Source organism: Pseudoalteromonas sp. L1 (assembly GCF_021728095.1).
GTDB lineage: Bacteria > Pseudomonadota > Gammaproteobacteria > Enterobacterales > Alteromonadaceae > Pseudoalteromonas.
The window spans coordinates 115,344-173,014 of the sequence record NZ_JAKKCT010000005.1; the positions used below are offsets into that span (position 1 = coordinate 115,344).

At 41.5% G+C, this 57,671-nt stretch carries 50 protein-coding genes (2 of these 50 cut by a window edge); 27 read left to right on the forward strand and 23 right to left on the reverse strand.

Annotation, left to right across the window (positions count from 1 at the left end; all coding sequences use genetic code 11):
• On the reverse strand, window positions 1–1,194 hold the start of the coding sequence (purL, locus tag L3V38_RS15640) for a phosphoribosylformylglycinamidine synthase (RefSeq protein ID WP_237119958.1). 2,691 nt of this gene lie to the left of the window's left edge; only the first 1,194 of its 3,885 coding nucleotides appear in the window; the start codon lies at window positions 1,192–1,194; the stop codon falls past the left edge of the window.
• A gap of 310 nt (window positions 1,195–1,504) precedes the next feature.
• Here purL and mltF point away from each other — a divergent pair, with 310 nt between their 5' ends.
• Together mltF and L3V38_RS15650 are read left to right on the forward strand one after the other, a co-directional pair.
• The gene (gene mltF / locus L3V38_RS15645) at window positions 1,505–2,983 is read left to right on the forward strand and encodes a membrane-bound lytic murein transglycosylase MltF (protein WP_237119959.1); all 1,479 of its coding nucleotides are present in this window, start codon (window positions 1,505–1,507) and stop codon (window positions 2,981–2,983) included.
• A gap of 100 nt (window positions 2,984–3,083) precedes the next feature.
• Window positions 3,084–3,257: a hypothetical protein gene (locus tag L3V38_RS15650; protein WP_162898022.1), complete on the forward strand. Its 174-nt coding sequence runs from the start codon at window positions 3,084–3,086 to the stop codon at window positions 3,255–3,257.
• Here L3V38_RS15650 and tadA read toward each other — a convergent pair whose 3' ends face one another.
• A complete protein-coding gene (gene tadA / locus L3V38_RS15655; protein ID WP_237119960.1) occupies window positions 3,258–3,755 on the reverse strand; it encodes a tRNA adenosine(34) deaminase TadA in 498 nt (165 codons plus the stop codon).
• 231 nt (window positions 3,756–3,986) lie between these two features.
• Between tadA and L3V38_RS15660 the strand changes: the two genes are divergently transcribed.
• Window positions 3,987–5,291 carry an inosine/guanosine kinase gene (locus L3V38_RS15660; RefSeq protein ID WP_237119961.1) on the forward strand — a complete coding sequence of 435 codons (1,305 nt, stop codon included), beginning with the start codon at window positions 3,987–3,989 and terminating at the stop codon, window positions 5,289–5,291.
• A 6-nt stretch (window positions 5,292–5,297) separates the two neighbouring features.
• Here L3V38_RS15660 and glsB read toward each other — a convergent pair whose 3' ends face one another.
• From glsB to ftsY, 5 genes are all read right to left on the reverse strand, one after another.
• Window positions 5,298–6,218 carry a glutaminase B gene (gene glsB, locus L3V38_RS15665; RefSeq protein WP_237119962.1) on the reverse strand — a complete coding sequence of 307 codons (921 nt, stop codon included), beginning with the start codon at window positions 6,216–6,218 and terminating at the stop codon, window positions 5,298–5,300.
• Between the two features lie 78 nt (window positions 6,219–6,296).
• The gene (gene rpoH, locus L3V38_RS15670) at window positions 6,297–7,160 is read right to left on the reverse strand and encodes an RNA polymerase sigma factor RpoH (protein ID WP_130149461.1); all 864 of its coding nucleotides are present in this window, start codon (window positions 7,158–7,160) and stop codon (window positions 6,297–6,299) included.
• Between the two features lie 239 nt (window positions 7,161–7,399).
• Complete coding sequence (ftsX, locus tag L3V38_RS15675) at window positions 7,400–8,386, reverse strand: permease-like cell division protein FtsX (RefSeq protein ID WP_237119963.1); 987 nt, start codon at window positions 8,384–8,386, stop codon at window positions 7,400–7,402.
• Window positions 8,383–9,060, reverse strand: coding sequence for a cell division ATP-binding protein FtsE (gene ftsE, locus L3V38_RS15680; protein ID WP_062568697.1), 678 nt, complete (start codon window positions 9,058–9,060; stop codon window positions 8,383–8,385). The genes ftsX and ftsE overlap by 4 nt, the downstream gene beginning before the upstream one ends.
• A gap of 55 nt (window positions 9,061–9,115) precedes the next feature.
• Window positions 9,116–10,927 carry a signal recognition particle-docking protein FtsY gene (gene ftsY / locus L3V38_RS15685; RefSeq protein ID WP_237119964.1) on the reverse strand — a complete coding sequence of 604 codons (1,812 nt, stop codon included), beginning with the start codon at window positions 10,925–10,927 and terminating at the stop codon, window positions 9,116–9,118.
• A 211-nt stretch (window positions 10,928–11,138) separates the two neighbouring features.
• Between ftsY and rsmD the strand changes: the two genes are divergently transcribed.
• The 13 genes from rsmD to L3V38_RS15750 all read left to right on the forward strand — a co-directional run bounded on the left by rsmD (window position 11,139) and on the right by L3V38_RS15750 (window position 26,433).
• A complete protein-coding gene (gene rsmD, locus L3V38_RS15690) occupies window positions 11,139–11,756 on the forward strand; it encodes a 16S rRNA (guanine(966)-N(2))-methyltransferase RsmD (protein WP_237119965.1) in 618 nt (205 codons plus the stop codon).
• A 145-nt stretch (window positions 11,757–11,901) separates the two neighbouring features.
• A complete protein-coding gene (gene rpsU, locus L3V38_RS15695; protein ID WP_002957797.1) occupies window positions 11,902–12,117 on the forward strand; it encodes a 30S ribosomal protein S21 in 216 nt (71 codons plus the stop codon).
• Window positions 12,118–12,138: 21 nt separating this feature from the next.
• Window positions 12,139–12,585 (forward strand): GatB/YqeY domain-containing protein, encoded by a 447-nt coding sequence (locus L3V38_RS15700; protein ID WP_062568695.1) that lies wholly within the window; start codon window positions 12,139–12,141, stop codon window positions 12,583–12,585.
• A 135-nt stretch (window positions 12,586–12,720) separates the two neighbouring features.
• A complete protein-coding gene (gene dnaG / locus L3V38_RS15705; protein ID WP_237120081.1) occupies window positions 12,721–14,472 on the forward strand; it encodes a DNA primase in 1,752 nt (583 codons plus the stop codon).
• 119 nt (window positions 14,473–14,591) lie between these two features.
• A complete protein-coding gene (rpoD, locus tag L3V38_RS15710) occupies window positions 14,592–16,451 on the forward strand; it encodes an RNA polymerase sigma factor RpoD (RefSeq protein ID WP_130149456.1) in 1,860 nt (619 codons plus the stop codon).
• Between the two features lie 65 nt (window positions 16,452–16,516).
• On the forward strand, window positions 16,517–17,398 hold the full coding sequence (gene prmA / locus L3V38_RS15715; protein ID WP_237119966.1) for a 50S ribosomal protein L11 methyltransferase: 882 nt from the start codon (window positions 16,517–16,519) through the stop codon (window positions 17,396–17,398).
• A 271-nt stretch (window positions 17,399–17,669) separates the two neighbouring features.
• Window positions 17,670–18,641 (forward strand): tRNA dihydrouridine synthase DusB, encoded by a 972-nt coding sequence (gene dusB / locus L3V38_RS15720; RefSeq protein ID WP_062568691.1) that lies wholly within the window; start codon window positions 17,670–17,672, stop codon window positions 18,639–18,641.
• Between the two features lie 21 nt (window positions 18,642–18,662).
• Window positions 18,663–18,953, forward strand: coding sequence for a DNA-binding transcriptional regulator Fis (fis, locus tag L3V38_RS15725; RefSeq protein ID WP_002957804.1), 291 nt, complete (start codon window positions 18,663–18,665; stop codon window positions 18,951–18,953).
• A 228-nt stretch (window positions 18,954–19,181) separates the two neighbouring features.
• Window positions 19,182–20,768 (forward strand): bifunctional phosphoribosylaminoimidazolecarboxamide formyltransferase/IMP cyclohydrolase, encoded by a 1,587-nt coding sequence (gene purH, locus L3V38_RS15730; protein WP_237119967.1) that lies wholly within the window; start codon window positions 19,182–19,184, stop codon window positions 20,766–20,768.
• Between the two features lie 96 nt (window positions 20,769–20,864).
• Window positions 20,865–21,683 (forward strand): class I SAM-dependent methyltransferase, encoded by an 819-nt coding sequence (locus tag L3V38_RS15735; RefSeq protein ID WP_130149453.1) that lies wholly within the window; start codon window positions 20,865–20,867, stop codon window positions 21,681–21,683.
• A 16-nt stretch (window positions 21,684–21,699) separates the two neighbouring features.
• On the forward strand, window positions 21,700–22,986 hold the full coding sequence (purD, locus tag L3V38_RS15740) for a phosphoribosylamine--glycine ligase (protein ID WP_237119968.1): 1,287 nt from the start codon (window positions 21,700–21,702) through the stop codon (window positions 22,984–22,986).
• 93 nt (window positions 22,987–23,079) lie between these two features.
• On the forward strand, window positions 23,080–25,578 hold the full coding sequence (locus L3V38_RS15745; RefSeq protein ID WP_237119969.1) for an EAL domain-containing protein: 2,499 nt from the start codon (window positions 23,080–23,082) through the stop codon (window positions 25,576–25,578).
• A gap of 45 nt (window positions 25,579–25,623) precedes the next feature.
• Complete coding sequence (locus tag L3V38_RS15750) at window positions 25,624–26,433, forward strand: DUF2797 domain-containing protein (RefSeq protein WP_237119970.1); 810 nt, start codon at window positions 25,624–25,626, stop codon at window positions 26,431–26,433.
• 1 nt (window position 26,434) lies between these two features.
• Here the strand turns inward: L3V38_RS15750 and L3V38_RS15755 are convergent, their stop codons facing one another.
• Window positions 26,435–28,933 carry an EAL domain-containing protein gene (locus L3V38_RS15755; RefSeq protein ID WP_237119971.1) on the reverse strand — a complete coding sequence of 833 codons (2,499 nt, stop codon included), beginning with the start codon at window positions 28,931–28,933 and terminating at the stop codon, window positions 26,435–26,437.
• 78 nt (window positions 28,934–29,011) lie between these two features.
• On the opposite strand from L3V38_RS15755, the gene L3V38_RS15760 reads away from it, so the two are divergent.
• Window positions 29,012–29,305 (forward strand): DUF4144 domain-containing protein, encoded by a 294-nt coding sequence (locus tag L3V38_RS15760; protein WP_237119972.1) that lies wholly within the window; start codon window positions 29,012–29,014, stop codon window positions 29,303–29,305.
• On the opposite strand, the gene L3V38_RS15765 is transcribed toward L3V38_RS15760, so the two are convergent.
• The 6 genes from L3V38_RS15765 to L3V38_RS15790 all read right to left on the reverse strand — a co-directional run bounded on the left by L3V38_RS15765 (window position 29,302) and on the right by L3V38_RS15790 (window position 34,244).
• Entirely contained in the window at window positions 29,302–30,222 is a 921-nt protein-coding gene (locus L3V38_RS15765; RefSeq protein WP_237119973.1) for a histone deacetylase family protein, read from the reverse strand. The genes L3V38_RS15760 and L3V38_RS15765 overlap by 4 nt on opposite strands.
• A gap of 70 nt (window positions 30,223–30,292) precedes the next feature.
• The gene (locus L3V38_RS15770; RefSeq protein ID WP_237119974.1) at window positions 30,293–31,840 is read right to left on the reverse strand and encodes a serine hydrolase; all 1,548 of its coding nucleotides are present in this window, start codon (window positions 31,838–31,840) and stop codon (window positions 30,293–30,295) included.
• On the reverse strand, window positions 31,837–32,352 hold the full coding sequence (locus tag L3V38_RS15775) for a gamma-glutamylcyclotransferase family protein (protein WP_237119975.1): 516 nt from the start codon (window positions 32,350–32,352) through the stop codon (window positions 31,837–31,839). The genes L3V38_RS15770 and L3V38_RS15775 overlap by 4 nt, the downstream gene beginning before the upstream one ends.
• Window positions 32,353–32,360: 8 nt before the next feature.
• A complete protein-coding gene (locus L3V38_RS15780) occupies window positions 32,361–32,981 on the reverse strand; it encodes a LysE family transporter (protein ID WP_237119976.1) in 621 nt (206 codons plus the stop codon).
• A 7-nt stretch (window positions 32,982–32,988) separates the two neighbouring features.
• Window positions 32,989–33,771, reverse strand: coding sequence for a hypothetical protein (locus tag L3V38_RS15785; RefSeq protein WP_237119977.1), 783 nt, complete (start codon window positions 33,769–33,771; stop codon window positions 32,989–32,991).
• A gap of 2 nt (window positions 33,772–33,773) precedes the next feature.
• A complete protein-coding gene (locus L3V38_RS15790; protein ID WP_130149442.1) occupies window positions 33,774–34,244 on the reverse strand; it encodes a CreA family protein in 471 nt (156 codons plus the stop codon).
• Between the two features lie 103 nt (window positions 34,245–34,347).
• On the opposite strand from L3V38_RS15790, the gene L3V38_RS15795 reads away from it, so the two are divergent.
• Window positions 34,348–34,935 (forward strand): hypothetical protein, encoded by a 588-nt coding sequence (locus tag L3V38_RS15795; RefSeq protein ID WP_237119978.1) that lies wholly within the window; start codon window positions 34,348–34,350, stop codon window positions 34,933–34,935.
• 11 nt (window positions 34,936–34,946) lie between these two features.
• On the forward strand, window positions 34,947–35,276 hold the full coding sequence (locus L3V38_RS15800; protein WP_130149440.1) for a 5-carboxymethyl-2-hydroxymuconate Delta-isomerase: 330 nt from the start codon (window positions 34,947–34,949) through the stop codon (window positions 35,274–35,276).
• A 2-nt stretch (window positions 35,277–35,278) separates the two neighbouring features.
• Here L3V38_RS15800 and L3V38_RS15805 read toward each other — a convergent pair whose 3' ends face one another.
• Window positions 35,279–37,408: a winged helix-turn-helix domain-containing protein gene (locus L3V38_RS15805; RefSeq protein ID WP_237119979.1), complete on the reverse strand. Its 2,130-nt coding sequence runs from the start codon at window positions 37,406–37,408 to the stop codon at window positions 35,279–35,281.
• A 336-nt stretch (window positions 37,409–37,744) separates the two neighbouring features.
• Between L3V38_RS15805 and L3V38_RS15810 the strand changes: the two genes are divergently transcribed.
• On the forward strand, window positions 37,745–40,765 hold the full coding sequence (locus L3V38_RS15810; protein WP_130149438.1) for a TonB-dependent receptor: 3,021 nt from the start codon (window positions 37,745–37,747) through the stop codon (window positions 40,763–40,765).
• A 58-nt stretch (window positions 40,766–40,823) separates the two neighbouring features.
• Here L3V38_RS15810 and zapE read toward each other — a convergent pair whose 3' ends face one another.
• A complete protein-coding gene (gene zapE, locus L3V38_RS15815; protein ID WP_237119980.1) occupies window positions 40,824–41,936 on the reverse strand; it encodes a cell division protein ZapE in 1,113 nt (370 codons plus the stop codon).
• 58 nt (window positions 41,937–41,994) lie between these two features.
• Here zapE and rsuA point away from each other — a divergent pair, with 58 nt between their 5' ends.
• Together rsuA and L3V38_RS15825 are read left to right on the forward strand one after the other, a co-directional pair.
• Window positions 41,995–42,693 (forward strand): 16S rRNA pseudouridine(516) synthase RsuA, encoded by a 699-nt coding sequence (gene rsuA, locus L3V38_RS15820; protein WP_130149436.1) that lies wholly within the window; start codon window positions 41,995–41,997, stop codon window positions 42,691–42,693.
• A 115-nt stretch (window positions 42,694–42,808) separates the two neighbouring features.
• Complete coding sequence (locus tag L3V38_RS15825; RefSeq protein WP_130149435.1) at window positions 42,809–44,434, forward strand: methyl-accepting chemotaxis protein; 1,626 nt, start codon at window positions 42,809–42,811, stop codon at window positions 44,432–44,434.
• A gap of 55 nt (window positions 44,435–44,489) precedes the next feature.
• On the opposite strand, the gene L3V38_RS15830 is transcribed toward L3V38_RS15825, so the two are convergent.
• Entirely contained in the window at window positions 44,490–45,272 is a 783-nt protein-coding gene (locus L3V38_RS15830) for a YggN family protein (RefSeq protein WP_062568663.1), read from the reverse strand.
• Window positions 45,273–45,376: 104 nt separating this feature from the next.
• Window positions 45,377–47,806, reverse strand: a complete 2,430-nt coding sequence (locus L3V38_RS15835; RefSeq protein WP_237119981.1) for a zinc-dependent metalloprotease — start codon at window positions 47,804–47,806, stop codon at window positions 45,377–45,379.
• Window positions 47,807–47,967: 161 nt separating this feature from the next.
• On the opposite strand from L3V38_RS15835, the gene L3V38_RS15840 reads away from it, so the two are divergent.
• Window positions 47,968–48,936, forward strand: a complete 969-nt coding sequence (locus L3V38_RS15840; RefSeq protein ID WP_062568661.1) for a class 1 fructose-bisphosphatase — start codon at window positions 47,968–47,970, stop codon at window positions 48,934–48,936.
• A 40-nt stretch (window positions 48,937–48,976) separates the two neighbouring features.
• Here L3V38_RS15840 and L3V38_RS15845 read toward each other — a convergent pair whose 3' ends face one another.
• Window positions 48,977–49,300, reverse strand: a complete 324-nt coding sequence (locus tag L3V38_RS15845; RefSeq protein WP_237119982.1) for a hypothetical protein — start codon at window positions 49,298–49,300, stop codon at window positions 48,977–48,979.
• A gap of 43 nt (window positions 49,301–49,343) precedes the next feature.
• Between L3V38_RS15845 and L3V38_RS15850 the strand changes: the two genes are divergently transcribed.
• From L3V38_RS15850 to L3V38_RS15860, 3 genes are all read left to right on the forward strand, one after another.
• Complete coding sequence (locus L3V38_RS15850) at window positions 49,344–49,700, forward strand: DUF5522 domain-containing protein (protein ID WP_237119983.1); 357 nt, start codon at window positions 49,344–49,346, stop codon at window positions 49,698–49,700.
• Window positions 49,701–49,880: 180 nt separating this feature from the next.
• Window positions 49,881–52,313: a TonB-dependent receptor gene (locus L3V38_RS15855; protein ID WP_237119984.1), complete on the forward strand. Its 2,433-nt coding sequence runs from the start codon at window positions 49,881–49,883 to the stop codon at window positions 52,311–52,313.
• A gap of 46 nt (window positions 52,314–52,359) precedes the next feature.
• The gene (locus tag L3V38_RS15860; protein ID WP_237119985.1) at window positions 52,360–53,922 is read left to right on the forward strand and encodes a sulfotransferase; all 1,563 of its coding nucleotides are present in this window, start codon (window positions 52,360–52,362) and stop codon (window positions 53,920–53,922) included.
• Here the strand turns inward: L3V38_RS15860 and L3V38_RS15865 are convergent.
• Window positions 53,897–54,736 (reverse strand): sulfurtransferase, encoded by an 840-nt coding sequence (locus tag L3V38_RS15865; protein ID WP_237119986.1) that lies wholly within the window; start codon window positions 54,734–54,736, stop codon window positions 53,897–53,899. The two genes, L3V38_RS15860 and L3V38_RS15865, sit on opposite strands and share 26 nt — an antisense overlap.
• A 490-nt stretch (window positions 54,737–55,226) precedes the next feature.
• Here L3V38_RS15865 and L3V38_RS15870 point away from each other — a divergent pair, with 490 nt between their 5' ends.
• Window positions 55,227–56,126: a glycosyltransferase family 9 protein gene (locus L3V38_RS15870; protein WP_237119987.1), complete on the forward strand. Its 900-nt coding sequence runs from the start codon at window positions 55,227–55,229 to the stop codon at window positions 56,124–56,126.
• Here L3V38_RS15870 and L3V38_RS15875 read toward each other — a convergent pair.
• The 3 genes in view from L3V38_RS15875 to L3V38_RS15885 are tightly spaced (each overlapping or abutting the next) and all read right to left on the reverse strand, a layout consistent with a single transcriptional unit that may run on beyond the window.
• Entirely contained in the window at window positions 56,123–56,542 is a 420-nt protein-coding gene (locus tag L3V38_RS15875; RefSeq protein ID WP_237119988.1) for a group 1 truncated hemoglobin, read from the reverse strand. The genes L3V38_RS15870 and L3V38_RS15875 overlap by 4 nt on opposite strands.
• Window positions 56,542–57,375, reverse strand: coding sequence for a DUF3034 family protein (locus L3V38_RS15880; protein ID WP_237119989.1), 834 nt, complete (start codon window positions 57,373–57,375; stop codon window positions 56,542–56,544). Before L3V38_RS15880 ends, L3V38_RS15875 begins: the two co-directional genes overlap by 1 nt.
• Window positions 57,362–57,671, reverse strand: partial view of an EAL domain-containing protein gene (locus L3V38_RS15885; RefSeq protein ID WP_237119990.1) — the end only. 2,006 nt of this gene lie beyond the right edge of the window; only the last 310 of its 2,316 coding nucleotides appear in the window; its start codon lies off the right edge, out of view; its stop codon occupies window positions 57,362–57,364. The genes L3V38_RS15880 and L3V38_RS15885 overlap by 14 nt, the downstream gene beginning before the upstream one ends.

Sequence of the window (57,671 nt, forward strand, 5' to 3'; positions counted from 1 at the left end):
ACCATTATGGCTTGATACTTTTTCTTCGTATGTACGGAAGTAACCAAGTAAGTTAGGACGACCAAATTCGTTATTGAATGCCGCGCCACCTAATGGACCTTCAGTCATAATATCCAGTGCATTAACGATACGACCAGGTTTGCCGAAGTCTGTTTCCCATGGCTGCTCGTAACCAGGAATACGTAGGTTAGATACAGTGAAGCCAACTAAACCCGCTTTAGGCTTAGAACCACGGCCTGTAGCACCTTCATCACGAATCTCACCACCCGAACCTGTCGATGCACCTGAGAATGGCGCAATCGCTGTTGGGTGATTGTGCGTTTCAACTTTCATCAAGATTTCGATGTTTTCTTGATGGTATGCATACTCGCCTTCATTGTTTGGGAAGAAACGACCCGCTACTGAACCCTTCATTACCGCTGCATTATCTTTATAGGCAGATAACACGTTTTCAGGATTTTGCTCGTAGGTGTTTTTGATCATTTTGAACAATGATTTTGGCTGTTCGATGCCATCAATTGTCCAATCAGCGTTAAAGATTTTGTGACGACAATGCTCAGAGTTTGCTTGTGCAAACATGAATAATTCGATGTCGTTCGGGTTACGCCCTAACTTTTGGAAGTTTTCTACCAAGTAATCAATTTCGTCATCTGCAAGCGCAAAACCTTGCTCAACGTTTGCTTTAGCAAGTGCTTCACGGCCACCACCTAAAATGTCAACTGATGACATTGGACGCGGCTCATCATGGCGGAATAATTTAGCTGCATCAGCCATATCCGCGTGCGTAGCTTCAGTCATACGGTCATGTAATAACGCTGCAACTTCAGCTGTTTGCTCAGCTGACAGCTGACCTTCAACGTAGTATGCAATACCACGCTCAACACGGTGAACTTGGCTTAAGCCACAGTTATGTGCGATATCAGTTGCTTTTGATGCCCAAGGCGAGATAGTACCAGGGCGCGGCGTTACAAGAATTAACGTGCCAGCAGGGGTATGCTCGGCAATCGTTGGACCATAAGTAAGCAGCTTTTCTAGCTTTGTTTGCTCATCGGCTGAAAGTTCAGCAGTAAGATCAGCAAAATGCATAAACTCGGCATAAACGTCAGTGACTGGAAGTTGTGCCTGTTGGCAACGCGCTAAAATTTTCTGAACTCTAAAATCGGAAAGTGCTGGTGCACCACGAAGGATCAACATAGGTATTTTCATCCGGGGTTAGGGATTGAACGATATTTTAGGCGCGTATTATAGTGCAAATAACGCCTAGATTTAACTCAAAATTGCGCTTTTATTTAAATAATCTTCATAACCGCTTTTATGTTTGCAACAATCAAGTACCTTAATACGCGTTATTTTTTCGCAGGTTCTTGTTCTGTATGACTTATCTATTTGCAACCTTGATGCCTTTATTAATTTAAAATAGATATATAAAACTATTCGCCAAGTGACGCAGCTTTGAAGTTTTGCTATAACGGTAAGGTAATGGTTTAAGGGGCATTTATAATCTATGCAAAAGTTACTCGCTATTTTTAGTTTAGTGCTCATGTTATGTGCATGCGATATGCAACAACCGCCTTCGCAACTAGCTCATATTAAAACGCAGAATAAAATCAGAGTTGGCACTTTAGCTGGCGCGAGTAATTACTATCAAGCACCACAAGGTGTGCAAGGCTTCGAGTATGAGCTTGCTCAAGAGTTTGCTGACTATGTTGGTGTTGAGCTTGAAATGGTGCCCTTTTTTAACTTATCAGATATGTTCTCCCGCTTAGAAAATGGCGACTTAGACGTAATAGCTTCAGGACTTACGTACAATACGATTCGCGCTAAGCATTATCGCTTCGGTCCAACTTATCGTACCATTAGTCAGAAACTAGTTTACAAACAAGGTCGTGTTCGCCCCCGCGAATTCGACGATTTAACTGGCAACTTAACCGTGCTTGCAAAAAGCAGTCACTCACTTGCTTTACAGCAATTAAAACAACTTCACCCAACTTTGAGCTGGAATGAAACAGAGGACATGGATGAAGAAGAGTTATTGCAAGCTGTGATTGATGGTGAGATTGACTACACCCTCGCTGACTCGCATACATTGTCATTGTTTCGCCGTTACCATCCTAATTTAAGCATTGGCTTTTCGGTCACCCGAAACGATCCAATTGCATGGGTTTTAAGAAAAGATGGTGATGACTCTTTATATGCTTTAATGGTGCCTTTTTTCGGCAATATAAAACAAACGAACCAGCTTTACGTGCTTGAAGAAAAGTACTTTGGCCATGTGCGCCAATTTAACTATGTAAATACCCTTGCCTATATCGAAGCGATTAAAGAAACATTACCTAAATATCAGCCTTGGTTTGAACAATACGCTGGAAATATTGACTGGCGCTTACTTGCTGCACTGAGCTATCAAGAATCAATGTGGAATCCCAAGGCTAAATCGCCTACTGGGGTTCGTGGTATCATGATGTTAACTCAAGCTACAGCCAAACAAGTTGGCGTAACCAACCGTTTAGCACCGGAACAAAATATCAAAGGTGGCGCTGAATATTTAGCCCAACTAATCTCTTGGATCCCTGAGCGAATTCCACAACCTGACCGTACATGGTTTGCACTCGCTTCATATAATGTAGGTTGGGGGCATGTAAATGATGCGCGTATTATTACCGAGCAAGAAGGTGCCAGCCCTGATAAATGGGCTGATGTGAAAAAACGTTTACCGCTTTTAATTAAAAAACGCTATTACCGTAAAACTAAATATGGCTATGCCCGGGGCGATGTTGCAGTGAAATATGTTGATAATATTCGTCGTTACTATGACGCTTTGGTTTGGCTTGATGAAAACGACGCTATTTCAAACCCGAGTGATGAAGAAGCTATAACGCAACAAGAAGCCCCTAACTTACCAGATAATAACAATAAACAGGCTAAACCTGATAATGAGCAACAAGCAGCTAATACTGAACAAAACAAGTTAAACAATAACTAACCGATACTGCAGAAATCAGTTTACTTGTCATCAAATGATCATTATCTTCTAGGACAATGTCATAATTCATGCCATGCTTTCTCTCACTTTAGGAGCTCACATGTTAAAAAGAAGACGTACCACACATAAATTTAAGCGTAATGTGATTTACTCTACAGCAACACGCCGTCGAATCATGCTACGTAATACACACAAAAAAGTTATTTGGCGCCGCCGTTTATTTGCAATGCAATTAATGGAAGCACAAGAAACCCCAGCAACGCCGGTTGTTTAACTAGGCGTTGCGAGCAGCAAGCTTTGCCGCTTTTTTCTCTTCTCTACGGCGTTTAAAAAACGCTGAAATTACCGCCCCACACTGTTCACTCATTACATCACTGGTTACTTCAACTTGATGATTTAGTCTTGGTTCTTGTAATAGGTTCATAATTGACCCTGCAGATCCTGTTTTTGCATCTTTAGCACCAAATACTAAACGTTTGATACGGCTATGCACCAATAATCCTGCACACATAGAGCAAGGTTCTAAGGTCACGTATAAAGTACAATCAACCAAACGATAGTTATTAAGTACTTTACCCCCTTCACGTATAGCTATCATTTCAGCATGAGCTGAAGGGTCATTATCAGTAATTGAGCGGTTATAACCATAAGCTATGAGTTGATTATCTTTTACCAGAACTGCACCAACAGGAATTTCATCAATCGCTTCTGCTTTACTTGCAAAAGTGAGGGCTTTTTCCATCCAATACTCATCATTATATTGTTCGCTCATAAATCACACAAAACTTGTAAAACTGTGAGTAATTATACCTAGTTAGTCAATAAAAAGGGCAATAAATACTGCTACACTAAAAAATTAACGCAAATTTTAGTGGCTTTTTCATGGCTCAATGGACCCATATTGCGCTATAATCTCGCGCTTTTTTTATTTCGCTAATAGCAATTCAACTAGGTAAATTTGTTGATTTACAATTTGCAATTGATATCAATACACGGGTAGCAAATGAAATTTCCTGGACGCCGCAGGCATAAACATTATTTTCCAGTGGAAGCTAAAGATCCACTTACTAATCAACTCAACTCAACGGAACGACTACAACGTAGTTACATAACCGGTATCGACCAAATTGTGGTCGACATTGAAGCTAAAGTTGATCAAGCTTTCCTTGATGAATTTCAATTGCGCCGCGGTATGTCGCAAGTCATTGATAACGATATAACCAATGCCTTATACGACCGTTTAAAGCTCAATAACATGGTCGATTATGAGTTTGCTGGTGGCACTATTGGCAACACAATGCACAATTATTCGACGCTTGCTGATGACCGCTCAGTATTGCTGGGTGTTATGAGTGAGAATATCAAAATTGGTAGTTATGCATACCGCTTTTTATGTAATACCTCTAGCCGCGTAGATCTTGATTATTTGCAACCTGTTGATGGGCCTATTGGGCGCTGCTTTACCTTGATTGACGAAACGGGTGAGCGTACTTTTGCCATCAGTGCAGGTCTTATGAACCACCTTCGCCCTGAATCAATTGATAAAGAACTCATAGAGAACTCATCAGCATTGGTGATCAGCGCCTACTTAATGCGTACACAGGGCGATGAAACCATGACTGACGCAACAATGCAGGCTGTGAAGTATGCTAATGATGCAGGTGTCCCCGTGGTATTAACACTCGGTACTAAGTTCTTAATTGAACAAGACCCTACTTGGTGGGCTGAATTTGTTAAGGAACATGTTGATATTCTTGCGATGAACGAGGAAGAAGGTCTAGCCATTACAGGTTTTGAAGATCCGCTTCTTGCAGCAGATAAAGCGCTTGATTGGACTGACTTAGTGATATGCACAGCCGGCGAAAAAGGCTTATTTATGGCCGGTTATGTCGATGATTCATTCAAGCGTGAAACAGAATACCCACTTCTACCAGGTGCAATCGCAGATTTTAACCGTTACGAGTTTTCGCGCGCAATGCGTAAAGAGGACTGCCAAAAACCAATTCGTGCATATAGCCACACTGCGCCATTTATGGGTGGTCCTGATAGCATTAAAAATACCAATGGCGCAGGTGATTGCGCGTTGGCTGCGGTATTACATGATTTATCAGCGAATGTGTACCACAAACTCAATGTGGCAAACTCAGCGAAGCATCAGCAACCTGCTATGACTTACTCATCGCTTGCACAAATTAGTAAATACGCGAACCGTGCAAGTTATGAAGTACTTGTTCAGCATTCACCACGTTTATCGCGTGGTTTACCTGAACGCGAAGATTGTTTAGAGCAAGTTTACTGGGATCAGTAACCACGACTAAAAAATCGAAATATCCAGTTTCTGGGATAAGCGCTCAAGAGCCGCTATCCCAGCCACTGAGTTTCCATATGAATTTAAGCGTGGTGCCCATACCGCAATCGTAAACTGATTAGGTAGCACTGCTAAGATTGTTCCGGATACCCCTGATTTTCCGGGCATGCCTACACGGTAGCCGAAATCCCCCGCTGCATCGTATAAACCACTGGTAAACAGTAACGAATTAAGTTGTTTATTTTGCCTTGCACTCAGTACTTTATTGCCATTGGCATCCTTGCCCTGATTAGCGAGATAATTGTAAGCTTTTGCTAATTCAACGCAGTTCAATTCGATGGCACAGAAATTAAAATAGGCCCATAAGACATCATCTACTTCGTTATTAAAATTACCAAATGATTTCATTAAATGTGCCATGGCCGCATTGCGATGACGAAATTCATATTCAGAGTTAGCCACTTTTTTGTCGATTATGACGCTTGGATTCCCTGATAACTGCCGAAATGATTCAAGCATAGAATGCATCGGTGCAGACAGTCGACTGTAAAGCGCATCACATGTCACAATGGCACCAGCATTAATAAATGGGTTACGTGGGATGCCGTGTTCAAACTCAAGTTGGGTCAGTGAGTTAAACGCTGTACCAGAAGGCTCTTTACCTACTCGCTGCCACAGCTCATCCCCATAACGCTGAAGCGCCAAAGTCAGGGTCATTACTTTAGAAACTGATTGAATAGTAAAACGCGCACTACAGTCACCACCGCAGTAAGTTTGACCATCTACGGTATGAATCGCTATAGCGAACTGATTTGGCTCAACCTCTGCTAGCGCAGGAATATAGTCAGCAACCTTACCTTGGTTCAGTAATGGCTGAACTTCTTTGGTTATTTCATCTAATACATGTTGATAATCAATCTGTGACATACCGCGTCCTTAAAACAAAAAGCCCCGCATTTGCGAGGCTCTGTAGTCTACTAGAGATGGTTCAGTTTTACTCTTAAATTAACTCATTGCTGTTTGCAATTTTTTCATCGCTGTTTTCTCTAGCTGACGAACACGCTCTGCTGAAACATTGTATTTTTCAGCAAGCTCTTGCAGTGTTGCTTTATCATCTGCTAACCAGCGCGCACTAACGATATCTTGCGAGCGCTCATCAAGGGTTTTTAATGCGCTGAATAAACGTGCATGAGATTGCTCTTGCCATTGCTGCTCTTCAATATCATCAGCAAGGTCAGCGCTGCCATCTGTTAAATACTGTACTGGCGAATATGTGCTTGTCGGTGCGTCATCATTATCGTCGCCCGTTAAATCAAAGCCCATATCTTGGCCGCTCATACGTGATTCCATCTCACGTACTTCTTTTTCACTAACACCCAGCTCGTTAGCAACGGTACTAACCTCAGCTTGGTTGAACCAACCTAAACGTTTTTTGTTTTTACGTAGATTGAAGAATAATTTGCGTTGCGCTTTTGTTGTTGCAACTTTCACGATACGCCAGTTTTTTAATACGTATTCGTGAATTTCTGCTTTGATCCAGTGTACTGCGAATGAGACCAAACGAACACCGACACTTGGGTCAAAGCGTTTTACCGCTTTCATCAGACCGATGTTACCTTCTTGAATCAAATCAGCTTGCGGTAGACCATAGCCCGAATAGCTTTTTGCAATGTGAGCAACAAAGCGAAGATGTGACATAATGAGTTGCTTTGCAGCATCAAGATCACCTTCTTCCTGAAGACGTGTCGCTAACTGTTTTTCTTTCTCAGCATCAAGCATAGGAATCGTGCTAACAGCTTGAAGATAGCCATCCATACTTGCGCTTTGTTGACCTACAGTAAGTGCCATTGCGTATAAATCTTTACTCATTTTTCACCTCAGTGATAAACATTTTAAAACCATCTTAGCACTCTTTAAGCGAGAGTGCTAATTTCAATTAAAAACTTTTTTGAACCTCAGATCAAGTGGTTTTTTTATCTATTTTTAGTCTACGCTAACACGCTGAATATGCGGTGAATTCTAGCTTTGATTGAAAGAGCGATAAATTTATTACTGCTTTTATTTAGTGCTAATAGAGCAGTGTAACAACGAATTGTTACACTTTATTGTTATACTTTATCGGGTTCTATTTCTTTTATATAGCGGCTAACTGATAAGTAAGACCCGACAAAGCCGAGTGCTGTTGCAAGTGCAACTAAAACGCCGAATTCCGACATTGTCAGACCGATTAAATCAAAGCTGGTTTCATAGACGCCCGCCACTTCACTAACCGCACTGCCTAGCCACCACATCATTAGAGCAACACAAATAAAAGAGAACAAACCACCAATAATACCGTACCAAACTCCTGTCCATAAAAATGGCGCATGAATAAAGGTGTTTGTCGCACCGACTAGCTTCATCACTTGAATTTCTTCTTTTTTGTCCATTATCGATAAGCGGATAGTATTACCAATGATTAAAGTAACAGAGGTTAATAATAGTAGGGCAATAGTGATTACGCTCTCTTTTAATAAGCTTAATAGCGCATTCAAACGCTCGAGCCACGCGATATCAAGCTTACCAAAATCAACCTCACGCTCAGCCTCTAGTTTTTTAAGTAATTGCTCTGCTGCATTGGGTTGACGGTGACGAATGGTAGGCGTAACGATAACAACATCAGGCAGTGGATTTGCATCAAGGTATTCCAGTGCTTGGCCAAAACCAGATACCTGTTTAAACTCAGTAAGTGCATCCCCTTTTGAAATAAACTCCACTTTATCGATCTCAGGATAAAGAGCTAAACGTTTCACTAGGGTCTGCGTTTGTTGCTGAGTCATACTTTCTTTAACAAACAACGAAATTTCTGCCGCTTCTTCAAAGCCACTACTCACTTGAGATACATTTTTAACCACTAAATACAAAGTGGCAGGTAAAGTTAAACTCAAGCCTAAAACAGCAATCGTCATCAGTGATGCAAGAGGTGTTCGCCACATTTCACCTAAACTATGCACACCTTGTCGAATAAGGTTCATTATAAAAAAGTAAGGCGAAGCAAAAAATGATTTTTGTTGTCCCTCTGTTTGGCTTGAGCGACTTTTGAATAATAAACTCATAATGTTTCCTCCGCTAACGGATCTTGAATCATTCGACCATCCTTTAACGTGAGGCTGCGGTAGCGCATACGCGCAATCAAGCCAATATCATGAGTTGCAATTAATACCGTTGTACCATGGTGGTTAAAATCCTCGAATAAGCGCAGGATATCCATTGAAAGCTCAGGATCTAAATTACCTGTTGGTTCATCAGCTAATAAAATTGGTGGCGAATTAACAATCGCTCTGGCGATCCCTACACGCTGTTGCTCACCACCAGATAAAGTAGCAGGACTACATTTAGCCTTATCGAGCAAGCCAACCTTATCCAGTGCACCATGAACACGTTTAGCAATTTGCTTGTGATGCGTTCCTTCAATCACAAGCGGTAAGGCAACGTTATCAAATACAGAATAACGCTCTAAAAGGCGATGGTTCTGAAAAATAATACCAATATCACGACGAATATACGGGACCTGGCGTGATTTAACGGCATTTAAATCCACACCATTTATTAGTACCTGCCCTGCTGATGGGCGCTCCATGAGGCTAATGAGCTTTAACAAAGTACTTTTACCAGCACCACTATGGCCTGTTAAAAAAGCAAGCTCGCCGGGCTTAATATGAAAGCTGACTTTTTCAAGGGCACGATGGCCCCCCGGATAGGTTTTACTGACTTGCTGAAAATTTATCATTTTAATTATCAATCATCTTACAGCTAAAAAGGGAGTTAACTCCCTTTTTAATTAGTTATGCATCGTCCTCATCTTGGCTAAACAGCGCATCAATGAAGTCATTACTGTTAAAGGTCCGAAGGTCGTCAATTCCTTCACCAACACCTATGTAACGAATTGGAATATTAAACTTATCTGCTACAGCAAAGATGACTCCACCTTTTGCCGTACCATCTAACTTAGATAATGTGATACCGGTTAAACCAACGCATTCATTAAAAAGTTTTACTTGGCTAATCGCATTCTGGCCCGTACCCGCATCAATTGTTAACATTACTTCATGCGGTGCATCAGGGTCTATTTTTTTCATTACGCGAGCTATTTTTTCAAGCTCTTGCATAAGGTTATCTTTATTTTGCAAACGCCCTGCTGTATCAGCGATTAACACATCAACATTACGTGCTTTTGCCGCTTGAAAAGCATCAAATACAACAGAGGCACTGTCTGCGCCAGTGTGCTGAGCAATGACCGGGATGCTGTTACGCTCACCCCATACTTGTAGCTGCTCAACAGCTGCAGCACGGAAGGTATCACCTGCGGCTAACATGACCGACTTACCTTCATTTTGGAATTGCTTCGCAAGTTTACCGATAGTCGTTGTTTTACCAACGCCATTGACACCCACCATTAAGATCACAAATGGCTTTTTATCACCTGATACAACCAACGGTTGCTCAGCAGTTTTAAGCATATCAGCCATTTCTTGCTTCATTAACTCATAAAGAGCATCACCATCTTTTAACTGCTTACGATCCGCTGCATCAGTTAGGTTATCAATCAACTTCATTGTTGTATCAACACCTAAATCTGCTGTTAATAGCTGTGTTTCTAGTTCTTCGAATAACTCATCGTCTATTTTCTTACCGCTAAAGATAGAGGCAAAGCCAGAGCCAATATTAACGCGAGTTTTTAATAGACCTTTTTTAAGGCGTGCGAAGAAACCTTCTTTCTTTGGTTTTTCAGCTGCGGCTTGTGCAGCTTTCTCTTGCTCTACACGCTCAGCCTCATCTGCTGCGATCCGTTCTTGATCTAAACGTTCAGCTTCAGCCTTTTCTGCAGCAATGCGCTCTTGTTCTAAACGCTCAGCTTCTGCCTTTTCTGCAGCAATACGCTCTTGCTCTAAACGCTCAGCCTCTGCCTTTTCTGCCGCAATGCGCTCTTGTTCTAAACGCTCAGCTTCTGCCCTTTCTGCAGCAATGCGTTCTTGCTCTAAACGTTCCGCTTCTGCCTTTTCTGCAGCAATACGCTCTTGCTCTAAACGCTCAGCCTCTAGCTTTTCTGCTGCAATACGCTCTTGTTCTAAACGCTCTGCTTCTGCCTTTTCTGCAGCAGCTTGCTCAGCTTCACGCTGCGCCTTTTCAGCAGCAACGCGTTCTTGCTCTAATTTCATTGCGGCTTCTTGCTCAGCAAGGCGAGCTTGTTGTTCACGGCGCTCTTGCTCTGCCGCTTGCTGCTCTTGCTCTAAACGTTCAGCTTCCGCTTTTTCTGCTGCGATACGCTCTTGTTCTAAACGTTCAGTTTCTGCCTTTTCTGCAGCAGCTTGCTCTGCTTCACGCTCTGCTTTTTCAGCAGCAACGCGTTCTTGCTCTAAACGCTCAGCTTCGGCCTTTTCGGCTGCAATACGCTCTTGCTCTAAACGTTCAGCTTCCGCTTTTTCTGCTGCGATACGTTCTTGTTCTAAACGTTCAGCTTCCGCTTTTTCGGCTTCAATACGCTGTTGTTCTTCTAATTGCTTCTGGTTATCAGCCTCTTTTGCTGCTTGCTCTGTTTGTTGTTTTTCTGATTTGCCAAAACCAAACCAAGACAAGAATTTATTTTTTTTTGCCATACTTGCTAATAACCACTTATAAAAATCTGATAAACTTACATGAATAATAGGTTGGTGATAGTTCAGCTACTTTCAGCCAAACCAAAACGGGTACCATCTATCGCTAAGACACTAATAGTAACACTTTTAGTGCAGTAGAAAAATGACACACTAGCTATAAAGCACAATATTATCTGAGCTAGGTATCAGTTACCATTTATTAGTGAGTTAAATGAGAAAAAAATCAACACCTAATCGCCAAATTAAAGCGACAAGCAATAAGTCAAGCAATGGCTTTATTCGCATCATTAGCGGTCAATTTCGCGGTAGAAAACTTCCGGTCAAAGATGTACAAGGCTTACGCCCAACAACGGATCGAATAAAAGAAACCGTGTTTAATTGGTTAATGCAAGATACCCGAGGTGCAAACGTACTCGATTGCTATGCAGGATCTGGAGGGCTTGGTTTTGAAGCGCTTTCTCGGTTTGCGGCACATACTGTCTTTTTTGAGCTTGATAAAAGCGCAGCAGCACAGCTAAACAACAACATAGCCACTTTGCAACTTGATAATGCCACTGTAAAACAGGGCAATAGCCTAGCGCTTTTAGATAATAATGATAAAAATAAAAAGTTTGATCTAGTTTTTGTTGACCCACCTTTTCGTCAAAACTTGGCCGAAAAAAGTTGTGTATTACTCGAATCAAATCAATGGTTAACTGAGCAAGCGTTAATTTATGTAGAAGTTGAGAGCGAACTAAAAAGCCTAGAGACTCCTAGTAACTGGTTGCTATTAAAAGAAAAATCAGCAGGACAAGTAATTTGTCGTTTGTATCAACGCGCGGCAAATTAACGCTGTTTTGCCATCCTAGTTTCTGTTAATATTATCCTTTACATGTGGTGTTGCTTCGGATTACAATACCGCACCATTTTTGAACCACTTGATCGTTATTCGATCAACTTGAGCAACGCTCATTATTTAGGTAGGTGAATTTTTAATGCCAGTAATTAAAGTAAGAGAGAACGAACCGTTTGACGTAGCACTTCGTCGCTTCAAGCGTTCATGTGAAAAAGCAGGTATCCTTTCAGAAGTTCGTCGTCGCGAGCACTATGAAAAACCAACAGCTGAGCGTAAGCGTAAAAAAGCTGCTGCAGTAAAGCGTCACATGAAGAAGCTTTCTCGCGATAACGCACGTCGCGTTAAATTATACTAATCAGTATTTGGTCTTGTATAAATGAGCCTTTTATTAACGCTAAAAGATGCGCAAAAAGATGCGATGAAGGCAAAAGATAAAGAACGTCTTAAGCCTATCCGCATGGTACTTGCTGCTATCAAGCAACGTGAAATTGACGAGCAAATCACGCTAGACGACGACGGTATTACCGCTGTTTTAGTGAAGCTTGTAAAACAGCGTCGCGACTCTTACACCCAGTATATTGATGCGGGTCGTGAAGATTTAGCTGAAATTGAAGCCAATGAGATTAAAGCTCTTGAAGAATTCTTACCTCAACAATTGAGTGAAGAAGAAATCATAGCACTTATTGACTCGGCTATTGCTGATACAAATGCAGCGGGTATGCAAGACATGGGTAAGGTAATGGGAGTGATCAAAAGCAAAGCTGAAGGTCGTGCCGATTTAGGTAAGATTTCTGGCTTAATCAAGCAACGATTAACTGCCTAACCCCCACATACAGATGTATGATTCAAGTAAACCGAGCCTAGTGCTCGGTTTCTTGCTTTTGAGCTTTTATATAATCACCTTTTGTGTTCAAATCTTACTTTAAATGCAAAAATAGTGCAGGAAAAAACAACAGCCATGGCCGGAAAAATCCCTCGACAGTTTATTGATGATTTACTCGCTCGTACCGATATTGTTGAGTTAATTGATTCAAAAGTTGGCCTAAAAAAAGCGGGAAAAGACTACCAAGCTTGTTGTCCTTTTCATAACGAAAAAACCCCCTCTTTTACCGTCTCCCAAGATAAACAGTTTTATCATTGCTTTGGTTGTGGTGCCAATGGTAATGCCATTTCATTTGTCATGGAATATGACAAACTAGAATTTGTTGATGCTATTGAAGAATTAGCAAGTATGCTTAATTTAGACGTACCTCGCGAGCAAGGCACAAGTTCAGGCCCGCAACGTACCGCTGAACAAAAGCGCTCTGATTACGATCTAATGCTCCATGCTGCACGCTTTTATCAACATCAATTAAAGCATCATGCTAATTCTAAAACCGTGATTGATTATATTAAAGGTCGTGGTTTAAGTGGCGAAACGGCAAAAAAATTCATGATTGGCTATGCGCCGAGTGAGTGGGAAGCACTGTGTCAGCAACTAGGTCGCAATAAAGAGCAAAAAGAACAGCTAGTAGAGTTAAAACTCGCATCTGAAAAGTCACCAGGTCGCCAATTTGACTTCTTCCGTGACCGACTTATGTTCCCTATTCGCGATAAACGCGGTCGGGTAATCGCGTTTGGTGGCCGTGTTATGCAAGCGGATCAAGGACCTAAATACCTGAACTCGCCGGAAACGCGTATTTTCCATAAAGGTTTTGAACTTTATGGCTTGTACGAAGCTAAGCAAGCTCATAAAAAACTGGACCATATTTTAATTGTCGAAGGTTATATGGACGTGGTTGCTTTAGCTGAGCAAGGTATCGAATATGCCGTTGCAGCCCTTGGTACAGCAACCACCGCAGAACATATGCACACTTTATTTAGAACCACAGATAAAGTGATTTGCTGCTACGACGGTGACCGTGCAGGTCGCGATGCTGCTTGGCGTGCCCTTGAGAATGCACTTCCTTATCTTGCCGATGGGAAGTCATTACAATTTGTATTTTTACCTGACGGTGAAGATCCAGACTCGCTGGTACAAAAAGAAGGCAAAGACGCTTTTGAAGCACGATTAAATGACGCGGATGATTTTAGTAAAGTGCTCTTTAATAAGCTCAGCCAAGAGGTTGACCTAACCCAAGATGCAGGTAAAGCAAAATTACTGAGTGATGCCCTGCCGCTGATTGAAAAAATCCCCAGTGATTTTTATCAAGAGAATATTTTAGAACACCTTGGCCGCTTAATTGGTCGAACGCGAGAACAGTTAAATAACCGCGTAAAATCACCAAAGCAGCAACATGCAATTGAACGTAAATTTAAAATCACGCCAATGCGCCAAGCTATTGGTATTTTATTGCAACATCCAAACTTAGCGAGCAGCATTGCTTATATGCCAGAATTGGCAGAAATGAAAATTGCCGGTATTGAACTTTTTTTACATATCCAACACTTAGCACTAGAGCGACAAGGAATAACCACGGCACAAATTCTTGAGTCATTTCGTGATAGTGCGCAGTATGATGCTCTTGTTAAATTAGCAACTTGGCAACATCAAATAAATGACGATCGTTTAGAAACTGTTTTTAAAAATACTTTTAAATTTATTGAAGACCAGTGTTTAAATTATCGACTAGAGACCCTATTAATAAAAGACAAGACCCAAGGGTTAACAAGCGAAGAACGTCTTGAGTGTCACTTACTGACACAAGCGTTAAAAGGCAGCAACAGCTAGTCAGATTTGAATTATGCTGTTATACTGTGCTATTCACTGCGTCTAGTTAGTTTTCGTTTCGCTTATAAAGCGAGCTGGCGCCTGTTGTATCAACTTTCAGAGTGGAAGAATAAATCTCTATGGATCCAACTCCTCAGTCACAATTAAAGCTTCTGATTCAAAAAGGTAAAGAGCAAGGTTATTTAACTTTTGCAGAAGTTAATGATCACCTTCCACAAGACATTATCGACTCAGATCAGGTAGAAGATATCATTAGCATGATTAATGATATGGGTATCAAGGTAAGTGAAAACGCACCTGATGCCGATGAATTAATGATGCAAGAAACAACGACAGACGAAGACGCAGCAGAAGCCGCGGCCGCTGCACTTGCGACTGTAGAAAAAGAGATCGGTCGAACAACTGACCCTGTCCGCATGTACATGCGTGAAATGGGTACTGTTGAACTACTTACGCGTGAAGGCGAAATTGTAATCGCTAAGCGTATCGAAGAAGGTATCAACCAAGTTCAGATTTCAGTTGCTGAATACCCAGAAGCAATTACTTACCTACTCGAGCAGTGGGATAAATTTGAAGCTGAAGAAATGCGCTTAAGCGACATTATTTCAGGCTTTTTCGATCCTAATAATGAAGACGAATCACAAATTTCAGCAACGCATATCGGTTCTGAGTTAAACGAAGAACAGTTAGACGAAGAAGACGATGATAGTGATGATGAAGACAGTGATGATGATGACGACGGTGATGATGATGAAGCTGATACAGGACCAGATCCTGAAGAAGCACGTATTCACTTCGAAAATCTACGTGATCTTTATAATAAAGCGCGTGATACATTTGAAGAAAAAGGTCGCTCTCATCCTGACTCATTAGCTGCTATTACCGAAATTGGCGAGTTATTTAAAACATTTAAGCTAGTTCCAAAACAGTTTGACCGCATGGTAAACAACATGCGCGAAATGATGGACAGAGTGCGTGTTCAAGAACGTCTTATCATGAAGCAAGCGGTTCAAATTGCTAAGCTTCCTAAGAAAACGTTCGTTAAGCACTTTGCTAATAATGAAACAGATACTAGCTGGATCGACCTTGAAATTGCGGCTAACGAAAAGCACTCAGTTAAGCTTGAAGAAGTAAAACCTGAGATCATTCGCTGTATCCAAAAATTAAGCGCAATCGAAGAAAGTACTGGTTTAAGTATTGAACGTATTAAAGACATCAACCGCCGTATGAGCATTGGTGAAGCGAAAGCCCGCCGTGCGAAAAAGGAAATGGTAGAAGCTAACTTACGTCTTGTAATTTCGATTGCGAAAAAATATACCAACCGTGGACTACAATTCTTAGACCTTATTCAAGAAGGTAATATTGGTCTAATGAAGGCGGTTGATAAGTTCGAGTATCGTCGTGGTTATAAGTTCTCAACTTATGCAACATGGTGGATCCGTCAAGCAATTACACGCTCAATTGCTGACCAAGCACGTACTATCCGTATTCCTGTGCACATGATAGAAACGATTAACAAGCTAAATCGTATTTCTCGTCAAATGTTACAAGAAATGGGCCGCGAACCTAATCCAGAAGAATTAGCTGAGCGTATGTTAATGCCTGAAGATAAAATTCGTAAGGTATTGAAAATCGCGAAAGAGCCTATTTCAATGGAAACGCCAATCGGTGATGATGAAGATTCGCACTTAGGTGACTTCATTGAAGATACGACCATTGATTCGCCAATTGATTCTGCAACGATGGAATCGCTACGTGGTGCAACCAATGACGTATTAGCTGGCTTAACAGCGCGTGAAGCGAAAGTACTTCGTATGCGTTTTGGTATCGATATGAACACAGACCATACATTAGAAGAAGTAGGTAAACAATTTGACGTAACGCGTGAACGTATTCGTCAAATCGAAGCGAAAGCGTTACGTAAATTACGTCACCCTTCTCGCTCAGACTTACTGAAAAGCTTCTTAGACGCTAAGTAATTACACTGCACTATTAATAACTAAAAGGCCGCTGTTGCGGCCTTTTTTCTATTCGAGAGATTATCATGGCTTGGATCCAAATTCGAATTAATGCAAACGCTGATAATGCTGACATGATCAGTGATTTACTGATGGACACAGGTAGTGCATCAGTGACTTATGTTGATGCAAAAGACACCCCGATTTACGAACCAAAACTGGGGACCGTTCAACTATGGGCTGATACTACAGTGATTGGCCTGTATGACGCTAACCATGATATGGACAGTGTAGTGTCGACATTAAAAGCTGAAGCGACACTCGCTGACAAGCTTGTATATAAAATTGAACAACTTGAAGACAAAGACTGGGAACGTGAGTGGATGGACAACTTCCACCCGATTCAATTTGGTGAGCGCTTATGGATCTGTCCGAGTTGGCGAGATATTCCTGATCCTAGCGCTGTTAACGTATTACTTGACCCAGGCCTTGCATTTGGTACAGGTACACACGCAACGACTGCACTATGTTTGAAGTGGCTGGAAAGCCAGGATCTAACAGGTAAAACTGTGGTCGACTTTGGTTGCGGCTCGGGTATTTTAGGCATAGCGGCCATAAAACTAGGTGCTGAGCGTATGATCGGTATCGATATTGACCCACAAGCCATTGAAGCGAGCCGCGATAATGCCGAGCGTAATGGCGTGGCCGACAAACTTGAAGTCTACTTGCCAGAAGATCAGCCTGAATTTAGCGCTGACATCGTCGTTGCAAACATTCTTGCGCAACCATTAAGAGAGCTTCATGAGGTCATTTTAGGATTGTTGAAACCCAATGGTAAAATTGCCATGTCAGGTATTTTAGAAGAGCAAGCTCAATCTGTTGCCGACGTTTATGCCCCATTTTTAGCCCTTGATGATATCGCCATTGAAGGTGAATGGACACGCGTGAGCGGCACAAAAAAGGCATAAAACAGATAATACTTTTAATCCATAACACGCAAGGTAAAGCCACTATTTAACAGGCTTTACCTTATTTTTACATGCGTAAATTTTACCATTTTAAAACGGCTAAATTTTTTTTGTTTAAATAACAAACAAATCGACCCGCTCGTCAAACTGTTATCAAAAGTCAATACAAAAAGGGCAAAAAAAAGTCACTTTTGTTCAATTTATAGCCTTTGATTTTTGGAAAAAAAACCGTAAACTTAGCGCCCCTTGAAAAGAGGCCTATTGAATAACAGTGCGTATCGGTTCATACCAACTTGAGAACAATGTAATTGTCGCGCCTATGGCAGGCATTACAGACAGACCATTTCGACAACTTTGCCGACGCTTAGGTGCGGGGCTTGCTGTATCTGAAATGCTCTCGTCGAACCCGAAAGTGTGGAAAACCGAAAAGTCGATGAACCGTATGGATCACAGCGGTGAATCGGGTATTCGCTCGGTGCAAATTGCCGGAGCCGATCCTGAGCTTATGGCACAGGCAGCACAATTCAATGTCAGCAATGGTGCACAAATCATAGATATCAATATGGGGTGCCCTGCTAAAAAAGTGAATAAGAAACTCGCAGGCTCTGCCTTATTACAGTTTCCTGAATTAGTAGAAGAGATACTCGATGCGGTTGTTAATGCAGTCGATGTCCCAGTAACACTGAAAATCCGAACTGGATGGGATCAGGATAACCGTAATGGTGTCGAGATTGCGAGCATAGCTGAACGCTATGGCATTGCTTCACTGGCTGTACATGGACGCACGCGCGCATGTATGTATAAAGGTGAAGCGGAGTACGCCACAATTAGGGATATTAAACGTTCAGTATCTATACCTGTTGTCGCCAATGGTGATATTACATCACCAGAAAAAGCAAAACAGGTTTTAGATTATACGGGTGCAGATGCCATTATGATTGGTCGAGCCGCCCAAGGTCGCCCTTGGATTTTTAGGGAGATAGACCACTATTTGCGAACTGGAGAACATTTGCCAGCACCTGAAATTGCAGAGGTGCGAAGCATTTTGATGGAGCATTTAGACAATCTTCATCAGTTTTACGGGGAGCCAATGGGAGCGCGTATCGCTCGAAAGCATGTATCTTGGTATTTGCAAACCCATGACAGTGACGGTCAGTTTAGGCGAGTATTTAATGCGTTAGATAACCCACAGGCACAAATCGACGCATTAGAAGAATACTTTAAAACACTAGCAGCTAACTAAGAAAGAAAGAGACATATAACGATGTTCGAACAAAACGTGACTTCTCCATTTATCACAAACCCTCATGTACAGTCACACGAGAAACCACAGCCGTTGCGTGATGCAGTGAAAAAAGCGGTTCATCACTACTTAAAGCAACTTAATGGTCAAGACGTACAAGACGTATACGACCTTGTTCTTTCTGAGCTAGAAGCACCATTACTTGAAGAAGTAATGACGTATACGCGTGGTAACCAAACTCGTGCAGCAATCTTACTAGGTATCAACCGTGGTACTTTACGTAAGAAGCTTAAAAAATACGGCATGAACTAATACCCGTTATATTGAATCTGTAATCACTCTAACGAGCTATCGTTTTAATTGCTTACAGCTTCATAGTAACTGGTAATAAGTTATTGAAAAAAGCACCTTAGGGTGCTTTTTTTATAACGACAAAAACTATGCAAAATCCTCATCCTTTAAACATCGTCTTTTGAGCCATATTCAGTTAAAATACCGCCTTTCTAAGCTAGCTCAAACATTGAGGTAATCAAAACTACAATGGATACACATCGTCCAATTCGTCGCGCACTATTAAGTGTGTCAGATAAAACCGGTATCGTTGAATTTGCTCGCGCTCTTGAAGCACAAGGCGTGGATATTTTATCAACGGGCGGTACTTGCAAATTACTTGCTGATAACGGCATCAAAGTCACTGAAGTATCTGACCATACTGGTCACCCTGAGATCATGGATGGTCGCGTAAAAACACTTCATCCAAAAATTCACGGCGGCATCTTAGCACGTCGCGGTCAAGATGAAGACGTAATGGAGGATCACAACATCTCTGCTATCGATATCGTTGTAGTTAACTTATACCCCTTCGCAAACACTGTTGCGAAAGAAGACTGCAGCCTAGAAGATGCGATTGAAAACATTGATATCGGTGGTCCAACGATGGTTCGCGCAGCGGCGAAAAACCATAAAGACGTGACTATCGTCGTCAATGCAAAAGATTACGACCGTGTAATCAGCGAAATGCAAAGCAACAACGGTTCAACAACGTATAAAACACGTTTTGACCTAGCAATCGCGGCTTACGAGCACACAGCTCAGTACGATGGCATGATTGCAAACTACTTCGGCAAGATGGTTCCTGACTACACAGAAGAAGCTGCTATCGATACTAAGTTCCCACGCACTATCAACATGCAGTTCACTAAGAAGCAAGATATGCGCTACGGTGAAAACTCACACCAAGACGCCGCTTTTTATGTTGAAAACGACTTAACTGAAGCGTCTGTTGCAACGGCGGTTCAATTGCAAGGTAAAGCACTTTCTTACAACAATATTGCTGATACTGATGCAGCATTAGAGTGTGTAAAAGAATTCGACGTACCAGCGTGTGTTATTGTAAAACATGCAAACCCTTGTGGTGTGTCAATTGGTGACAACATTCTTGAAGCCTATGATCGCGCATTCAAAACTGACCCTACGTCAGCATTTGGTGGCATCATTGCATTCAACAAAGAATTAGATGCTGACACGGCAGAAGCGATTGTTGCGCGTCAATTTGTTGAAGTTATCATCGCGCCTAAAGTATCTGAAGCAGCGGCGCAAATTGTATCTGCTAAGCAAAACGTACGTTTATTAGAGTGCGGCGAGTGGACAGGTAATGCAACAGGCCATGACATCAAACGAGTAAATGGCGGAATCCTAGTTCAAGACCGCGACCTTGGCATGGTAACGCAGAGCGATCTTAAAGTTGTCACTAAGCGCCAGCCAACTGAGCAAGAGTTAAAAGACTTATTATTCTGCTGGAAAGTAGCTAAATTCGTTAAGTCAAACGCCATTGTTTATGCACGTGACGGCATGACTATCGGTGTAGGTGCAGGCCAAATGAGCCGAGTTTACTCAGCGAAAATTGCAGGTATCAAAGCAGCTGATGAGAACTTAGAAGTAAAAGGTTCTGTTATGGCATCTGATGCATTCTTCCCGTTCCGTGACGGTATTGATGCCGCTCGCGACGCTGGCATCACAGCTGTTATTCAACCTGGTGGTTCAATGCGTGATGAAGAAGTTATCGCCGCAGCTGACGAAGCAGGTATGGCAATGGTATTCACAGGTATGCGCCATTTCCGCCACTAATCACACAAAGGGTTAAACAGCGTGTTTAACCCTTTTTGTTTGCTACAAATTCACGTATTCTGATTACTAATTGCTTAATTAATGAAGGAACAGACGATGAAATTTGCTCTAAAATCTATACTTGTTGCAAGCCTTACTCTTGCTTCTGCTCACGCTCTTAGCCAAGACCTAAACTCAGCACTCACTAAAGCAGTCAGTGCAGCTGAGCGTAGTGATAACAGTGCCCGTGATGAATATCGTCACCCAGTCGAAACGCTTAACTTTTTTGGTTTTGAGCCATCAATGACTGTCGTTGAGATTGCGCCTGGCGGTGGCTGGTATACTGAGATTTTAGCTCCAGCATTAAAAGGTAAAGGGACTTATTATGCAGCACATTTCCCAGCTGATTCCTCAGTAGGTTACTACCAGCGTTCACTCGCAGGGTTTAAAAAGAAAATTGCAGGAGATGCACGTTTCAGTGAAGTAAAACTCACAGAATTTGCACCGAGCACGCATCTTGATATCGCTCCTGCTGGCAGCGCTGATATGGTTTTAACCTTCAGAAATGTTCATAACTGGTACATGGGCAAAGATAAAGAAGGCGCACTAAGCGCATTCAAATCATTTTATAAAGCCCTAAAGCCAGGCGGTACACTTGGTGTTGTTGAACACCGTTTACCAGAACAGCGCAGCGATGAAGATCAGAAATCATCAGGTTATATGAAGCAAAGCTATGTAATTGATATTGCAAAACAAGCTGGCTTTGAACTGGTAGCAAGCAGTGACATTAATGCAAACTCACTTGATACAGCTGATCACCCTAAAGGGGTGTGGACACTCCCACCAAGCCTTCGTTTAGGCGAAAAAGATGCCGCGAAGTATAAAGCAATTGGTGAAAGTGACCGCATGACGCTGAAGTTTAAAAAACCGCTTTAAATAGGATTATTTCGCCATGAATGTACTTGTCATCGGCAGTGGTGGCCGCGAACACGCACTTGCGTTTAAGGCTGCCCAAAACAGTAAAGTAAACACCGTTTTCGTTGCTCCAGGTAACGCAGGCACGGCTCTTGAGCCAAAACTTGAGAACGTTGCAATCAATGTTGAAGATCTTGAAGGTCTTTTAGCTTTCGCTAAAGAAAACAACGTTGAACTAACCATTGTTGGTCCTGAAGTACCACTGGTACTGGGTGTTGTTGATACATTCCGTGAACACGGTTTAGCTATTTTCGGCCCTACAGCTGGTGCGGCCCAATTAGAAGGCTCTAAATCGTTCACCAAAGACTTCTTGGCTCGCCATAAGATCCCGACTGCTGATTACCAAACCTTTGAGCAAATCGACCCTGCCCTTGAATACCTTAAAGAAAAAGGTGCACCGATTGTTGTTAAGGCTGACGGTTTAGCAGCGGGTAAAGGTGTTATTGTCGCCATGACAGAGCTTGAAGCTGAAGAAGCTATTCGCGATATGCTTGCTGGCAACAGCTTTGGTGAAGCAGGCAGCCGTGTGGTTATCGAAGAGTTCTTAGAAGGTGAAGAAGCGTCTTTTATTGTCATGGTCGATGGCAAAAACGTACTGCCGTTTGCAACAAGCCAAGATCACAAACGTGCTTACAATGGCGATAAAGGTCCAAATACTGGTGGTATGGGTGCTTACTCACCTGCGCCAGTTGTGACTGATGAAATTCACCAACGTATCATGAATGAAGTGATTAACCCTACCGTTGAGGGAATGGCAAAAGAAGGCCACCCTTACACAGGTTTCTTGTATGCAGGCCTTATGATTGCTGCGGATGGAACACCAAAGGTTATTGAGTACAATTGTCGTTTTGGTGACCCTGAAACGCAACCTATGATGCTTCGTCTTAAATCAGATCTTGTTGAGCTAATTGAAGCGGCTAACCGCGAAGAGCTTGATAAAACAGATATTGAATTTGACCCTCGTGCAGCAGTTGGTGTTGTTTTAGCTGCAAAAGGCTACCCAGGCAGCTACCCGAAAGGTGATGCGATCAATGGCTTACAAGTAACCTACCCTGAAGGTGAAAAAGTATTCCACGCGGGCACCAAGCAAGATGGCGAGCATGTAGTTACGGCTGGCGGTCGAGTATTGTGTGCAACAGCACTTGGCAATACTGTCACTGAAGCACAACAACGTGCCTATATGCTTGTTGATGATATTAGCTGGGAAGGTATGGAATACCGCACTGACATCGCTTATCGCGCAATAGCGCGCGAAAAAGCGTAAGGTCAAACCAGTTAAATCTAAGAAAAAGCGCAGTTTATCTGCGCTTTTTTAATGCTACACTATTGAGGAGCCAAACTAAGCTAAGAAGTCATTTTGAATAGTAAAACGCTAAAATATCATTTTTTGTCATTTTTTATTCTTGCGATCTTATTTTTTATTATCTGCACTTTATCGTCTCACTTGGCGAGCCCAACTCGTTATACCATTGACAAAACAGCCCCTGTTTACTCTCAAAATGCTTACCGCATTGATGAGACTAAGTCGCTTACTCTTTCACAGTTTTTAAGTGAACCGAGCAAACTTGAAAAAAAGCCTTTTAAGCACATTGAGTGGGATTTAGCCGCAAAAGATTACTGGTTAAAGCTCGATTTAGAAAACAGGCAGCCGCACCCGATTGATTTGTTTATTCATTTTGATAACCCTATGGTTGACTACCTCACTGTGTATCAACTCAATGAACAGCAACAACTTACTAGCACGATTGAACTAGGTGATAAGGTCAGTGGGCTTTCTTTATTTCAATACAGTACACCACACACCCCTTTAACATTAAGGGGCAGTGAAAAAGTCTCTTTGGTCATAAAAGTAGATACTGTCGGGATCAGCAAAACACCCATCAATATTTACGGTAAAAAAGAGTTTCAAGACTTATTGCGTTCACAAGCAGGTATTTGGGGAATATTTATTGGCGTGCTGATTATGGCTGCTCTTTACAACCTTGTACTTTTTTTGGGTATCCGTGATCGTGTTTATCTCATTTATATTGGCTACATTATTTCTGCCCTCTTGTTGATGGGCTCTGTGCTTGGGTTTGGCTTTTATCTTTGGCCACTGTCTTGGCAATTATTTTTTAACGAAAAAATAGTGTTTAGTAATTACGCCATTGCCTTTTTTACCGTTGCATTTTGCACCATGTTTTTGCGCTATCACAAAGATAATTGCCGACTATATAAGCTGAGCCTTAGCTTCTTGGCTGTTCTTTTCAGCTTAGGCTTAATAAGCTTTTTTATGCTGGAGTATAACTCCTCGAAGATCTTTTTTGCCATGATGGTCATTCTTTATATTTTATGTATTACCATGATTTATAAGAAACTAATTAGTGGTTTCAGATGGGCGAAGTTTTATGTCATGTCATGGATACCGCTTATTATTGGTGCTGCTGTACAGCCACTGGAATTAACTGGCTTTATTCCTTACAGTTTTACAACTCGTCACTTGTTCTTAATAGCCATACTTTGTGAGATTGTTTTAATGGCAATGGCACTGGCTGACAGAGTGCGTTATCAACGCGAAAAAGCGCTGTATCACGCAACTCATACTCAACAAACAAAATTATTAAACCAAGCCATGCTCAAGCAAGGGTACATGAGTTTAATAAATGAAAAACGCAGCGCACATTTGTGTTTAATTAAGATTGAGCAATTCAATGCATTACTTAGCATCTTAAACCCGAGCCAAAGTAGTAAAATTATCACAACGGTTGCTCTTTCGTTAGAAAACCACTTAGCCAAGCATAGACAGTTTATTAACCTTGAATATGCACTGGATAATAGCCCCAAAATAGCTGATCTAGGCAATGGTATGCTGGCCTTTATATCAACCAAAATACAGCCCAAAAGCGACTTATACGATGAGTTAAGTAATATTGCTAAACAACTACCAAAGCAATATAAAATTGCAGGCCTCGATTTGCAGCTTTATTACCGATTCAGTGTTACCGAGCCCATTGAAAATGATGGCTTTGACTCTTGGTTACAACGGGGATTTCTCGCAATTTCTCAAAAACAGGCAATTAAAACTCTCGACTCTTCCTATGTTGATATGGATTTAAGCTTGGCTGCATCATTACAGCACGCTATTCGTAATGAGCAATTAGCGATATATTTACAACCAATCATTGATTTACGCACGGGCAAAATTGCAGGAGCTGAAGCTCTACTACGTTGGCCAAGTGCTCATCAAAATTTAAATATCGAACAACTAATCCAGCTTGCTGAACGAACGGGACTTATCAATGAATTGAGCTTATGGGTAATTGAAAAAGCATGTCAAACTATAGCAAAGCTCAATCAGCACGGACACAAAGAACATACGATTAGTGTTAACTTAAGTGCCAAAAACTTAGCCATTCCTAAACTGGTTGAAAAAATTGAAAATACCATTCTAAAACGAGGTATTTTTGCCAATCAGTTAAAATTTGAACTGACTGAATATGCACTGATAAAAAACCATACGGATATGATACACTTTGTTAATGAGTTAAATAAATTAGGGAGCCAAGTGATTTTAGATGACTTTGGCACTGGCTACTCTTCCCTTAATTACTTAGTTAATTACTCGTTTAGCACAATTAAAGTAGATAAATCGTTTATTCTCGATTTAACCAATAACGATACTCACCAAGTGATCGTAAAAACAGCGATCGATATGGCCCATAACCTTGACATGAATATCACGGTCGAGGGGATAGAAGATCAAGAAACTGAGCAACTTCTTATAAAAATGGGGGCTGATCATGGCCAAGGCTACTTTTACAGCAAAGCCTTGGCAGTTGATGAATATCTTGAGCTTATCGACACACAATCGAAATAGAGCGTGTTACACTACCCCTTTTACATCTTTAGGGGCCAAGTAAAGATGCAAGGTACATTGCGTAAACTCAAGTCGACTCACAGTACACCTGTACAATATCAACTACCTGTTGGTGATGAACTAGTACCTTTAAACGACTATATAGGAAAAACACTCACACTCACGTACACCGGTAATATCTTTTGTTGTAACTGTGGTAAGAAAACCAAAAAAAGTTACTCACAAGGACACTGTTTTGTCTGTATGCGCAAACTAGCAAGCTGCGATATGTGTATTATGAAACCCGAAACTTGTCACTATGACCAAGGCACGTGTCGTGAGCCACAGTGGGGTGAAGAAAACTGCATGATCCCGCACTATGTGTATTTAGCAAATACTTCTGGCTTGAAAGTGGGTATTACCCGTCATACACAAATCCCGACCCGCTGGATTGATCAAGGGGCAACTCAAGCCCTACCTATTTTTAAAGTACAGACTCGTTTGCAATCAGGTTTAGTCGAAGTAGCGTTAGCCAAGTTTATTGCTGATAAAACCAATTGGCGTAATATGCTAAAAGGGCAATCTGACGTGCTCGACCTAAAGGCTGCTGCCACAGAGTTACTGCCACAAATAGAAGAAAAGTTAGATGAACTTGCCGAGTTATTTGGTGCAACAGCCATCGAAAAACTAGATGAGGACGTTGTGACTCTTGATTACCCTGTCGACGAATATCCAACCAAGATCAGCTCATTCAATTTTGATAAGGCTCCAGAGGTCTCAGGTGTTTTAAAAGGTATTAAGGGCCAATACTTAATTTTTGACACTGGCGTCATTAATATTCGAAAATTTACTTCGTACGAAATTACCCTAAGCTAAACTATTTTTGAGTATTAAGATAAAAGTCATACCACTGCTGCTTCGTAATGGGGCGGCAGAAATAATAGCCTTGAATCGTGTCGCAGTTAAGCGCTTGTAAGTAGTTTAACTGCTCCACTTTCTCAACACCTTCTGCAACAACGTGTATATTCAAGCTTTTAGCCAATGTCACAATCGCCGAAACAATCTCACTATTACCATATTCATCAGGGACTTTAGCAATAAAGCTGGCGTCAATTTTAAGTGTATCGATAGGCAGCTTGGTTAGATAACTCAATGCTGAATAGCCTGTCCCAAAGTCGTCAAGTGTAATATGTACGCCCAACTTTTTAAGTGCCAGCAACTCTTGTTTAGCTTCACTAAAATGACTTATGAAGCAGCTCTCAGTGAGTTCGACTTCAAGTTTGCATGGGTCCACCTCATACTCTCTCAATAAGCGTTCAACATTAGAAGCCAATTGCCCTTGCCGTAAATGATTGGCTGAAATATTAATCGCTAAACGCCCTGCTTCAATATCATTTCGCTGCCATATCGCTAACTCTTTACAGGCTTGTTCTATAACCCACATATCCAGCTTTACAATTAAGCCAAGTTCTTCTGCCAATGGAATGAATTTAGCTGGGGAGATAACACCTAAGCTTGGCTCCTGCCAACGCAGTAAGGCTTCCACGCCACATATTCGGCCACTTTCAAGGTGTTGCTTCGGCTGATAGTACAGTTCAAACTCATCGTTTTCTATGGCCGTTTGCAAACGACTCATCATCGCAAGCCGCTCAAGAGAGCGCGCATTCATGGCCGGCTTAAATAATTGAAATGAGTTTCGCCCCACCTCTTTTGCCCGATACATTGCAATATCAGCATGTTTAAGCAAGGTAGCACTATCAATACCATCATCTGGAAACACTGCGGCTCCAATGGAAGCCGTTATCGCCACCACCTGCTCATTAATTAACAAAGGCATACTGACTTGTTGCAAGACCTGCTCTGCAAATCCAAGTAATGCTTCAACCCTCTCAACTTCGCATAAAAGTACAAACTCATCCCCACCTAGACGAGCTAGGGTATCTCCCTCAGGTAGTACAGATGAAATGCGCTCTGCAATTTGCTGTAAAAGGTTGTCACCTGCATCGTGACCTAAGCTGTCATTCACCTCTTTAAAACGGTCTAAGTCAACAAACATAACGGCTAATAAATCTTGATTACGCTTGGCTGCACTTAACGCAATTGACAACCTATCGTGAAATAACCGTCTATTTGGCAAGCCTGTAAGTTCATCGTAATACGCCAGTTGTGAGATTTTTTCTTCCGCTCGCTTACGCTCTGTTATATCACTAAAAATAGCCGCATAGAGTACTTCATCAACATTAGGATCTTTAATTTGAATAATCGTCAGCCATTCAACAAACTCTTCACCGCTTTTTTTACGGTTGCAAATTTCTCCTTGCCAAACCCCTTCATACTCTATGGCATGCCACATTTTTTGATAAAATGAACGGCTGTGTGAGGACGAGCTTAAAATGCTTGGTCGCTTGCCAATCACTTCATGTTCTTCAAACCCTGTGAGTCGAGTAAATGCAGGGTTAACTTGAATAATCGTGCCATCTTTACGAGTTAGCATGATGCCATCCAATGATGCATCAATAATTTTATTCGCTAAAAATAAATTTCGTTGCGACTTTTGTAAGGCAATATCGCGCTGCTCAATCGCTCGTTCAAGTTCACAGCAATACGCTGACTCTATTTCTGTGATTAAATCAGCAAACGAAATAACCCCACAAATATCAGTCTCTCTGACCGCTAAGTGGCGAACATTATGTTCAGACATAAGACGATATGCATCAAACAAACTACTGTCGCTATCTATCTCTATCAGTGGATAACTTGCGTATTGCCAACAAGGGTTAAGCCATTCGGTTTGAATAATTAGCCCAACAATATCTCGCTGTGTGATAATGCCATGTATATCCAAGGCTGGATTATAAACAAGCACACTTTCTAGGCGGCTCGTGCGCATAATCTCTACCACGCTTTCTATTGGCAAATTTGCATCAACAATGTCTAATTCAGTGCGATATTGTTCATGAATAGGACGAAATTGTAGGTAGTGATCAAGCCCTTGATTGTGCACAATGTCCGACAAGCTCAACATACCAACAGGCTGTTTCTCGCTATTCATTACTAATAAGTGTCGAATACCATGCTGTTGAAAGCGCAGTGTCGCATCGCTCAGTAAACACTGACTAGGCACGGACACCACCGGTGCTGACATAACCTCATGAATAGGTACATTTTTAAATTCAGAGCTTGTAATATCAACATGTAGGCAGTCCGCCTCAGTCCATATACCAACAATGGATTGATCATGTTTAACAAAAATAGCGGTCACACTATGAACATGCATCAACCGCACAGCATCAACCAAAGGGGTATGTGCAGGGCACGATACCAGCTTTTGCGAAATAACATCCCCGACCTTTTGATGCCGTCTTGGTTGATTCATAAGTAGACTTACCTAGTTCTTACAGGAATTAGCAATTATAATCATTTCAATCTTTCGGGCTTTGATACAGGACAATAAATGCAATTTTCATTTCCTTTAATCATTTTTAGTAAGCAGGAAATAGCGCACCTTGAAGGTGAGAGCGACTTAAATGATTTTCTGTATGGTTTAACTAAGGAGCAAAGAAACGGGCTTTTATTATTGAATAAAGCTGGAAGGTACTTTGATTTATATAACAACGACGTGACACCAATCACAAGCACAGAACTGGCAAAACGAGTGACGCAACAACTTGCACAAGAAGGTATCTGCTGCTTGAGTAAAGTAACTCAATTAACACCAGAACAAGCTTTTATGATACTAGATAATTAAGCTGTATCCACCAGCGCTTTAATATGAGCCACAGCACTACGCCCTAGTGCTGACAAGGCATACCCACCCTCTAAAAATGACACAATTCCTTTGCAGCCTTGTTGCTGGCATAGCTCTGCTAATTGAGATGTAAGCCAAGCGTAGTCATCTTCAACAAATTTCAAGCTTGCCATGTCATCTTCTAAATGTGCATCAAACCCGGCACTAATAAACAATAACTCGGGTTTAAATTCAGTTAGTTTAGGTAACCACTGCTCATAATAAACCGCTTTTAAATCAGTCCCATCGCTGGCGATAGGCAGCGGTGAATTAACCAAAGTCGCATTATTTTCAACTGCTGTATTAGGATAGAATGGATGCTGAAACAAAGAGCAAAACAGTACATTGTCATCGTCTAAAAAGATGTCTTGTGTGCCGTTTCCGTGGTGAACATCAAAATCAACAATGGCAATGCGTTTCACCCCTTTGCTTTTTGCATACTGCACGGCAATTGCTAAATTATTAAACACACAAAAACCAGCAGAGGTCGTCCTGTTTGCATGATGACCTGGCGGCCTCACTGAACAAAAAGCGGCATCTAGCTTATCAGCAAGAATTTCATCAACAGCTAATAACCCAGCGCCAACGGCACGTTCAATTGCTTTCATTGAGTCGGGACACAGCCATGTATCACCATCAAGTTCTGCAAGGCCTGACTCTGGAATGGTTTGCTCTACGTGACGCACCAAAGACTCATCGTGGGCACGTAAAAAATCTTCACGTGTGGCTTTTGGAGCTTGTAAATGAGTGACTGCAATATCAACACCGCTTGCCAGTAAGCGGTCAGTGATCATATCTAAACGCGCAGGACATTCAGGGTGATCTTCAATCATTTTATGTTTTCGACAAAATGGATGAGAGATAACGGCCGTTCTCATTGCACGCTCCTTGAAGTAATTGTCAGCCAATTATAACAAAGCCGCTTTAGAGCGGCTTTGCGACTTTGGTTTACTTTTTAGCTTGTAAATCTAGGTTTCTAAAATCAAAGCTAAAATCTGTCACGGCAGTTGAAACTGCTCGCATTTTGGCACTTTCAACGCGGTTTTCAGGACTCATTTGAAACTCAATAAATGCATCGGCTTCAAGTAGCTTTTCATCCCACTTCACAATAAACGTATTACCTGTGTAATGCTCAAGTTGGCCTTTCAAACGTTTAGTATGCGTAAAGTCGATACGTAACTGCCCATTAAGCTCTTCGATTACCACATCACCATACCAGTTATCATGCAGTGTGCCTGTGTAATTTATATTTGGTAGCTTTGGTTGGTAATCTGCCGGTGTTTCTGGTTTAGCATTTGCGTAGGCTTTTTCTTTACCTTCAAAGTGCTTTTTAGCTAACTCTTCTACCCAATCTTTATCTTCCAAATCCAGCGCATCTTCAAGCACTTCATAGGTAACTGCGGATAACGCACTAAATGCTTGCTGGTTGGTTAAAATAACGATACCAAGGTTTTTTTCTGGTAGTAAGGTCACCTGAGAGACCATACCTAAAATCCCACCACCATGGCCTAACTTTTTAATGCCATGAAAATCTTCAATACTCCAGCCTAAACCATAGCCCCTAAACTGTTGATGGTACGCCTCGTATGCACTTTTCGATGCTAAAGAGGTAATATGCGGGTGCCACATTTGCTGTTGCTGCTGCTCAGTAAATAACTGTTCGCCATTTGGCATTTTGCCATGCGCAAGTTGCGTGCGTAGCCACTGGCTCATATCATTGACACTTGAAGCGATAGCACCAGCACCACGAAAGTCTTCTAAATAATTAACAAAAAACGGGTGTAACTGACCATCCATAGGAATATGCCCTGTGGCCCAGTTTTTATTACTTTCTGGAATGCGTGAAAAACCAGCTCGAGAGTTTTTCATATCAAGTGGCTCTAGAATATTTTTCTCGATGTAATCATTCCAGCTCATCCCTGACACACGTGCTACAACCTCACCAGCGGTCACAAACATTAAGTTGTTATACGCATATTTACTACGAAAACTACTGGCTGGTTTTAAGTACTTAAGACCAGCAATAATTTCATCAACCGATTTATCGGTGTCAGGCCAAATCATTAAGTCGCCCTGCCCTAAACCTAGGCCACTACGGTGACTCAATAAATCACGAATCGTCATTTCACGTGTTACATAAGGGTCATACAGGCGAAACTCAGGCAGATGATCAATTACTTTATCATCCCAGCTTAACTTTCCCTCATCTATAAGCTTCGCTAAAGCGGCTGCTGTAAATGCTTTCGTATTTGAGGCGATACCAAATAAAGTGTCTTTATTAACCTTTTTACCCGTATCAAGGTTGGTCACACCAAACCCTTTTGCCAAAACGACTTTGTCATTTTCAACAATGGCAACAGCCATACCAGGCACATCAAAACGTGCCATTGATGTTTCAATTACTTGCTCAATTTTTTCACTGTCGATATCAGCGTAACTAAAGAATGAACAGCTTGATAATAAGGCCGCAGCAACGGCTAGTTTACACAGTTTCATAATGTCCCTTGGTCGTTTTTATTGTTGTGAATAGCGAACTCTCTCGCTGCTCGGGTTTTATCTGGATCATCGCAACTTTCGCGCGCGAGTATTGAGTCACTGTAATCATTTGGCACGCCAGCTTCAAGCGCGCCGCGATGAACATGCTGTAGATACCAGTCGAATGGCAAAAGAGTAGCGTCTAATGTATTGGCAATATAACAATGTGCTGTTAATTGCTCTCCATCTAACAATTCAACACACACATCAACGCAGTCATAACGAGGGCCTTCAATCGTATCTAGCATCGCTTTTTCATCTTCATTAAGCTCATAGACGACCCCATAAACGAGTGCATCTGACTGAGAGGTTTGGCGAACACTGCATTTCGCTGAGCCATCGGTACTGACCATATCAAATGTCAGCTCGTAACCTCTGAGTAAGGCTGTGCCTATACGTTTTGCTTGAGGTAATCGTGCCAACAACCGATTTGATGACATGTTTGAACCAAACGAAAAATTATAGATAGTCATAATTCACCTTACACAACGACACGAATAGCCAGCGCAATTAAGATCACGCCGATACCTCGATCAAACCAAAAACCACTTTTTAAGAAAAATTCTCGCACAACGGCTTTTGATAACACCAGTGATAAACATGAAAACCACACCCAAGTTGCCAAAGCCATATACATACCATAACTTGCTTGCACTAATACTGGGGTCTCAGGGCTGATAACTAATGTAAAGAGCGACATAAAAAACAGTGTTGCTTTTGGGTTCAGTGCATTGGTAAAAAAGCCACGTCTAAAAGCTTTATACACAGACTCAGGCTCAGCCTGAGCAAGCGTTTGCTGTGTATTATCAGCCGGTTTTGCACTACGTAAAGCTTGTACGCCTAAATAAGCTAGATAAGCACCCGCCACATATTTTAATGCCATAAATAAGCTCGGCGATTGCGATAAAATGAGGGCAACACCTAATACACAATAGGCAACATGAAGTAAAATGGCAGCCCCCACCCCCGCACTTGTCCACAGTGCATTTTGACGACCATGCTGAATACTTTGCTTAAGCACAACAGCAAAGTCAGGGCCTGGACTTGCAACAGCAAAAAAATGCGCAACTGCAATTAATAAAAATTCATCTAAATACGGCACTGATTATTTACCCTACTTTTTGTTCATCCAACGCCAGTAATAGCGGATTAGCACTACTATTAACTAATAACTTTATTTGCTTTTGCGCTTTCTTATACTGACCTCGCAAATGAGGCTTCAGGTATTTTTTAGACTGATTATCGCCTTTAAAATGCGATACCAAAGCATGCATAAATAAGGTTTGCGGTTCAGTCAATGCAGCTTGGCGATTGGCATAGGGGTTATAACCACATCCACAGCCCCCTTTAAACTGATACACAGTATTGCTCATCATCACACCAAACCCTAAAAAACAAGCAAGCGCGTCGCTGGCCTGTGGTAAAAACTCTTTACCGCCAGGAGGTAAAACACCAACATGATGAATTAATACTGTCGCCAGTGTTCCAGCAAAGCTCGCAACTAAGTCTTGTGGCTGATTTATTTGGTTTGGATTAAACGACACATTAATTAAGTGATTCGCAGGCACAATTAACTGAGCATGCTCTCCTCTTAGAGAAGCCTGAAATTCAAAATGCGGAAATACCTGCGGGACCAGCTGTGATGGTGATACTAAATTTACAGGCCACGTCTTCATCCCCGCATAGCCAACGACGCGAGAAAATACCGTTTTAGCCATATCTTCAACGCTTGTGACACTGTCTGGGAAAAACTGGCCATTGGGCAGTACAATCTGCGTCTTGTGTAAAAAGTAATCGCTATCAAAATGCTCAACAGCCCATATAAATGTGTCTATCAGCCACTGTTGCTCCTGCTCGTCAAGTAAGGGAGCTGATTTAAATAGGGTTAACATGTTTACTCTTGTCCTTGCGCCCACTGCCATGCATCCGTGTTATAAAGCGGAACGGTTGATAAAGCATGGTGATGACTGCCTGATGATTCTTTTGTCGAGTATGATAAATACAGAAGAGTACGGGTTGGTGCATCGTAAATACGACGCACCTTCAATGACTTAAATAAAATACTCTTTGATGATTTAAATACCACATCACCGGATTTACTGCGGTCTATTTTTTGTAACTGTTCTGCAGTAATGGGGCCAGTTTGACGACAAGCAATTGACATATCTGAAGGATCTGCAAAATCAAGATTTGCTTCAATATGGCTGATATGACAGGTAACACCACTAATGATTGGATCTTGTTGCGATACCACTTTGATATCTTTAGTCGTAAATAATCCTAAACTTACAGAAGCCGCGTCATCGGAACAACCATTCAACAAGATGACTGAGGCTGTCAGTGCAGCAAGTTTTAGTGTCTTCATCTTCGTTATCCTTATTAAAAAGCGATAGTTGTCCATTTACAACTATTTGCTTGCTATGTTTCAATACTATCTCAAAATATCTTCAACAACGAGCACCTAAACAATGAAAAAATCGCTTGGTTTACTGTGTTTAATGTTCTTAAGTAGTACCGCTCACGCAGGCTACTCTATTAGCGCCGGTTTCGGCAAAAACTTTACTAATTCGGTGCAAACCGAAGAAAACCTAAAAATTGAGCTTGAGGATGACAGTCATTTTACTGTCAGCCTTGATAGAACCATTGATAATGCTCGTTATGGTTTCTTTTATTCAGCAACCGAACTTGATATGAAAGACCAAGCCAACAAGCAAGTCGAGATGCAATACCTGCTATTTCAAAGTGCCGTAGAAGTGCCCTTAACTGATCATATAGTTGGTTTTGTTGGTGCTCAAATTGGCGCAAATCACGTCAGCACTGATTTTGCTGACTCCGACACTTTTTTTACCTCAGGCTTATACGGTGGCGCTGAGTACCTATTTAGCGACCAAGCGCGTATTTATGTTGAAACTCGCTGGTTGGCGACTATTGTAAATAATGCAAGTAACATCTCATGTACTTTACCTGCATCCGAAAACGAACAATGCCTTTGGCACTTCGATGGTGATGTATTAAACCAATTTCAAACAAACATCGGTTTTAGTTACCGCTTTTAAGGAAGAGCCCCATGCCGCATATTGTTATTGAACATTCAGAAGATCTCCCTATTCTTCCTCAAGTGCTGGTTGAAAAAGTCCACCAAGCTGTATTCGACTCTGGTTTATTCGAATTATCGACCATTAAAACACGTGCCATTGCCTACCAACACTATGAACTAGGTGAAGGGAAAGATGGCTTCATCCATATTGCCGCATCTATCATGGAAGGCAGAACCGTTGAACAAAAGCAGCAACTAAGCGAACAACTACTTAATTGCTTAAGCAAGTACTGTCGGCGTTCTTACAGTTTAAGTGTAAACATTTATGATATGAGCCCTGATATTTATCGTAAGTGCTAATTTTACTGCGGCAGAAATGCCGCAGGAAGACGCTTAATTTCAATCTCAGGTGACAGGTATCCTGTGTATACAAGCCAGCGTTCATCATCCACATAGGTCAACCCTGATGAACGACTATAAGCACGCTCGGGTAATGCCATCACATCAAAATGCTGTTTTTTCACCACGTCATAATAACTAATACGATAATCACCAACGCGTACTTTGAAATAATAAATACGCGCATTGTGGTATTCATTCTTACTTACATATAACCACGAAAAATGCCTCGCTAAATAAATATCATCAACAAGTACTTGTTCTTGCCCCGTTTCATGGTGTTTTATCCATATAGCCTTATTGTTGTCAGTAAAAAGAATATCACCCGATGATAACTGAACAGCATATTTAGCAGGAGAACTTATCACTTTACCAAGGTTATTACCTTTTAAATCAAATCGATAAACATAATCGTTGTCTGACACAAGAATAGATTGGTTATCACTAGACCACGTTGGTTTGCGTGCATAGGCAAATGGAATATTTAACGCTTGCCTCTTATCGAGTTTAAAGTCATATAGATAAAGCGTACTTTGCCCTTTATCCAGCACTGAAAACAAAATGTAGCGCCCATCCTTTGACCACGTTGGGTCAAATATTTGTCCAATAACATGTGGAAAGCTCGTCAACTGTTTACGCGAGCTTGCATCTGGGTTCACTATCCATAATTGAGAGCTGCCAGACTCATTTGATACATACAGTAGCTTTTTCTGCACCGAGTTATATTCAGGAAAAAGAGAGCTAAAATTAGTAGAGAGCATAGAAAAAGGTGAACTGGCAACTTGCTCATCAATTTTTAACCGTGTAATCACCTTGTCTATATCCCATTGATGAAAATAAACACTGCCATCAGCACTATACCTTGGCGAACTCATCCCTGCCACTTGAGTATTAATCAGCTTTTGCTTTTCAATATCGAAGAAAAAACCATAACGCTTCCCGCCTTTAGTTGCCGAAAAAACCAGTAAGTTCTTATTCGGATGCCAATCAACACCATGAATAAAGGCAAAGTTTGGAGTGAGTCGTTTAGCTTGCCCTGTTTGTACATCAACCATAAAAAGTGCTTGCTGGTCGTTTTCAACATTACGAGTAACCACAACATATTTTGCATCAGGTGAAAACGACACAGATTCATCGTTAATATGGCAATAGTCATCACAAGGAATAGATGTTTCGTGTAGGTTATCTGATTCCAAGTTCAGTAACTTAATGCGGCTTACCGTTTCACCGGCTTCGGTTACATACTCACCGATATAAGCGAGTGTTTTACCATCTGCACTGACATCAAGATCAGTTCCACCTTCGCGGCGACATTCACTCAGGACAACGCTCGTCGCATTCACAAGTGATAGTTTCACTATTTCGCACGCATTGCTTTGCGTATAACGATAGTAATATAAGGTGCTTGAGTCAGGGCTAAACACGGAGCGCCCTTCAGTCTGTGCACTGTCAGTTAACTGTTTTGCAGGGTGTTCAGGAAAATGGAGGTCACGTAAATATAAATCCGCAGATTTATCTAAGAGGCGCCATGAGTAAACCAAGTAATGTTGATCATTTGATACGGCAGGATAAATTTCACGTCCTGGGCTTGCTGTTACACTTTCTATACTATTTATCGGCATCACAAAGGCCGTGTGCTGCTTTGTTTGATAACTAGAAACATACCAAAATACACACGCAGCAAATACGCACAGTATAAATACAGCAGCAACACTATAAAGTTGAGAACGTTTGAAACTAGGTGTATTTTCTTTAGGCTGCTGTTCAATTTTTTCAGGTGATTGAACCAATCGATACCCTGTCTTACGCAAGGTTTCAATATAACTTGAGTTTGGGTCTAATTCTTTAAACGCCTTACGTAAATGCCAAATAGCATTTGTTAACGCCTTCTCTCCTACAAAATGGTTACCATCCCAAACAAGATTAATTAACTCTTCGCGAGTAATTGGCTCAGGATAACGGGCAACTAAACAACCTAATAACTCGATGAATTTAGGCTGTAAGACGTGCTCACTATCATCACAAACTAGTTTATTTTCAAGGGGATTAATTGTACACCGACCCAAACGGTAGGCGTGATGAGTGGTTTCCATTAAGTCTAAACTTAACCTCTTTTTAGATTTCTAGACGTGTATTTAGCTATCAATTTATCTCAAATAACAATGATTAACCAGCATTATAATTGTCAATAAGTTGACAGCGCAAAAATAACAACACATTGATTTTAAACGAATAGATATTAAATAGATATAAAATAGAGAGATAAACGAGTCACTAAAGATTGCGGTTGTATTCACATTTTTATAAAAAAATTTACGTCAATACCGACAAACCGGGGTGTTGTTCACTGTAAATTTTAACTGCCCTTAAAAGAGCAGCGCTCTGGTTTCACACAACTAAAAATAAAATAAGTACAACTAGGAACGCCTGTGAGAAATCTACTAACTAAGCCTTGTGCAATAGCGCTTGCTGTTGCCAGTGGTTTTAGCCAACATGCACTTGCTAATGAAACAGACATTGCACGCACAGCTAATACCAGCCCTGCAATCAAAGAACAAAACGAAACACCCGAAAAAATTATCGTTACGGGCTCACGTATAAAACGAGACAGCTTTTCGATACCCACGCCACTGGTTACTATGAACCGTGACGCAATCCTTGATACTGGGTTAACGAATTTATCTGATATTTTAGTCGATAACATGCCTGCGCTTAGTGAAAGCATTGGTAACACCACCAGCCAATCAAGTGTTTCTGCAACTGGTTTATCAACGGTTCAATTACGTGACTTAGGTGCTAACCGTACACTGACACTGATTGATGGTCGTCGTGTTGTTTCAAACAGCTACAGTGGTAATTACGTTAGTTTAAACACCATTCCTAGCGGCATGGTTGAACGCGTTGAAATAATTAGTGGCGGTGCATCGGCAACCTATGGGGCAGATGCGGTCGCAGGTGTTGTAAATATAATTACTCAATCGAAAAAAGAAGGCTTCGACTTTAAAGCCAATACAGGTGAAACAACTGATGGTGGCGGTAAAGAGTTTACCCTTGATTTAAATTACGGCACCTCATTTGCCGATGATCGCGGCTATGCATATTTCAGTGCTAACTGGGACCGTGATTTTGGCATGACGTTTTACGACCGTAAACGTGCGCAGATTGAAGATAGCTACGATTATGACCCTGAACGCATGTGTAATGTGATGCAAACAGCCGATGGCGACCAATGTATGCGCGACATCACTCAAGCTGACTGGGTAAGCAAAAGCGACGGTATTCCTGGCGGTGTGTTCTTAGAAAATAGCCGTAACGACACACAATTTTGGTATGACGGTCAAACTCTACGTGATGACTGGAAAGGGAATGAAGAAATTTACGGCATCAACTCTAACCAATACGTGATGCTGGATGTGCCAAGTGATAACTTCTCAACGGCACTGAAAATCGACTTTGACTTAACAGATGACGTCATGCTGTACGCACAGGTACAATACAGTGACAGTGGTTCATTTAACAATAAGTCTCCAGAGGATGAGTACGAAGGTGCTTTTGTACCTCGCTATGATCCCGTCACAGGCGATCCACTTTCGGATGTTGCACCAGGTTATATTCCAATTGATAACCCTTATGTGCCGCAAGAAATCTTAGATGCCAACCCATATAAAGATCGTATTTATTGGGATCGTCGTTTTAGTGAAGTGGGTAATATCAGTACTGATAACACACGTAAAACGATTCGTAGCTGGGCAGGTTTACAGGGGACACTCTTTAATGGTGAATGGGATTGGGATGTATCAGCCAGCTACGGTCGCTTCACTCAACATCAAGTTCGTAGCAATGAGTTAAACACAGTAAAACTAAGCCAAGCTTTACAAGCTGAGGAGCTTGCTGATGGCACAATCCAGTGTATTGATGAAGCAGCTCGCGCAGCAGGCTGCGTGCCTATCAATTTGTTTGGCGAAGGGTCAATCACTGATGACATGGCGGCATGGATACGTACTAATCCGGTTATTGATACCGAAATTAAACAATATGGCGTAGTCGGTTACATTGCTGGTGACTTATTTGAACTACCAGCAGGCTCAGTGTCGGCTGTATTTGGTGGTGAATACCGTAAAGATAGCCAAGATCTAAAAACCAGTGATGATATGAAATCCGGTGGTATCACCTTTAACTATGTACCAAACTTCTACGGTGAAGTTGAGGTCTATGAGGCCTTTGCAGAGCTTGCAATCCCACTGTTAAAAGATGCACCACTGGCAAAAAACTTAAGTGCTGAAACGTCACTTCGTTTGGCTAATTACAGCATGGAAAACGTCAATACAGTTGCCAGCTACAAACTCGGTATTTTTTGGGAGCCTATCGAAGGCTATGCTTTTAGAGCGAATTATGCACGTGCGCAACGTGCGCCAACCATCACTGAACTTATGTCACCACCGCGTGGCGATTACGACAGCTATGATGATATTTGTGATGGTTTAACTGCAACATCGACTAAACCAGGTCACGATAACTGTCGCAAAGAGCCGACTTTAGCTGCGCAACTTGCTGCCGATCCTGATTTCGAATTTAACGATGAAAATAACAGTTATTCACCTGGCGCTGGTAATGAAAACTTGAAAGAAGAAACTGCCGATACGTATACGTTTGGCATCACAGTGGCACCTGCGTTTTTAGACAATTTCAACCTTGCGGTTGACTACTATGATATTGCAATTGTCGATGCAATTTCGCAGATCAGTAATGAAAACATCATGCGTGAATGTTACGACTCTGAAGTTGCGTGGGGAGCTGAAAACACCTTCTGTAATGATATTACCCGTAATAATGAAGGCAATATTATTAAGGTTTTACAACGCCAATATAACCTCGATGAGCTCACAGCTAGAGGCTATGATGTGGTTGCACAGTACAAGCTTGATTTTGACAGTTATGGTCAACTCTCGTTAAAGCTTGATTATAATCACGTGATTGAAAACTCACAGACCTATGAAGGCCTCGATGGTAGCTTAGTAACCAGTCATTACGCAGGCTATGGTCGCACTAAAGATAAAGCGTCAATGTCGATTACTTGGCGTAATGATGATCTACGTATTCGCTGGCGTACAAATTTCTTAGGCTCGTTTAAAGCAAGCCAGAGTCTTGAAGAAGATTACAATGAGTATGTAGCTGAAAATGATGCCCGCTGTGAGGCTGGTGAAGATACCTGTATTAGTAACCCAGAAAAACTTGCCTACCAAGATTATGGCTCGTTCTTAAAACACAGCCTTTCAGCGTCTTACACTTTGTCACTTGGTAAACAAAGCCAACTACGCGTATTCGGTGGTGTAAATAACGTGTTTGATAATAAAGGTGATTTTTATCCTTCAGGGCGTGGTAATTATTACTCTGAGTATGGTGGGGGTAAAGGTCGTTATGTGTATGTAGGCGCACAATATAGTTTTTAACATTTTCATATAAACCCCAGCTAGGCTGACAACAAAGGCGTATTTTTTAATGCGCCTTTTATCTTTTCCAGCTTTGCATCTCAACTAATCGAGACTCTGTACGCGCATACTCAAATGCCAGTTTTTGTCCTTGATATATATCACTAATGCCCGCCTCAGCCGAGATCAGCAGTAATCGACCTCTGTCATAAAACTCATCGACTAAAGCAATAAAGCGCCGTGCTTCATCATCTAAAAAGTGCTCTTGTAAATCCTGTTTTTCACGTTGATAACTGTCTTCAATACCATGCACAATTTGTTTGCCCGTGGCTCCGCGCCCCATTACCGGCACATTGAGCAAATAAACACGCTGAAAGCGCTCTGCTAAATAAATGTAATCTGCTGTGCTTCTAGCCCCTGAACATAACGCCATAAAGTCAAACATAATGGCATCTTGAGCTTGCAGTTCACAGCGAAGATGACGATGGCAAACCTCTATCGTTGTTTGCTTTTGTACTGCTTGCTCTTGCTTTAAAAAGCGCTCTATTAGGGCACTTTTGTTATCAATAAAGTAATGTTCGGTTTGTTTACCAAAGCGAAAGCGATGATCGGTATTGCCTTCAACACTTAAAATATGACAATGATCATTTAACAAATCGATAGTGGGTAAAAATCGTGCTCGTTGTAAACCGTTGCGATACAACTGCTCAGGTTGACAGTTAGACGTCGCCACTAACACCACTTGGTGCTCAAACAAGGCTTTGAATAAGCCACCTAAAATCATTGCATCGCCAATATCAGAAACAAAGAACTCATCAAAGCAAATCAACCGAATGTTCTGTGCCCACTCCTTAGCAATAATCGTCAGTGGATTTTTCTGCCCCTGTAGTTGAACCAAACGCTCATGTACTTGCTTCATAAAATGGTGAAAGTGCAAACGCTGTTTCGCATCAATATTGACCAGTTTGAAAAACACATCCATCAACATGGATTTACCACGCCCAACTGGGCCGTATAAATAAACCCCTTTTATTGACTTAGCGCTTTGCCACCAATGTCTTGGCGCAGCCAATTCTGTGGCTAGATTATCAAGCGCATTAATCGCTGTGCGCTGGGCATGGTCTTCATGCAGTTCGCCTTTGGCTATTTGCGCTTGGTAATACCTGAATATTTGTCCTTGCTGTACTGTCATAGGTCACTAGTATCCGCTATACTCGCGGCCATTGTAGCCGACTAAGAATGTGATCCCAATGAAATTCCCATGCCGTTTAGATAAATTTATCAGCCATATTGCTGAATTACCTCGCAGTAAAACCAAAGCAGGTATCAAACGTAAGTACGCCACTGTAAATGGCGAGGTGATCACCTCATTTGATTATTCTATCAGCCAAGATGACGACGTGCGCTGGCAAGGCGAGCCGTTGGTCTTTTTAGGCAAACGCTACTTCATGCTTCATAAGCCTGCAGGCTATGTGTGTGCCAATAAAGATGACCTTCACCCGACCGTATTTGACTTACTCGATGAGCCAAACATGAGCGACTTTCATGTTGCTGGTCGTTTAGATATAGATACCACAGGCTTAGTGATCATCACCAATGATGGTGACTGGTCGCACAAAATAACTTCACCAAAGCACAACAAGTTCAAAACTTATTTAGTTGAAACGCAAGAACCGGTTGATGAAGAAGCTATTGCAGCCCTAGAGCAAGGTGTACAGCTTCATAACGAAAAAGAGCTAACTCGCCCTGCCATTGTTGAAAAACTTGCAAGCTACAGCTTACGCCTATCCATTTGTGAAGGTAAATATCATCAAGTTAAACGAATGCTGGCCGCAGTTGATAACAAAGTTGTTGAACTACACCGTGAAAAAATTGCCAATATTCATCTTGATGAAAATCTAGCGAGTGGTGAATACCGCCCCTTGACTGCTGCTGAGCTTTCGCTCTAAATAGGTACTTGAACAAATATCATGATAACGCTGTCATTTTTACTTAATAAAAGCTAACAAGTTGCCGATAAACATGGTAGAAAAGTAGAGGGGATATAATAAAAGGAGGCTAACTGTGTTATCAGGACTAGCTTTAAAAACAAAAATTAGCTTATTTGCTACCGCTATTTTTATTGCGCTTTGCGCAATAGCTTTATTGGGTTTACAGTCGTTACGTCATGCGAGTGAGAGCGATAACATTGCGCGTATTAACCAATTAATGAAAAGCACAACAAATATCGTTGAGCAATTCGAATTGATGGTAAAAAATGGCCAGCTTGATGAAAATCAAGCTAAAGAGTTGGCAACTCAGGTTTTAAGAGAAAATAAATATCACGATTCAGAATATGTTTATGTCGTCGACAATAATTTAGATTTTGTTGCCACGCCACATGACCCAGAGCTTCATGGTACCAGCTTTAATGACTTTAAAGATGCCAGCGGTAACAGCATTGGTCGCATGGTCGAAAAACTAGTGGGTAATACCACAAATAAAATTATTACTTATCATTGGGACTCCGTCCGTGATGGCGAAACAGTAGACTTAACGTCTGTTGTACAAAAAACACCGCTGTTTGGCTGGTATGTTGGCACAGGAATTAGTGCAAAAGAAGTCGATGAACGATACTGGAGCACAGCAAAGTGGCTATTGGGTTTATCTATGCTCATTGCCATAGCCCTCACGTTTGCAATTGCACGCTTTGGCTCATCACTGACCAATGCACTGGGTGGTGAAATCAATGAAGTAATTGATATTGTTAAAAACGTCTCACGTGGCAACCTCCACTCAACTATCCGCCAAGATGCACCAAGTGAAAGTATCATTGCGGCCATGCATTATATGCAACAAGGCTTACGCGGCGTTGTTGATGGCATTAAAGACGTAACTGATAGCCTCAAAAATCAAAGTGTTGATAACGAGTCTCGCTCTGTTGAGCTTGATAAACTCACCCGTAGTTTAAATGAAGAAACACAAATGGTTGCCTCAGCCATTACCGAACTGACCGCCTCAGCGCAAACAGTTGTTGAGCATGCCGAGCAAGCAGCCTACTCAGTACAAGAAGCTGAGAACCAAGGGCAAAGCGCAAGCCACTTAACCAACGAAGCAGCACAAACAATCGCACTTTTAGAGCAACAAATTGACAGCGCTGGTAATAACATTCAAGTTCTTGATGATGAAGTAAATAATATCGCTAATGTGCTAAGTGTTATTCAAGGAATTGCAGAGCAAACGAATCTATTAGCCCTTAATGCAGCCATTGAGGCAGCTCGTGCTGGCGAACAAGGTAGAGGGTTTGCGGTTGTCGCTGATGAAGTCCGTGGCCTTGCACAACGAACACAAACCAGTACCGAAGAAATCCGCAACATGATTGGTAAATTACAATCAGCAACACAAGATGCTAAGTCATCTGTTGCACTCAGTATTTCGACCAGTGAGCAAACTGTGGCTAAATCAACCAAAGCCAATGAAGAACTAAACCGAGTTGCGAGTTCATTAAGTGCAATCGCACAAATGAGCCATCAAATAGCTATAGCAGCTAAAGAGCAATTAGACGCAGGTGAAGATACAGCAAAACGTGTGGTGACCATTTCAGATACCGCCTCACAAACAGCTAACGTATCAAGTCAGGCACATACGGCAACCGATTCAATCAAAGGCCTTACAGCTGATTTAGAGACAGAAACAGCTAAATTTAGCTAACTATCCACGTATCAAAAGTCAGACATAAAAAAGCCCAGTTAAGTTTACTGGGCTTTTAAGACTTAATCTGTACCAAATCGAAATCGGCCATTCCTGGCACTATTTTTTGTAGTCGAGATTCAGTGACATCTAGTGAGTTTAAACACTCACAGTATTCAGAGGCTTTCATTTCAAGCTGCTCCGCTTTCTTTTGCAGTGACTTATCTATTTCCTTAGAGATAATATCCATACGCTGACCCATGTCGTTAATGCGATCTTCGATATTTCCTTCACGTGATTTAAACGCATCACCTAATGAAACTAAAATAGCCCCTAACGAGCCATGCACTGCTGAGTGAATTTTTTGGCTGATCTCTTTGGTAAAAAAGTCATCGATTTTCGACAATGATTGCGGGGCGATAAAGAAAAAGTCATCGCCACGCTTAAACTTATCCATCAGAGCACGTTCAACATACTGTAATTGCGTTTTAAGTACTTCAGGTTCTTTGTCGGACATGCCCTCTACGACCTGCTCAATAGCACTCAAACCTAGATTTACACCGTCAGTGGCAAGTTCAACTAATTCAGGCACAGTGTCACGAATACCTAAACTAAACTGCTCCACGACTTTGCTTTCTTCTGGATTAAGGTCAACCCAATAGCCACGAATAAATAACTGAGTATTGTTGTTTATTTGTACACGGGTTTGGCCTTTATCAACAATACGAATAACATCATCTGTGATGATCAAGCCGTGACTAAGCTCAACTTCGCATTGTTTTTTAGCTAATGAGGCATAACTTGAAAAACTCGAGAATGTAATAGCTGCCGCAAGCAGCGAGCGAGAAAAAAACGCCATATACACCCCAAGAAGACAAAAAGAGAGGTCGGTAGATTAGCAAAAATCCAGTTTTATGCAAGTAAAACGCCTAGCTATGCTAGGCGTCTTAAAAGAAAGGTGAGTTAAATAGGCGAACCCGGTGGCATTGGCAATACTTTAAAGTTTGCAGGCCACTCACCGCTTGCTAAAAAGTGGTTGATTTGTTCGCTTAAATATTGCTTGAAGGCACTATCACCTACTGATGCACTTCCTAGCATTGATTCTTGCTGGTAACTCTTTGCAAGCTTGCCAAGGTAATAACGAAACTGTGCTTGTACCTCAGGCGCGACTTTATCACTTGATACTAAATCAGCAAATTGCTTAGCCGTTAAAAGCTGCACTCGTTGGCTAATCTTACCCGCCATCCCTTGGGCAATTTTTTGCTCGAAAATTTGCTGATAAGTTTGAGCTAATAATGAATCTAAACTATAAAATGCATCGCTACGCGCTTGTTGCTGCGCGAGGCGATTAACACGCTGGCTATTAAATAATAGGCTTAAACTATGTGCAGCTGCGACTTCAGGCAATGCCATAGCATCCAGGGTTAACCCTGTACGACCGACAATGCTCTCGCGTGATTTAGATTCCCCATACGCTTTTGGTGGAATAAGCGCTAACACTGACTCAGGTAAAACAAGATTCTCAGCTTTTAGTGTAGCAAGTAATGCATCAACAGCCGCTTGCTGGGTTTGCTTAGTTACAACTTGCGCCCCTGTTGGCTCAGAGTCATCACGTACTTCATATTCGTAATTAACACCGGCAATTAATTTAACCGCAGCTTCAACTTGATAGCGATGGAATAAATAAAGTGGCACTAGCATTTCTTCTAATTGCGATAACGCAGTCCCCGTTTTGATATTTTCAATACCAAAGCTCGTCAGCGCTTGTTTGCGAATATCAAGTACACGCATTAACTCATCACTTGGTGAACGACCGTTATCCCACAAATGCCCCGTTGGATGAGCGCCCCCTTTAGCACGTGCATCACTGTCCGAAATAAATTCCAGCCCTTTGCTTTTATTTTCAGCTAAAATTGCGGCCAGTTGTTGTGGTTCATCTTGGTTTGTAAAATCGCTATAACCATATTTTATCACTTGTGTGTCCCACACTCCCATACCAGAGGCATAGCCTCGGCTCACATCCAGTTTGCCTTGCTCATTGAAACTAAGTAGCGGGTGAGGATAGTCCATTACCGATGCTCTATCAGCGACCGACGCTGAAAAGTTATGTGCAATCCCTAAAGTGTGGCCTATTTCATGAGCGCTTAGTTGACGAATACGATCAAGAGCCATTGCTTGTAAACGAGTAGCAACTTCATTACCTTCAAAATAAGGGGCAGCTAATGCCTCAGCAATAAGGATATCTTGACGTACACGTAATGAGCCCAGTGTTACATGGCCTTTAATAATTTCGCCCGTTCTCGGGTCTATCACTGAGCTGCCATACGACCAGCCACGTGTTGCACGGTGTACCCATTGGATCACGTTGTAGCGTATATCCATAGGATCAGCATCATCAGGTAACACTTTAACGATAAATGCGTTCTTATAGCCAGCAGCATTGAATGCATCATTCCACCATTTAGCGCCCTCTAACAAGGCTGTTTTAACTGGCTCAGGCACGCCCGGATCTAAATAGTAAACAATCGGTTCAACGGGTTCGCTAATTGGCAGGCTCGGATCTTTTTTTGCTAAACGGTGGCGCGGGATATAACGCACATACATAGACTCACCAAGTGGTGCGGCGTAATCTTTATGCTCAATACTCCAGTAACCTGATTGAGGGTGGAATTGACGTGGTGTGTAGTTATCATCAGGCAGTTCAATAAAAGAATGATGCATATGTACTGTAAGTATGTGAGGATCAGCGCTCACTTGACGAACAAACTCACCTGGGTTACTACCTTGAAAAGTGAGTATTGCCTCTAACTCTGTATTTTTCACAAATGCGTTTGAACGAGCTAAATAGACTGCGCTTCGGTTATCATCTAAATTAAAGCTCCCCTGCGAAGTTGCAGCTAAACGACGACTTACACCGTGTACATCACTCAATAAATAAGGAGTATAGTCTACAAGCACCGCTGAGTCTGACTCTGCAACAACACTAAAGCCCGCAAGAATACTCGAAGCAAACGCTTCTTTGATACTTTGCTGCTCGGCCAAGTTGGTCGTATTCGCTCGATAATAAGTATTCAATGCTCGTAACATCACCTTATCACCAAAACGTTCAAATTGTACTAAATAGGTATTGCCAAGTTGCCCTCGATCAAGGCCTATATCATTTGAGCCGACGCCATAAGGTAAGCTTTGCTGAAGTAAAAAAGGTTGCTTTAGTTTATCAACTGCAACATACACTTTGCCGCTTTCAGAATCATAATAGAAAGAATAATAGCCCGAAAAATGACTCATTTTTTCAGTAAAATCATTTATAGGCTTAATTGCTGCGTGTGCTTGAGTTATTATAGTAAGCAGCACAGCTAAGAGCAGGTATCGTAGTAATGGTATTTTTTGCATAATCTTATCTTTGTTATTCGCGTTTTAAATACTGTACAGGTATTAGGCAGTATAAAGTATCGCCAACAAAAAACAGCTATTTAAGACGAAATTCAGCGCTTGCTAAGACATTCTCTCTCACACTTAAAAATGTCTGGCTACAACGTTATCAGGAAAATAGAATGCGTAGACTCCCACCGGTATTATTAGAAGATGGTTGCCCTCGTGAACTGATCTCATTGATCAGAACAGTGCTTGCGGCATGTAAAGAAATTTCATTCCGTGTTGGTCAAGGTGCCTTATCAGGTGTGTTAGGTTCAACTCTTGACGAAAATATTCAGGGTGAAACACAAAAGAAATTAGATGTACTTACCAATCAGCTTCTAAAAGACATTTTACTCGAATCGGGCTACGTAAAAGCCATTGCTTCTGAGGAAGAAGATTTTACCGTTGCGGGTAACCCTGATGCTAAATACATCGTTGCCTTTGACCCGCTTGATGGCTCTTCAAATACCGATATTAACTCACTGGTTGGTACGATTTTCTCAATTATGGCAGCGCCTGATGGCGCGGATCCTGCTGATCCAAGTATATTTATGCAACCGGGTAAAAACCAAGTTGCAGCGGGTTATGTATTATATGGCCCATCTACCGTGCTGGCATTAACAACTGGCAAAGGCACACGCTTTTTCACCTTAGATAAAACGCACGGTACCTTCTTATTAACAGAAGATTTTGCAAAAGTCCCTGAAGACACTAGCGAATTTGCTATTAATGCCTCGAATCAGCGCCATTGGCAACCGGCGATGCAAAATTACATCAATGACTTAATTGCTGGTGACACAGGCCCTCGTGGTCGTAACTTCAACATGCGCTGGATTGCTGCAATGGTGGGTGATGTGCACCGTGTTTTATGTCGTGGTGGTATTTTCACTTACCCTACCGATACGAAAGATCCAAATAAGCCTAACAAATTACGTTTACTATACGAAGCAAACCCTATGGCGATGTTAATCGAACAAGCTGGCGGTATTGCCTCAACGGGCACAGAGCGCATCATGGATATTCAACCTGACGCTATCCACCAACGTGTTGCGGTGATCTTAGGCTCAAAAAACGAAGTTGAAACCTGCTTGAACTATCATAAGTAGCAACAAGTACATACCTTAGGCTGAAAGATATAAGACTCTTTCAGCCTAAGGTCAGTTCTAATAACTTCTTTAGCGTACTTTTACTCAACTCACCCATTTGCTCGTTATTACTTAAGGCAAAGATTGCGCCTTCAACCGCACTTTCATCGATGTCTTGACGAGATTCCAATACATTTGCCCAAAGTTCTAACTCATCGATATCTATTTCGCCGTCAATAACACGCTGTAAAACGTGACAAAAAACGTCTTGCGTAACGATATACACATCACCTTGATTATCAGGGCTGCTGGTAATAATAGAGATTGCCTCAAATCGGTTTTCACCAAATCGGGCAAACTCATCTAATGCGTCTAATTTATCCATTTGCTATGCTTACCTTTTCAATCTCAAAGCATCTTTTTACTGAATGACAACCCTTACTTGCTCGCAATGCAAAGCAACACTTAACTGCCAAGCCGACAATATAAATGCTTGTTGGTGTAATGAATTACCCGCCATTTTACCACTTGATGAAGCAGCTAAATCCTGTTTGTGCCGTGATTGTACAATTAAGGAAATAAATTTATTTTTATCCAAACTATACCAACAGCCTCTTAAGCAACAACTCGCTTTTGCCAAACCTTTCTATCATCAAGGTAAGTTAATTGAAAATCTCGATTACACAATGCAAAACAACTACATGGTATTTAGTCGCTGGTTCTTTTTAAAGCGCGGACATTGCTGTAAAAACGGCTGCACCCACTGCCCTTTTTCCGATAGTTAATATCCAGACAGAGTATTTATTCAATTATTTTGCATTTTATTGCAAATAACGCATGACTGAGAGAATAAAAATACACTATAATTGGATATAAATTCACTAAATCAATCTCTTTTAAGCTTAAATTACTAGCCACGCCTATTTTTTAAGCATAAATTTACTGTAACTACATCGGAATCAAACATGAATACCTTTAGGCCTGCTCTACTTGCAAGTGCAATTTCTGCGGTTTTAATCAATAGCAATATGGCATTTGCAGCAGAAGATACTATCGACGTCGATAAATCAATTGAAACAATTCAAATTACTGCAACACGACGAGCAGGTTCTGTGCAAGATGCACCACTCAATATTACGGCCCTAAATGGCGATGTAATTAGCGACCAAAATATTAGTGATTTAGAAGATGTTGCACGCTGGGTGCCAGGCCTAACGATTTCTGATCAAGGTGGCCGTGAAGGTTCTCCGATTATCGTTCGTGGTTTGAACACCAATACCTCTGACCGTATTTCTGATAGCGGCACAGTGGCAACTTATGTTGGTGAAATCCCACTTAGTATTGATTTACGTTTAACTGATGTTGATCGCATGGAAGTACTCATCGGCCCACAGGGTACGCTATACGGTGCTGGCACTTTAGGCGGTGCAATTCGTTACTTACTAAAACAGCCTGAGCTAGATATTACTGAGGGTAAAGTAACAGGCGATGTATTTAGCATCAACGAAAGTGACGGTACCGGTGGTGAGTTTGGCGTGGTATTCAACACGCCACTAATCAACGATAAACTCGCATTACGTACTAGCTTAAATTATTACGATAATCCAGGTTACATCGATTACACCCATGTAGTTCAAAAGCCAGGTGTATCAAATCCGAACCCTGACTTTTCTGACAGCAGTGATGTTAACGCCAACTTAAAAAGCGTAAGCGATGTTAACGATGAGCAAATCACCACAGCACGTTTGTCACTTCGTTGGCTTGCAACCGAAGATGTTGATGCAACACTTAACTACTTCTATCAAAAACAAGAAAATGGTGGCAACTCGACATCGCAATACGGCTCTCTTGCTGATAGTAGTGCGCTACAAGGGATTCCTGGAAAATACGAAAACGTAGCTCGTGTACTTGAGCCAGGTGAAGAAGAAAACGATTTATTAAGCTTAGAAGTAAAAGCAGATCTTGGTTTTGCTGAGCTGGTCTCTGCATCTGGTTGGTCTAGCTATGAGCAATCTGGTCAGCGCGATCAAACCGATCTACTTTATGATATTTGGTCAGGTTATGCCGACTTCCCTTCATTTGTTGGCTACACGCACGATACCTCAGAGCGCGACACTTTCACGCAAGAACTTCGTTTAGTATCAAACAGTAGTAGCGCTTTTAACTGGATTGTGGGTGGCTTTTACAACAAATTAGAAAGTCACTCAGATGATCGTGAATACACACCGGGTTTAACTGAGTACTGGGGTGGCGGTATTCCTAACGTTGAACAAGATCTTGAGTACATTCTAATTTCAGACAGCGAAACCACTGAAAAAGCACTTTTTGGTGAAATTGGCTACAGCATTACAGATCAGCTTGATGTCACTGTTGGCGCGCGTTTTTACGAATACGATGTTTCTACAACATCTGGTTCTGCAACACCGCTCTATTCTGGTGACTTTGATTCACTCGATAATCTAGCTATGGAAAATGTAAGTGCCAGCGATAACGGTAACTTATTTAAGTTTAATGCTAATTACACATTTGATAACGGTATTCTTGCTTACTTTACTGTGAGTGAAGGTTTTCGTATTGGTGGTGGTAACGGTATTGCACCTTGCCCTGATGTATTACCTGAGCAACAAATTGTTTGTGCTCTGCCAAATGAAGAAGATTACAAACCAGATACCACAGTCAATTATGAGTTAGGCTTTAAGTCATCATGGTTACGTAATCGCCTACACTTCAATGCAGCGCTATTTAATGTTGATTGGAAAGATGCGCAAGTTGGTAGCAGCACGGTAAATGGTCAGGAGTTAATTACCTCAAATGCGGGTTCTGCTAATTCAAAAGGTATTGAGCTTTCAAGCCGCGCTATGATTGGTGATAACTGGGCTGCCTATGCGACATACGCTTATGCAAAGGCTGAATTGACCGAAGATGCACCTTATTTATTTGGCGTATTAGGCGGTGACTTAGCGCAGTACCAAAGCTACTATGATGGTGCTAAAGGCGACCGTTTACCAGGTGCTCCTGAGCATCAATTCTCGTTTGGTCTTCGTTACGAGCAAGATATCCTCGGCGATAAACTATTAAGCGTAAACTACGGTATTACAGCGCAAAGCGATGTGATCACCAAAGTAGGCCTAAAAGCAGACGGCGAAGTATTACCTGGTTATGCACTAAGCAACTTATCAGCCAAAATTACGGGCGATATGTGGTCTGCAACCCTTTATGTAGACAACTTATTCGATAAATACGCGTTTACTTCTGTACGTCGTGATAAGTCTTGGGCTGGTATGTCGCAATATGCTGAGCTTAACAAAGAACTACCTGAACTACAGCGTGTTTATGGTCACTACACCACAACACCTCGTACTATCGGTATGAAGTTTAGCTACAACTTTGAGCTGTAATTAAACATACCCATAAAAGCCTTGCCGCCTTTAGGCAGGGCTTTTATTGGAATTGGTATACTATGCGCTTATGCTAAATGATACCCAAAAAGCGCTTCGCGCTCACATCCAACAGTTGTTAAGCGACAAGCAACTAAACGATGCACATCACCTACTTGTGCAGTGCCTAAAACAAAATCCTGAAGACCACGTTTGTTACTTTTTACTCAGTGAAGTTAACACCGCAGCAGGTGATATCAACAAAGCGATTAAGCTCCTTGAAAAAGCGCTTAGCCTAGCCTCTTTTGCGATTTATCATTTAGCACTTGCCAAGTTATACGTACTGTTAGGCAAAGTGAGTAATGCAGCTGTACATTATCAAAGCGCTTTGCAAACAGCTGACTTTAGTGCCGCAGACTTTGATACATTAGCTAATATTGCGACCCGATTAGGATATTATGACGACGCCCTTAACTTTCAAAAAGCAGCCTCCCAACGCAATAAAGATAACCTACAAATTAGCTATAATTTGGCGGTGTGTTATAAAATTCACGGACTGTTCAATGAAGCAAAAAACGTGCTACAGCAACTAACTACAAAGCAGCCTTACTTTTATCAAGCCCACTATTCACAAGCTGAACTCAATAGTGATTTAGATGCCAAGCAACATATCCAAAAACTACACGCTTTAGCCAATAAAGAAAAAACCATTATTGACCAACAAGTGTATTTTCATAGTCTTGCACTTAATTATGAGCACCTCAATGACTACAAAAATGCATTTAAATACTTTGCACTAAGTAAGCAAGCGATAGCCAGTAAAGTTAATTATCAAGCCACACAGCACCACCACTTTTGTCAAAAACTTATTACCCAGAGCAAACAGCAAGAACTTGTAAGTAGTGACTCTGCGTTCTCGCCCGTTTTTGTGGTTGGCATGCCCCGCTCTGGCACAACCTTAGTTGAGAAAATCCTTAATCAAAGTGAGCAGCTAAAAGGCATCGGTGAGTTAAACGATATTGCGCAACTCATACAACACGCCACGCAATCAGTTCGTGTGATTGATAGCAAAATGCTCGATAAGGCATATGAATCTGAGAAGATAAAGACAGCACTAACTAGCTATCAACAAAGAGTCGAGCAGCTAAGTGATGGCCTAAGAAGTTGTGATAAACAGCCATTTAACTTTTACTATATTGATTTTATTTTAGCGGCTTTTCCTAAGGCTAAAATCGTTTGTATGCTGCGGGACTGGCAAGATTGCAGCATTGCCAATTTTAGGCAGATGTATAGCCCGCAAAGTGTGTTTCATCACTACAGCTTTACACTTAAAGATATTGCTTCATACCATCAAGATTACTCTGCATTAATCAGTCATTTTGCCAACAAGTATCCTGAAAATGTTTTTTTGCAAAGCTATGAACAACTCGTGGCAGAGCCTACCGAACAAACTCAGAAACTCTATGCTTTTTGCGATTTAAGCTGGCAAGAAAGCTGCTTATGCTTTTATAAAAACAATGCGGCATCAGCCACGGCGAGTAAAAAGCAAATTCGCCAGCCACTGAATAAAAACAGTATCGGCAACTGGCAAAATTACGCTGAGTTTATTGATGCGGACCTGTTTCAATAGGTAAGTCGTGACGAGCGCCCCACTCACTCCATGAGCCATCGTAAACACGTAAGTTAGCGTAACCGCATTCATCGGCACACAATGCAATTGCACAAGCCGTTACACCTGAGCCACAGCTAAACTGCAACTGGGTATGATGCGGCTCTATATGTTGTTCAAATAATGACTGCAACTCGCTAAGCGATTTAAGCTCACCGTTATCCAGTACACTTGCAAGTGACAAACTGCGACTATTTGGAATATGACCACTGCGCATGCCTTCACGCGGCTCTTCGTGTTCGCCGGTAAATCGCTCAAAAGGGCGAGCATCGAGTGTTAGTGTGCTTTTTTCATCAAGAGAGTTAAGTACTTGCTCAGCACTGATAAAGTAATCAGCGCGGGGACTGGCAACAAAGTTGCCTTGACCAGTAGCCGCTGAATAGTTTGCTTGTGTTGCGTAGCCAAGTGCCTGCCACTTAGCTAAACCGCCACTTAGAACTTTTACGTTATCAAAGCCCATTGCTTTAAACATCCACCACGCACGCGCTGAACTGAATAAACCTTGATCCTCATAAATGACAACCAGAGAGTCTTGGTTAACCCCTGCAAGCTGCATATACTCTGTAAACTGCTCACTACTGCACATCATACTTGGTATAGGGTTAGTGCTATCAGCCAGCGTCTTTTTGAAATCAAAACGCTGTGCATTAGGCAGCATTGCTTTAGGCGCATACTCACCTGGCATGCCAGGGCGCACCATTCCCGCATCAAAAGTTATGATATTTGCATTATTATAATTTTTATTGAGCCATTCTGGCGTGATTATATTTTTCATTTTGACCTTCCAACTGGAATAACTAACTCAACTTTAAGCTCAAATAAGTCTAGATAATACGTTGTATTTAATGTCATATTCATACGCACTTTCTTATTATGATGATAAACTACGAATAAATACATAACTGGGCAAGAACTAGATTAGATAATAACGGTCTAACCCCAGCAAAATTGAGCCTTATTTTTTCAAAAAATGAGCTGGGCATTGTCATTCATACCCTCTATCGTCTTTGAAAAAATAAGATGAAAGTAAACTTATTGAGAATGAAAAAAGCCCTTGCTAACTCACTAATCTAACGTTAAAAAGATAAGCATTAGCAAGAAATAGTTAAAGATTAATCTCTCAAGAACATAGCAAATAAAAACATCTCGGCCTCATTCAAATGCCCAAAAACCAAACAATTGATAGTAAAAAAATCCAAGGGAATATACTGGTTGTACTTCCCAAGTTCATTGGCGATACAATTAATTGCACCCCAGCAATAAAAATGCTTAAAACACTTTACCCGAACAAAAAAATCTATGTGTTAGCACGCCCACATCTTGTTGAAATGCTATCTAGAGATAACTCGATTGAGGTTATTTCTGATAATCGCTTTGATACGCATCAGCCTTGCTCACTTTTAAGCCAAGCGAGTATATTAAAAAAAGCCAATATCGACTTAGCAATCATACTAAGAAATTCTCTTTCAGAAGCGCTCCTTTGTTTTGCAGCTAAGATTAAATATCGTATTGGCTATGCACAAAACGGACGTTCACCACTACTAACTCATACATTAAAGCTTAATAAAAATCACCATTATATTTACCGCTATTGCCGTTTAATAAACGAGACACATGGGTACCCTTTTTCAGAAATCCCCAATACCGAAGTGCAAGCTAAAAAGAGTCACTACATAAAACAGAATAAAAAGAAAAAGCTAGGTATTTACTTTGGTGGTAAAAATAAACGATGCCGTCATTACCCAGAAGATCTCGCAACTCAAACCTTGAAAAAACTCAGTGAAGAGCACCCTGACTGCGATTTTTATATTGTTGGCGATCCTTCAGAGAAGGATGAGGCTGAGCAGTTAGTCGCCAAACTTAATAATAGCAACGCGTCAATCACGAACCTAGCCGGTCAAACCTCTATGCTAGAAATGCTCGACTTAGTTGCGTCTTTAGATTTATTTATTACCATTGACTCTGGCCCTATGCATATTGCAGCCGCCGCAAACATCCCATTTGTGGTATTAGTCGGGTTAGGCACATCGCCTTGGAGTACTGTTGCCCCGAAGCAAAAGAATTACATTGCCTTGGTTGCCAACGGCCAGCAATTAATAGACAGTGAACTCATAAGAGACATAAAGCCTAGCCAAATTTGTGAGGCGGTTAATCAGCTAATTTAAATATTGATCACTTCTGAACGCATGGGCGCTAAACGCTCTAAAAGTGTGTTTTGCAGCCGTTGAGGTATTTGCTGCTCGTCCATTGCGTTTATTAAAAGCTCAACAACGCGGTTAAAGTCTTTTTCAGATATATTCATACCGGTATGAATATCAATCATCGAATCGCCTGTATAGCTGCAAGGCCCATCAGTCACTGAGCATAAATGTGAAATGAAGCCTTGACGAAAGTGCGCTACATTTGCTTGCTTAAAATACTCAAGAATCTTGCTATCGTGCCCGATCTGGTTAATAAAACTATCAACCAGCTTTTCTATACCTTGCTGTCCATCCAATTGTTGATAGAGGCTAAGCTGGTTTGTTGCTCTACACCCACTCAGCAATACCACAAGTGCAAAAACATAAAGAACATATTTCATTACCAATATCCTGTCACTGACAAATACCAACCTGTTTGATCATCTGCCCCCGCAATACGCCCTAAATCAAGCCATGCAGCAGTGACACTAATATCTTTATTAGGAAACCAAGCAATAAATATATCTTTCCAATCTTGTTCCGAAAGACCAAGATTATTACTTTTTTCACGGTACTCAATACCCACTGCCACCTGATGCGTTAAAAATACAGCACTGGACGCTTCAAATAACAATTTTTCAGCGCTGTTTTTACCCCCATATCCTAATAAGCCTAATTGGTTAGCCTCGCTGTAACGCACAGTGGTGTTCCAAAACCAATTATATCCAGCAAGTGCCCCTAAGTGGAGTTTACTTGCTGCAATATAAACATCGGTGCCTTTTGTATCCTCAGCGCCTAAAAGTGAAGCAACCGCACCGTTTTGTAGTTCCTTATGTTGCACTCCCAAACTTACTTGTGGCCATTCACTGTAAACAATATCACCATAAAGCCTTATTTTAGCCGCACTAATTGATTGTTCAATTTGAGTGTCCAATGCAGGCACATCAAATTGCTGCTGCGCATAGCTAAGTTCTACACGATCAAATAAGTTAAACTGCACGCCACACACATCTAAGCGGTAGTCAGTTACATCTGCACGACTACAAAAGCCGTTGATTGCCACTTCATCAGCGCTTGCATAACCTGCTAATTGCGCCCACGGTACTAACCCGCCTCCAGCACTTCCTTCGACTTGCGAAACACCAGGGGTTGCCAGCAACTTTCCCGTTGCAGCGAGACTTGAAGCCGCGCTAGCTAAATAATATAAACCCACAAACCATTTAAGATGCTTCATTGTATTGTGCTAACCATTGAATAAATTGTTCGGACTTGAGAGGTCGGCTTAGATAATACCCTTGTGCATAGTCACACTGTATTTGTGTAAGTAAATCAAGAGATGCTTCATTCTCAACCCCTTCTGCTACAACCGAAAAGCCGAGTTGATGGCCTAGGCTTACGGTCGATTGAACTATGTATTGATCTTGCTTAGATTGATCTAGCTTTAAAATAAAACACTTATCTAGCTTTAATTCATCAATAGGCAGCGATTTCAGACGTCCAAGCGATGTTTGCCCCACACCATAGTCATCC

Excerpts from the sequence above, each read along its gene's own strand:
- ftsX (WP_237119963.1), bottom strand. The coding sequence starts at position 8,386 with ATGAGTTTATTATTCAAAAGTCGCTCAAGCCAAACAGAGGGACAACAA.
- L3V38_RS15795 (WP_237119978.1), top strand. The coding sequence starts at position 34,348 with ATGAAAAAATCGCTTGGTTTACTGTGTTTAATGTTCTTAAGTAGTACC.
- L3V38_RS15785 (WP_237119977.1), bottom strand. The coding sequence starts at position 33,771 with ATGTTAACCCTATTTAAATCAGCTCCCTTACTTGACGAGCAGGAGCAA.
- L3V38_RS15790 (WP_130149442.1), bottom strand. The coding sequence starts at position 34,244 with ATGAAGACACTAAAACTTGCTGCACTGACAGCCTCAGTCATCTTGTTG.
- rsmD (WP_237119965.1), top strand. The coding sequence starts at position 11,139 with ATGAGAAAAAAATCAACACCTAATCGCCAAATTAAAGCGACAAGCAAT.
- rpoH (WP_130149461.1), bottom strand. The coding sequence starts at position 7,160 with ATGAGTAAAGATTTATACGCAATGGCACTTACTGTAGGTCAACAAAGC.
- L3V38_RS15755 (WP_237119971.1), bottom strand. The coding sequence starts at position 28,933 with ATGAATCAACCAAGACGGCATCAAAAGGTCGGGGATGTTATTTCGCAA.
- L3V38_RS15750 (WP_237119970.1), top strand. The coding sequence starts at position 25,624 with ATGCAAGGTACATTGCGTAAACTCAAGTCGACTCACAGTACACCTGTA.
- L3V38_RS15880 (WP_237119989.1), bottom strand. The coding sequence starts at position 57,375 with ATGAAGCATCTTAAATGGTTTGTGGGTTTATATTATTTAGCTAGCGCG.
- L3V38_RS15775 (WP_237119975.1), bottom strand. The coding sequence starts at position 32,352 with ATGACTATCTATAATTTTTCGTTTGGTTCAAACATGTCATCAAATCGG.
- dnaG (WP_237120081.1), top strand. The coding sequence starts at position 12,721 with ATGGCCGGAAAAATCCCTCGACAGTTTATTGATGATTTACTCGCTCGT.
- purD (WP_237119968.1), top strand. The coding sequence starts at position 21,700 with ATGAATGTACTTGTCATCGGCAGTGGTGGCCGCGAACACGCACTTGCG.
- L3V38_RS15660 (WP_237119961.1), top strand. The coding sequence starts at position 3,987 with ATGAAATTTCCTGGACGCCGCAGGCATAAACATTATTTTCCAGTGGAA.
- ftsE (WP_062568697.1), bottom strand. The coding sequence starts at position 9,060 with ATGATAAATTTTCAGCAAGTCAGTAAAACCTATCCGGGGGGCCATCGT.
- L3V38_RS15830 (WP_062568663.1), bottom strand. The coding sequence starts at position 45,272 with ATGGCGTTTTTTTCTCGCTCGCTGCTTGCGGCAGCTATTACATTCTCG.
- ftsY (WP_237119964.1), bottom strand. The coding sequence starts at position 10,927 with ATGGCAAAAAAAAATAAATTCTTGTCTTGGTTTGGTTTTGGCAAATCA.
- L3V38_RS15845 (WP_237119982.1), bottom strand. The coding sequence starts at position 49,300 with ATGGATAAATTAGACGCATTAGATGAGTTTGCCCGATTTGGTGAAAAC.
- glsB (WP_237119962.1), bottom strand. The coding sequence starts at position 6,218 with ATGTCACAGATTGATTATCAACATGTATTAGATGAAATAACCAAAGAA.
- L3V38_RS15700 (WP_062568695.1), top strand. The coding sequence starts at position 12,139 with ATGAGCCTTTTATTAACGCTAAAAGATGCGCAAAAAGATGCGATGAAG.
- prmA (WP_237119966.1), top strand. The coding sequence starts at position 16,517 with ATGGCTTGGATCCAAATTCGAATTAATGCAAACGCTGATAATGCTGAC.
- L3V38_RS15870 (WP_237119987.1), top strand. The coding sequence starts at position 55,227 with ATGCTTAAAACACTTTACCCGAACAAAAAAATCTATGTGTTAGCACGC.
- L3V38_RS15650 (WP_162898022.1), top strand. The coding sequence starts at position 3,084 with ATGTTAAAAAGAAGACGTACCACACATAAATTTAAGCGTAATGTGATT.
- L3V38_RS15865 (WP_237119986.1), bottom strand. The coding sequence starts at position 54,736 with ATGAAAAATATAATCACGCCAGAATGGCTCAATAAAAATTATAATAAT.
- L3V38_RS15835 (WP_237119981.1), bottom strand. The coding sequence starts at position 47,806 with ATGCAAAAAATACCATTACTACGATACCTGCTCTTAGCTGTGCTGCTT.
- L3V38_RS15770 (WP_237119974.1), bottom strand. The coding sequence starts at position 31,840 with ATGAAACTGTGTAAACTAGCCGTTGCTGCGGCCTTATTATCAAGCTGT.
- L3V38_RS15850 (WP_237119983.1), top strand. The coding sequence starts at position 49,344 with ATGACAACCCTTACTTGCTCGCAATGCAAAGCAACACTTAACTGCCAA.
- L3V38_RS15855 (WP_237119984.1), top strand. The coding sequence starts at position 49,881 with ATGAATACCTTTAGGCCTGCTCTACTTGCAAGTGCAATTTCTGCGGTT.
- L3V38_RS15805 (WP_237119979.1), bottom strand. The coding sequence starts at position 37,408 with ATGGAAACCACTCATCACGCCTACCGTTTGGGTCGGTGTACAATTAAT.
- L3V38_RS15735 (WP_130149453.1), top strand. The coding sequence starts at position 20,865 with ATGAAATTTGCTCTAAAATCTATACTTGTTGCAAGCCTTACTCTTGCT.
- rpsU (WP_002957797.1), top strand. The coding sequence starts at position 11,902 with ATGCCAGTAATTAAAGTAAGAGAGAACGAACCGTTTGACGTAGCACTT.
- zapE (WP_237119980.1), bottom strand. The coding sequence starts at position 41,936 with ATGACAGTACAGCAAGGACAAATATTCAGGTATTACCAAGCGCAAATA.
- purH (WP_237119967.1), top strand. The coding sequence starts at position 19,182 with ATGGATACACATCGTCCAATTCGTCGCGCACTATTAAGTGTGTCAGAT.
- L3V38_RS15875 (WP_237119988.1), bottom strand. The coding sequence starts at position 56,542 with ATGAAATATGTTCTTTATGTTTTTGCACTTGTGGTATTGCTGAGTGGG.
- tadA (WP_237119960.1), bottom strand. The coding sequence starts at position 3,755 with ATGAGCGAACAATATAATGATGAGTATTGGATGGAAAAAGCCCTCACT.
- rsuA (WP_130149436.1), top strand. The coding sequence starts at position 41,995 with ATGAAATTCCCATGCCGTTTAGATAAATTTATCAGCCATATTGCTGAA.
- L3V38_RS15840 (WP_062568661.1), top strand. The coding sequence starts at position 47,968 with ATGCGTAGACTCCCACCGGTATTATTAGAAGATGGTTGCCCTCGTGAA.
- fis (WP_002957804.1), top strand. The coding sequence starts at position 18,663 with ATGTTCGAACAAAACGTGACTTCTCCATTTATCACAAACCCTCATGTA.
- mltF (WP_237119959.1), top strand. The coding sequence starts at position 1,505 with ATGCAAAAGTTACTCGCTATTTTTAGTTTAGTGCTCATGTTATGTGCA.
- L3V38_RS15800 (WP_130149440.1), top strand. The coding sequence starts at position 34,947 with ATGCCGCATATTGTTATTGAACATTCAGAAGATCTCCCTATTCTTCCT.
- L3V38_RS15760 (WP_237119972.1), top strand. The coding sequence starts at position 29,012 with ATGCAATTTTCATTTCCTTTAATCATTTTTAGTAAGCAGGAAATAGCG.
- L3V38_RS15765 (WP_237119973.1), bottom strand. The coding sequence starts at position 30,222 with ATGAGAACGGCCGTTATCTCTCATCCATTTTGTCGAAAACATAAAATG.
- rpoD (WP_130149456.1), top strand. The coding sequence starts at position 14,592 with ATGGATCCAACTCCTCAGTCACAATTAAAGCTTCTGATTCAAAAAGGT.